Annotated in this window: 51 protein-coding genes and 1 pseudogene (2 of these 52 cut by a window edge); 26 read left to right on the top strand and 26 right to left on the bottom strand. The window is 65.9% G+C overall.

Annotated features, from left to right (window positions below):
• The 3 genes in view from murJ to RMCB_RS11675 are tightly spaced (each overlapping or abutting the next) and all read right to left on the bottom strand, a layout consistent with a single transcriptional unit that may run on beyond the window.
• A protein-coding gene (gene murJ / locus RMCB_RS11685; protein ID WP_062828882.1) for a murein biosynthesis integral membrane protein MurJ crosses the window boundary here: on the bottom strand, window positions 1-1,884 show its 5' portion. The gene continues 1,758 nt to the left of window position 1, outside the view; only the first 1,884 of its 3,642 coding nucleotides appear in the window; its start codon is at window positions 1,882-1,884; its stop codon lies off the left edge, out of view.
• Complete coding sequence (locus tag RMCB_RS11680) at window positions 1,881-4,316, bottom strand: DUF6049 family protein (protein ID WP_062828881.1); 2,436 nt, start codon at window positions 4,314-4,316, stop codon at window positions 1,881-1,883. The genes murJ and RMCB_RS11680 overlap by 4 nt, the downstream gene beginning before the upstream one ends.
• Complete coding sequence (locus tag RMCB_RS11675; protein ID WP_029371070.1) at window positions 4,298-5,110, bottom strand: NUDIX hydrolase; 813 nt, start codon at window positions 5,108-5,110, stop codon at window positions 4,298-4,300. The genes RMCB_RS11680 and RMCB_RS11675 overlap by 19 nt, the downstream gene beginning before the upstream one ends.
• An 84-nt stretch (window positions 5,111-5,194) precedes the next feature.
• Between RMCB_RS11675 and RMCB_RS11670 the strand changes: the two genes are divergently transcribed.
• Together RMCB_RS11670 and RMCB_RS11665 are read left to right on the top strand one after the other, a co-directional pair.
• Window positions 5,195-6,634: a CCA tRNA nucleotidyltransferase gene (locus RMCB_RS11670; protein WP_062828880.1), complete on the top strand. Its 1,440-nt coding sequence runs from the start codon at window positions 5,195-5,197 to the stop codon at window positions 6,632-6,634.
• An 18-nt stretch (window positions 6,635-6,652) separates the two neighbouring features.
• Entirely contained in the window at window positions 6,653-7,189 is a 537-nt protein-coding gene (locus tag RMCB_RS11665) for a hypothetical protein (protein WP_062828879.1), read from the top strand.
• Between the two features lie 84 nt (window positions 7,190-7,273).
• Here RMCB_RS11665 and RMCB_RS11660 read toward each other — a convergent pair whose 3' ends face one another.
• Both RMCB_RS11660 and RMCB_RS11655 read right to left on the bottom strand, forming a co-directional pair.
• A complete protein-coding gene (locus tag RMCB_RS11660; RefSeq protein ID WP_062828878.1) occupies window positions 7,274-8,050 on the bottom strand; it encodes a TIGR03084 family metal-binding protein in 777 nt (258 codons plus the stop codon).
• A 21-nt stretch (window positions 8,051-8,071) separates the two neighbouring features.
• Complete coding sequence (locus RMCB_RS11655; RefSeq protein WP_062828937.1) at window positions 8,072-9,358, bottom strand: MFS transporter; 1,287 nt, start codon at window positions 9,356-9,358, stop codon at window positions 8,072-8,074.
• 139 nt (window positions 9,359-9,497) lie between these two features.
• Between RMCB_RS11655 and RMCB_RS11650 the strand changes: the two genes are divergently transcribed.
• Window positions 9,498-10,103 (top strand): YqgE/AlgH family protein, encoded by a 606-nt coding sequence (locus tag RMCB_RS11650; RefSeq protein WP_029371065.1) that lies wholly within the window; start codon window positions 9,498-9,500, stop codon window positions 10,101-10,103.
• 7 nt (window positions 10,104-10,110) lie between these two features.
• Here RMCB_RS11650 and RMCB_RS11645 read toward each other — a convergent pair whose 3' ends face one another.
• The gene (locus tag RMCB_RS11645) at window positions 10,111-10,467 is read right to left on the bottom strand and encodes a hypothetical protein (protein ID WP_029371064.1); all 357 of its coding nucleotides are present in this window, start codon (window positions 10,465-10,467) and stop codon (window positions 10,111-10,113) included.
• Window positions 10,468-10,526: 59 nt separating this feature from the next.
• Complete coding sequence (locus tag RMCB_RS11640) at window positions 10,527-11,474, bottom strand: LpqN/LpqT family lipoprotein (RefSeq protein ID WP_062828877.1); 948 nt, start codon at window positions 11,472-11,474, stop codon at window positions 10,527-10,529.
• Between the two features lie 280 nt (window positions 11,475-11,754).
• Between RMCB_RS11640 and leuS the strand changes: the two genes are divergently transcribed.
• On the top strand, window positions 11,755-14,613 hold the full coding sequence (gene leuS / locus RMCB_RS11635; protein WP_062828935.1) for a leucine--tRNA ligase: 2,859 nt from the start codon (window positions 11,755-11,757) through the stop codon (window positions 14,611-14,613).
• Here the strand turns inward: leuS and RMCB_RS11630 are convergent.
• Together RMCB_RS11630 and RMCB_RS11625 are read right to left on the bottom strand one after the other, a co-directional pair.
• Window positions 14,597-15,229 (bottom strand): maleylpyruvate isomerase family mycothiol-dependent enzyme, encoded by a 633-nt coding sequence (locus tag RMCB_RS11630; RefSeq protein WP_062828936.1) that lies wholly within the window; start codon window positions 15,227-15,229, stop codon window positions 14,597-14,599. The two genes, leuS and RMCB_RS11630, sit on opposite strands and share 17 nt — an antisense overlap.
• A complete protein-coding gene (locus RMCB_RS11625) occupies window positions 15,229-15,894 on the bottom strand; it encodes an SDR family oxidoreductase (protein WP_062828876.1) in 666 nt (221 codons plus the stop codon). Before RMCB_RS11625 ends, RMCB_RS11630 begins: the two co-directional genes overlap by 1 nt.
• A gap of 75 nt (window positions 15,895-15,969) precedes the next feature.
• Between RMCB_RS11625 and ggh the strand changes: the two genes are divergently transcribed.
• Window positions 15,970-17,310, top strand: coding sequence for a glucosylglycerate hydrolase (ggh, locus tag RMCB_RS11620; RefSeq protein ID WP_029371059.1), 1,341 nt, complete (start codon window positions 15,970-15,972; stop codon window positions 17,308-17,310).
• Window positions 17,311-17,316: 6 nt separating this feature from the next.
• Here the strand turns inward: ggh and RMCB_RS11615 are convergent, their stop codons facing one another.
• The 5 genes from RMCB_RS11615 to RMCB_RS11595 form a co-directional block, all read right to left on the bottom strand.
• Window positions 17,317-17,850 carry a MarR family winged helix-turn-helix transcriptional regulator gene (locus RMCB_RS11615; protein ID WP_062828875.1) on the bottom strand — a complete coding sequence of 178 codons (534 nt, stop codon included), beginning with the start codon at window positions 17,848-17,850 and terminating at the stop codon, window positions 17,317-17,319.
• Between the two features lie 94 nt (window positions 17,851-17,944).
• Window positions 17,945-18,682: an amino acid ABC transporter ATP-binding protein gene (locus RMCB_RS11610; RefSeq protein WP_029371057.1), complete on the bottom strand. Its 738-nt coding sequence runs from the start codon at window positions 18,680-18,682 to the stop codon at window positions 17,945-17,947.
• Window positions 18,682-20,451, bottom strand: a complete 1,770-nt coding sequence (locus RMCB_RS11605) for an ABC transporter substrate-binding protein/permease (protein WP_062828874.1) — start codon at window positions 20,449-20,451, stop codon at window positions 18,682-18,684. Before RMCB_RS11605 ends, RMCB_RS11610 begins: the two co-directional genes overlap by 1 nt.
• 44 nt (window positions 20,452-20,495) lie before the next feature.
• A complete protein-coding gene (locus RMCB_RS11600; RefSeq protein ID WP_029371055.1) occupies window positions 20,496-21,161 on the bottom strand; it encodes a GntR family transcriptional regulator in 666 nt (221 codons plus the stop codon).
• A 97-nt stretch (window positions 21,162-21,258) separates the two neighbouring features.
• Complete coding sequence (locus RMCB_RS11595; protein ID WP_062828873.1) at window positions 21,259-22,056, bottom strand: LLM class F420-dependent oxidoreductase; 798 nt, start codon at window positions 22,054-22,056, stop codon at window positions 21,259-21,261.
• A gap of 92 nt (window positions 22,057-22,148) precedes the next feature.
• On the opposite strand from RMCB_RS11595, the gene RMCB_RS11590 reads away from it, so the two are divergent.
• Entirely contained in the window at window positions 22,149-23,093 is a 945-nt protein-coding gene (locus RMCB_RS11590) for a hypothetical protein (RefSeq protein ID WP_131805511.1), read from the top strand.
• A gap of 75 nt (window positions 23,094-23,168) precedes the next feature.
• Here the strand turns inward: RMCB_RS11590 and RMCB_RS11585 are convergent, their stop codons facing one another.
• The 3 genes from RMCB_RS11585 to RMCB_RS11575 form a co-directional block, all read right to left on the bottom strand.
• Window positions 23,169-24,248, bottom strand: coding sequence for an inositol-3-phosphate synthase (locus RMCB_RS11585; RefSeq protein ID WP_029371052.1), 1,080 nt, complete (start codon window positions 24,246-24,248; stop codon window positions 23,169-23,171).
• A 64-nt stretch (window positions 24,249-24,312) separates the two neighbouring features.
• On the bottom strand, window positions 24,313-24,858 hold the full coding sequence (locus tag RMCB_RS11580; protein WP_029371051.1) for a PadR family transcriptional regulator: 546 nt from the start codon (window positions 24,856-24,858) through the stop codon (window positions 24,313-24,315).
• Between the two features lie 173 nt (window positions 24,859-25,031).
• The gene (locus RMCB_RS11575; protein ID WP_062828871.1) at window positions 25,032-25,883 is read right to left on the bottom strand and encodes a DUF1707 domain-containing protein; all 852 of its coding nucleotides are present in this window, start codon (window positions 25,881-25,883) and stop codon (window positions 25,032-25,034) included.
• A 103-nt stretch (window positions 25,884-25,986) separates the two neighbouring features.
• On the opposite strand from RMCB_RS11575, the gene RMCB_RS11570 reads away from it, so the two are divergent.
• Genes RMCB_RS11570 through RMCB_RS11560 form a run of 3 tightly spaced genes read left to right on the top strand, consistent with a single transcriptional unit; the run spans window position 25,987 to window position 30,489 of the window.
• Entirely contained in the window at window positions 25,987-26,418 is a 432-nt protein-coding gene (locus tag RMCB_RS11570) for a DUF5318 domain-containing protein (protein ID WP_062828870.1), read from the top strand.
• Window positions 26,411-28,855, top strand: a complete 2,445-nt coding sequence (locus tag RMCB_RS11565; RefSeq protein WP_165606278.1) for a transglycosylase domain-containing protein — start codon at window positions 26,411-26,413, stop codon at window positions 28,853-28,855. Before RMCB_RS11570 ends, RMCB_RS11565 begins: the two co-directional genes overlap by 8 nt.
• A complete protein-coding gene (locus RMCB_RS11560; RefSeq protein ID WP_062828868.1) occupies window positions 28,852-30,489 on the top strand; it encodes a glycosyltransferase family 87 protein in 1,638 nt (545 codons plus the stop codon). The genes RMCB_RS11565 and RMCB_RS11560 overlap by 4 nt, the downstream gene beginning before the upstream one ends.
• On the opposite strand, the gene RMCB_RS11555 is transcribed toward RMCB_RS11560, so the two are convergent.
• Together RMCB_RS11555 and RMCB_RS11550 are read right to left on the bottom strand one after the other, a co-directional pair.
• Complete coding sequence (locus RMCB_RS11555) at window positions 30,480-31,064, bottom strand: hypothetical protein (protein WP_062828867.1); 585 nt, start codon at window positions 31,062-31,064, stop codon at window positions 30,480-30,482. The genes RMCB_RS11560 and RMCB_RS11555 overlap by 10 nt on opposite strands.
• A gap of 33 nt (window positions 31,065-31,097) precedes the next feature.
• On the bottom strand, window positions 31,098-31,784 hold the full coding sequence (locus RMCB_RS11550; protein WP_131805510.1) for a hypothetical protein: 687 nt from the start codon (window positions 31,782-31,784) through the stop codon (window positions 31,098-31,100).
• 156 nt (window positions 31,785-31,940) lie between these two features.
• Between RMCB_RS11550 and rpsF the strand changes: the two genes are divergently transcribed.
• From rpsF to dnaB, 5 genes are all read left to right on the top strand, one after another.
• Window positions 31,941-32,231 (top strand): 30S ribosomal protein S6, encoded by a 291-nt coding sequence (gene rpsF, locus RMCB_RS11545; protein ID WP_029371044.1) that lies wholly within the window; start codon window positions 31,941-31,943, stop codon window positions 32,229-32,231.
• A gap of 71 nt (window positions 32,232-32,302) precedes the next feature.
• Window positions 32,303-32,821 (top strand): single-stranded DNA-binding protein, encoded by a 519-nt coding sequence (locus RMCB_RS11540; RefSeq protein ID WP_029371043.1) that lies wholly within the window; start codon window positions 32,303-32,305, stop codon window positions 32,819-32,821.
• A 35-nt stretch (window positions 32,822-32,856) separates the two neighbouring features.
• A complete protein-coding gene (gene rpsR / locus RMCB_RS11535; RefSeq protein ID WP_018603057.1) occupies window positions 32,857-33,114 on the top strand; it encodes a 30S ribosomal protein S18 in 258 nt (85 codons plus the stop codon).
• A gap of 11 nt (window positions 33,115-33,125) precedes the next feature.
• Window positions 33,126-33,581: a 50S ribosomal protein L9 gene (gene rplI, locus RMCB_RS11530; protein ID WP_029371042.1), complete on the top strand. Its 456-nt coding sequence runs from the start codon at window positions 33,126-33,128 to the stop codon at window positions 33,579-33,581.
• Window positions 33,582-34,084: 503 nt separating this feature from the next.
• Window positions 34,085-35,476 carry a replicative DNA helicase gene (gene dnaB / locus RMCB_RS11520; protein WP_062828865.1) on the top strand — a complete coding sequence of 464 codons (1,392 nt, stop codon included), beginning with the start codon at window positions 34,085-34,087 and terminating at the stop codon, window positions 35,474-35,476.
• A 125-nt stretch (window positions 35,477-35,601) separates the two neighbouring features.
• Here the strand turns inward: dnaB and RMCB_RS11515 are convergent, their stop codons facing one another.
• The 3 genes from RMCB_RS11515 to RMCB_RS11505 all read right to left on the bottom strand — a co-directional run bounded on the left by RMCB_RS11515 (window position 35,602) and on the right by RMCB_RS11505 (window position 37,397).
• Window positions 35,602-36,162, bottom strand: a complete 561-nt coding sequence (locus RMCB_RS11515; RefSeq protein ID WP_109784242.1) for a zinc-binding dehydrogenase — start codon at window positions 36,160-36,162, stop codon at window positions 35,602-35,604.
• Between the two features lie 3 nt (window positions 36,163-36,165).
• Window positions 36,166-36,591, bottom strand: coding sequence for an alcohol dehydrogenase catalytic domain-containing protein (locus tag RMCB_RS11510; protein ID WP_109784241.1), 426 nt, complete (start codon window positions 36,589-36,591; stop codon window positions 36,166-36,168).
• A gap of 254 nt (window positions 36,592-36,845) precedes the next feature.
• A complete protein-coding gene (locus RMCB_RS11505) occupies window positions 36,846-37,397 on the bottom strand; it encodes a hypothetical protein (RefSeq protein ID WP_201028276.1) in 552 nt (183 codons plus the stop codon).
• Window positions 37,398-39,008: 1,611 nt separating this feature from the next.
• Here RMCB_RS11505 and lanKC point away from each other — a divergent pair.
• The 3 genes from lanKC (at window position 39,009) to RMCB_RS11495 (ending at window position 43,369) form a co-directional block, all read left to right on the top strand.
• The gene (gene lanKC / locus RMCB_RS11500; protein WP_084388427.1) at window positions 39,009-41,666 is read left to right on the top strand and encodes a class III lanthionine synthetase LanKC; all 2,658 of its coding nucleotides are present in this window, start codon (window positions 39,009-39,011) and stop codon (window positions 41,664-41,666) included.
• Between the two features lie 18 nt (window positions 41,667-41,684).
• Window positions 41,685-41,810, top strand: coding sequence for a class III lanthipeptide (locus RMCB_RS36275; RefSeq protein WP_201028275.1), 126 nt, complete (start codon window positions 41,685-41,687; stop codon window positions 41,808-41,810).
• Between the two features lie 206 nt (window positions 41,811-42,016).
• Window positions 42,017-43,369 (top strand): aromatic ring-hydroxylating oxygenase subunit alpha, encoded by a 1,353-nt coding sequence (locus RMCB_RS11495; RefSeq protein ID WP_062828864.1) that lies wholly within the window; start codon window positions 42,017-42,019, stop codon window positions 43,367-43,369.
• A 178-nt stretch (window positions 43,370-43,547) separates the two neighbouring features.
• Here the strand turns inward: RMCB_RS11495 and RMCB_RS11490 are convergent, their stop codons facing one another.
• Window positions 43,548-44,633: a GGDEF domain-containing protein gene (locus tag RMCB_RS11490; RefSeq protein ID WP_062828863.1), complete on the bottom strand. Its 1,086-nt coding sequence runs from the start codon at window positions 44,631-44,633 to the stop codon at window positions 43,548-43,550.
• 662 nt (window positions 44,634-45,295) lie between these two features.
• Here RMCB_RS11490 and RMCB_RS11485 point away from each other — a divergent pair.
• The 3 genes from RMCB_RS11485 (at window position 45,296) to RMCB_RS11475 (ending at window position 52,448) form a co-directional block, all read left to right on the top strand.
• Complete coding sequence (locus tag RMCB_RS11485) at window positions 45,296-47,314, top strand: multicopper oxidase family protein (RefSeq protein ID WP_165606277.1); 2,019 nt, start codon at window positions 45,296-45,298, stop codon at window positions 47,312-47,314.
• Window positions 47,315-47,433: 119 nt separating this feature from the next.
• On the top strand, window positions 47,434-51,012 hold the full coding sequence (locus tag RMCB_RS11480) for a choice-of-anchor D domain-containing protein (protein ID WP_062828861.1): 3,579 nt from the start codon (window positions 47,434-47,436) through the stop codon (window positions 51,010-51,012).
• A 299-nt stretch (window positions 51,013-51,311) separates the two neighbouring features.
• Window positions 51,312-52,448 carry a DUF4185 domain-containing protein gene (locus RMCB_RS11475; RefSeq protein WP_062828860.1) on the top strand — a complete coding sequence of 379 codons (1,137 nt, stop codon included), beginning with the start codon at window positions 51,312-51,314 and terminating at the stop codon, window positions 52,446-52,448.
• Window positions 52,449-52,505: 57 nt separating this feature from the next.
• Here RMCB_RS11475 and RMCB_RS11470 read toward each other — a convergent pair whose 3' ends face one another.
• A complete protein-coding gene (locus RMCB_RS11470) occupies window positions 52,506-53,159 on the bottom strand; it encodes a TetR/AcrR family transcriptional regulator (protein WP_062828859.1) in 654 nt (217 codons plus the stop codon).
• 62 nt (window positions 53,160-53,221) lie between these two features.
• Between RMCB_RS11470 and RMCB_RS11465 the strand changes: the two genes are divergently transcribed.
• From RMCB_RS11465 to RMCB_RS36265, 4 genes are all read left to right on the top strand, one after another.
• Window positions 53,222-53,833 (top strand): class I SAM-dependent methyltransferase, encoded by a 612-nt coding sequence (locus RMCB_RS11465; RefSeq protein WP_063979605.1) that lies wholly within the window; start codon window positions 53,222-53,224, stop codon window positions 53,831-53,833.
• 200 nt (window positions 53,834-54,033) lie between these two features.
• Window positions 54,034-54,450, top strand: coding sequence for a carboxymuconolactone decarboxylase family protein (locus tag RMCB_RS11460; RefSeq protein WP_062828857.1), 417 nt, complete (start codon window positions 54,034-54,036; stop codon window positions 54,448-54,450).
• Between the two features lie 205 nt (window positions 54,451-54,655).
• Window positions 54,656-55,150: a serine hydrolase gene (locus tag RMCB_RS36270; protein WP_201028274.1), complete on the top strand. Its 495-nt coding sequence runs from the start codon at window positions 54,656-54,658 to the stop codon at window positions 55,148-55,150.
• A gap of 60 nt (window positions 55,151-55,210) precedes the next feature.
• Entirely contained in the window at window positions 55,211-55,525 is a 315-nt protein-coding gene (locus RMCB_RS36265; protein WP_201028273.1) for a serine hydrolase, read from the top strand.
• A gap of 211 nt (window positions 55,526-55,736) precedes the next feature.
• Here RMCB_RS36265 and RMCB_RS11450 read toward each other — a convergent pair whose 3' ends face one another.
• Complete coding sequence (locus RMCB_RS11450) at window positions 55,737-56,285, bottom strand: TetR/AcrR family transcriptional regulator (RefSeq protein ID WP_234792071.1); 549 nt, start codon at window positions 56,283-56,285, stop codon at window positions 55,737-55,739.
• Between the two features lie 83 nt (window positions 56,286-56,368).
• Between RMCB_RS11450 and RMCB_RS11445 the strand changes: the two genes are divergently transcribed.
• Entirely contained in the window at window positions 56,369-57,265 is an 897-nt protein-coding gene (locus tag RMCB_RS11445) for an aldo/keto reductase (RefSeq protein ID WP_062828855.1), read from the top strand.
• A gap of 88 nt (window positions 57,266-57,353) precedes the next feature.
• Window positions 57,354-57,473, top strand: a pseudogene (locus RMCB_RS11440) (IS3-like element ISMyma8 family transposase); the annotation flags it as partial.
• A 148-nt stretch (window positions 57,474-57,621) separates the two neighbouring features.
• On the opposite strand, the gene RMCB_RS11435 reads toward RMCB_RS11440, so the two are convergent.
• Window positions 57,622-57,671, bottom strand: the 3' end of a protein-coding gene (locus RMCB_RS11435) for an FAD-dependent monooxygenase (RefSeq protein ID WP_072278450.1). Its footprint extends 382 nt past the window's final position; 50 of the gene's 432 nt are visible here — the last part of the coding sequence; its start codon lies beyond the right edge, outside the window — the gene reads right to left on this strand; its stop codon occupies window positions 57,622-57,624.

The raw sequence follows: 57,671 nt of genomic DNA, 5'->3' as shown, positions 1-57,671 counted from the left end.
GGGTGCCGGGCCGCCCGCGGATTCGTCGGTCACCGGTGGTCCTTTCCGCATCCCCGCTCCGGCAACCGATGCCGGAGCCCCACCGAAGGTGGCCGCCGGGGTTGGTGGCCACCGATGTGGAGAAGAATTCCTCTGATCAGGGTACGGGACCGCACCCGGGCGGCGTGGCTGGACGGGCAGGGCCGCAGGAGTCGCGGCTACCTCCACGCCCGGCTGCGGCGCCGCGCGGCCGAGCCGGCGACGCACCATCGCGAGTGCGGCCTGGGCCTCGGGCACGCGGGCGGCGATCAGTACCCACGCGATGATCGGGACCATGATGAGGCCGAGCGCCAGCAGCCGCAGCAGCGATCCGCCCGCACCCAGATGCGATGTCAGCGACGCCAATCCGAGTAGCCGGTCGGCGACGTGCGCGACCAGACCCGCAGCCAGTGATGCCGTGATGGTCACCAGGATGGTCCGCACGACGGGGCGGCTGACCAGATGACCGTCCGGCGGACGCAGACTGGACTGCAGCAGCACGTGTCCGACGACCGCGCCGGCCAGGAAGCCAAGCCCGTTGGCCAGACCGAGGTATCCGGCCACCATGTCGGGGTTGTCGGTGAGATGCGGGGCCACCAGTGAGCCGGCGATCTTCACCGCGGTGATGACGACGATGAGGATGATCGGCGTCCACGGCTGTTCGCGCGCGTAGAACACCCGCAGCTGCAACAGCACCATCGAGTACGGGATGAGGGTGAACGCCGACAGTGTGATCGCCATGCCCAGATAGCCGGCATCGGTTTCGCCGAAGTTGCCGTAGGCGAACAACGCGCTGCCGATGGCCGGGCCGCCGACGGTCATCATCGCGACGATCGGGATCAGTGTGACCATGGTCAGCCGCGTGGCCAGGGAGAAATCCTCGAGAATGGCCGGGACGTTGTTGGCGGCCGCGTTGCGACTGAGCCGTGGCATCACCACCGTCAGCACCGTCACGCCGATCATGCCGAACGGCAGCATCAGCACGAGCCACGTGTAGTTGTAGATCGCAGGCCCCGACGCCGCCGCGGTGCTGGCGATCTGATTGCCCACGATCAAGCCGATCTGGCTGATCAGCACGTAGAGCACCATCGCCGCGGCCATCGTGCCGAACTTCTTGAGCCGGTCGTCGATACCCCACAGCGGGCGCAGGCTGATGCGCTCGGCGCGGATCGCGACGAACAACACCGCCGTCTGGGCCACCACGCCCAGGGTCGTGCCGATCCCGAGCACGAGCAGTTTGGCGTTGCCCATGTGCACCGGGTCGACGGACAGCTCGCCGGGTACCAGCACATACAAGCCCAGCGTCAGAATCGCCACGACGTTGTTGAGCACCGGCGCCCAGGCCGGCGCGCCGAAGATGTTGCGGGTGTTCAGGATCGCCATGAACACCGAGGACAGCCCGTAGAACAGCACCTGCGGCAGCAGCAGATAGGCGAACGCCGTCGTCAGGGGATCGTTGACCTGCGGATCGCTGCCCAGCATGACCCTGACCAGCAGCGGCGCGCACGCCACCGAGAGCACCGTCGTCACCAGCAGCAAGGTGGTGGCCAACGTCACCAGCCGGCGCACGAACGCGGTACCCCCGTCGGGATCGTCGCGTTCGGCGCGGGCCAGCACCGGCACGAAGATCGCCGTGAAGGTGGCCTCCAGCACCAACGCGGCCACCATGTTCGGCAGCTGGTTGGCCACCGAGAAGGAACTCGACAGGGCCGCTCCGAGAATCGCGGCGAGCAACACGATGCGGAAGAACCCGGTGATCCGGGAGATCAGCGTCGCAAACGCCATACCCCAGGACCGCGACACCACCGCGGCATCGGAGAGTTCGGGGCGCGCGGGCGGCCGGGGCTGCGGTTTCGGCCCGGTCATCGGCGCGGCTCCTTGGTCGGCGGTTCGTCCGGGTTGAACGCCTGCGCCACCTCGATCGGGTCGGGGCGGTCCAGATCAGCCCGGTCGGGCTGGCCGCGGAACCGGTGCCACAGCCGTCGCCCGGCGAGCAGGACCAGCACCGCTCCCGCCGACAGGGTGATGAAGAACAGCACTTTGCCGTAGGCATTGGAGTGCACCGAGAGACGCACCGGGTCACCCAGCGGCAGACCGTCGACGGTTTGCAGCGCCACATCCACGGCGACCCGTTGGGTGAAGTGGACCTCGATCGGAACCCGCAGCGGCAGGTAGCCCGGCGGAAGCTCGATCACGCCCATGTCGGTGACCGTCATCCCCGGTGGGGCGTTGATCTGCAGTCGGACCCGGATGGGCACGGGAAGATCGTTGCGCAGGGCCAGCGGTAGCGGGCTGCGTTCTGTCGCGAGCGTGTACGAATCGCCGGGGTTCACCACGGTGACGGCCTTGAACATGTCGTCGACGCTGTGCGTGACGATGTCGAGTCGCTGGCGGGCCAACCCGTCGCGGGTATCCGGTGGCACCGACTGGCTCAGCGCGCGCAGCATGTCCTCCCGCAGCGGGGCGGTGTACTGCGCTCCCGTCAGTCCGGTGCGCTCGTCGGTGGTCAGCGCCGCGGTCAGGCCCCACAACCGGGCCGTCACCCCGGCGATCCCGCCGGTGATCGAGTCGTCGATACGGCTGCGCGGATTGCCCAGCGTGTCGGCGGGCCGTGGCTGTATCGGCTCGGGGGGCACGGCGTTGGCATCGGCGATCACCGCGGTCAGCGGACGGGGGATGGCCAGCCCGGCGTGGATGGTCGTGGCCACCGACGTCAGGATCGCCTGGGCGTCGTCGGGATGCAGCGTCCACATCAACGGCGGCATCAGGATCTGGGTGCGCGGCTCGGTGTCGCGCGACAAGCCCCGCCACAGCAGGGCACCCACCGCGTCCTGACGGCGTGCGGTCGCCGAGTCGTGCCGGACCGGGATGTCCATCGTCGGATCGAGGTACGACGGGGCGACCGGGTCGCTGCCTGCCCCGGCCAGTGCCGCGCCGACCGCGGGATCGAACGCCGCGGACACCAGATCCGAGCTGTAGCGCATCGGGGTGACGTTCGCGGTTTCCGGCGCGCCTGTCGCGGAGTCCTGCGCGGTGGTGTGGGCGGCCGCGATCGCAACGGTCTGGCCCTGGGCGCTGAGCAGGTCGACCGCGGGGCCGGTGAGCGGTCCGTCCCCGACGATGCTGGCACCGCGCGTCGAGGTGACGCCCAGGATCTGGTCGACGATGTCGCCCGCGCCGTTGGTGGCGATGGCGCTCAGACCCGCATCGTTGACGCGGTTGAGCGCGTCGAGGTCGGCATGCGCGTAGGTCGTCGGCGCCACACACATGCGCTGGGCGAGCCCACGCAACCGGTTCAGCCACGCTATTGCCGCGTCGCGGCCGGTACCGGGCCTGGTCCGGGTGCCGGGGCCCGTGTCGGGGGCGTCGTCGACGACATAGCCCGCGGTCATCGCGTTCACGGTCACCAGCAGATCGGGGTCGACGGCCAGGCACAGCGCGGCACGCACCTGCCCGGCCGGGTCGACCGACGGTCCGGTGGCAAAATCCACCGCGGAGAGCAAGGTGTCCAGCCGCCCGCCCGGAGCCAGGGATGTGGCCAGATCGTCGTCGATGAGCCGTACTGGAGTGGTGCCGCCGGGCGCTCCCGCAGCCAGCCGCGGACGATCGGCCAACGGCCACAACATGGTCAGCCCGACAGGCCGCGAGGTGTCGGGCGCCACCACGGAGCTCAGGGCCTCGGCGGAGGTGGCTGCGCCGTCGTCGCCCGGCCCGGCCGGCTGCTCCGAGGGCACACCGATCACCGGCAGCAGGAAGCGGGCGTCGTCGAGGCGGGCGGGTTCCCCGTAATCGGGGGTGCCGTTGACGTTGACCAGCACGGGGTACACCCCGGGCTGCTCGATCTGCAGGGACGGCTGGTCGGCGGCCCGCAGCGGGTACGACAGCGTGAACGGAACCGTCTGTCCACGAGTCATTTCCGTCGACACATTGATGAAATCGGCGACGGGGGAGAATTTGTCGAGGCTGCCACTGAGGTCGGTGCGCAACTCGGTGGACGACCCCACGGCGCGGGCATGCTCCAACCGGATCACCACATCGCGGACCGGCCGGTCTCCGACATTGGTCACCACACCGGACACCGTGACCACGGGCTCACTGGTGGTGGTCACGAGTTCGGGGGACACATGATCGATGCGCAGTTGCAGAAACGGCATCTGCCCGGGCTCACCGGCTGCGGCACGCGGCAGCACACCCGGGACCGTCACGAGCAACAGCACACTGATGACCGTCAGGATGCGCGCCGCCGTCGAGAGCCAACGGGGCATCGCCGAACCCGCGGTCACGGCCCTTGTCCGCATCCGTTCGTGCGCCGGGGAGGCTGAGGCTGACCGGAGTCGTCACGGCGGTGATTGCGGGTATGCGAATGGGTCTGGGCCCGCCTCCGCGGCGCACTGCGGGGCAGCGGCGGCAGGGCGCCCGGACCGTCGGTGTGCAGCTTGTCGATGAGTTCGCCCGCCACCTCGGCCAGTTTGCGTTCGTCGGCATAGGCCAGCCGCGACGGCAACTCGCCAAGCGGCACCCAGGCCACCTCGGTCACCTCGACGTCGTCGTCGGAGAGTTCGCCGTCCTGGAACCGCATCAGATAGTGGTGCACGGTCTTGTGCACACGCCGGCCCTCGGTGACGAACCAGTAGTCGATGCTGCCGAGGGCGGCCAGCACGGTGCCCTGAATTCCGGTCTCCTCCGCGACTTCTCGGATGGCGGTCTGTTCGGCTGTCTCGCCCAGCTCGATGTGGCCCTTGGGCAGCGACCACAGCATCCGGCCCCGGCGGTCGATCCGGCCGATCAGGGCCGCCACCTGGGTGTCCTTCGGGCCGTCGATGCCGTCGATCACCAGCCCCCCGGCCGAGGTTTCGTGCACGGTGCGCAACCGCTCGGGTGGGCGCCGTGGCCGCGGCTTGCGTTGCTTGGATTGATCTCGCGGGGTGGGCGGCTTGTCACCGCCGTCCGCGGACTCGGTGGGATGTTCGCTGGGCTGGACGGTGTGATGGTCGTTACCCGTGTCGGGCGGCCCGGCAGCACGCTGCGCACGACGTTGGCCCCGGCGGCGACTGCGGCGCCGTCGTGGTTTGGCCTGCTCGCCGTCCGACACCCAAGCGATAGTAGCTGCCACGGGGTGGCGGTCCTGCCACACTCGCCGGTAGCGGGCCCACTGAGCACACTAGGCTGTCCGAACGTGTCCGATGCCGCACCCGATGACGCCGAACTGCTGGCCCGCGCGCTGGTGGCGCTGAACCAGCACGGCGAACTGCTGCGCGGGCTGGGGCAGGTGTTCGCTGCCGGCGGCCACGAGCTCTACCTCGTGGGCGGCAGCGTGCGCGACGCGTTGCTGGGCCGCCTCGGCACCGATCTGGACTTCACCACCGACGCGCGGCCCGAGGCCGTGCAGAAGATGCTGCGCGGCTGGGCTGACGGATTGTGGGACACCGGAATCCAATTCGGCACGATCGGTGCTGCCAAGGGCGACCAGCGGATCGAGATCACCACGTTCCGCGCCGACAGCTATGACCAGGTGACCCGTAACCCGACGGTCGAGTTCGGGGACACCCTCGACGACGATCTCGTGCGACGCGACTTCACCGTCAACGCCATGGCCGTGCGGATCACGGCGGACGGCCCGGGTGAATTCTGTGATCCGCTCGGCGGTTTGGCCGCGTTGCGGGCCAAGACACTCGACACCCCGTCGGCGCCTCAGGTGTCCTTCGGGGACGATCCGCTGCGGATGCTGCGGGCCGCCCGCTTCGTGTCACAACTGGGGTTCGCGGTCGCGCCGCGCGTGCTGGAGGCTCTGCTGGACATGTCGCCCCAGTTGGGCCGCATCACGGCGGAACGCGTCGCCGCCGAACTCGACAAGCTGCTGCTGGGCATGGATCCCGTCGCGGGTGTCGATCTGATGGTGCAGACGGGGCTCGGCGCGGTGGTGCTGCCGGAGGTCGGCGAGATGCGGATGGCCATCGATGAGCACCATCAGCACAAGGACGTGTACTGGCATTCGCTGACGGTCCTGCGTCAGGCCATGGACCTGGAAGACGAGGGACCCGACCTGGTGTTGCGCTGGGCCGCGTTGCTGCACGACATCGGCAAGCCCGCGACGCGCAAGCACGAACCCGACGGTGGCGTGAGCTTTCACCACCACGAGGTGGTCGGCGCCAAGATGGTGCGCAAGCGCATGCGCGCGCTCAAGTACTCCAAGCAGATGGTCGACGACGTCTCTCAGCTGGTCTACCTGCACCTGCGGTTCCACGGATACGGCGAGGGCAAGTGGACCGATTCGGCGGTCCGGCGCTATGTCACCGACGCCGGACCACTGCTCGGGCGCTTGCACAAGCTGGTGCGGGCCGACTGCACCACCCGCAACAAGCGCCGGGCCGCGCGCCTGCGCAGCAGTTACGACGACCTGGAGACCCGGATCGCCGAGCTGGCCGCCAAGGAGGACCTGCAGCGGGTACGGCCCGACCTGGACGGCAACGAGATCATGACCATCCTCGGTATCCCCGCGGGCCCGCAGGTGGGTGAGGCGTGGCGGTATCTCAAGGAGCTGCGGTTGGAGCGCGGCCCGCTCGAACACGACGAGGCCGTCGCAGCTCTGCAGGAATGGTGGAACGCGAGGACCTGACCGTGCGTCTGATCAGTCATGGACTACTGCCTTGGCGATCCCGACGGCTCGGCCACGATATGGAGTGCCGAGCCCGCGGTCGACATTGACGGAGACGGCACACCCGACGGGATTGGCCTGGATCTCGACGGTGACGGCCGGCTCGACGATGTGATGGCCGACCTGGACGGGGACGGCATCGCCGAGCACGCGGTGCTGGACACCGACGACGACGGCCGCGCCGAGACCTATTTCACCGACGATGGCTCGGGTACCTGGGCGTTGCGCGTGGACCGCGGCGGGCAGGTGCGCTGGTTCGACCTCGACGGTGTGGAACATCCCGCCGGGCTGCCGGTCGTGGACTTCGCCGGCGACGGCACCGCCGACGATCAGCTGCTCGACATTGACGGCGACGGTCTGGCCGACCGCGTGATCTCCGGTGCCCGCGCCTATGTCGACACCGACGGTGACGGGCGGTGGGATCTCACGTTGATCGACAGCGACGGCGACGGTCTGGCCGACTCGGCAGGCACAGTGGCTCGCGGTCAGCCGCCTGATCGCACTACTGGGCCTTGACTCTGCGCTGAGGGCGTGACGCTCTCGCTGTTGTTCGCCCTCACCGCAGAGCCGACGGCTTCGGGGCGATTGCTAGTCGAGTGCTCAGCCCCGGCCGGGGCCCGGCGGACCCGCGAAGGCCTGGGCGATGGTCAGCCACTTCGCCGCGTCGGCGCCCACGGCCGTCACGTCGAGCTCGGCGGGCGCGCGACGCTGCGTGACCAGCAGGCAGAAGTCCTCGGCCGAACCCGTCACGCGCTGCTTCGCGTCCTCGGGCCCCCATGTCCACACATCACCATCGGGACCCTGCAGCTCCACCCGGAACGGCTCGGCAGGCACCGGCAAGCCGTGCAGAGTAAACGCGAAATCGCGCGTGCGCACACCGATGTGGGCGATCGAGCGCAAGCGCGCCGTGGCGGGTCTGCGCACCCCGAGCGTGTCGGCGACGTCGAGTCCGTGCGCCCATGTCTCCATCATCCGGGCCGTCGCCATCGACGCTGCGCTCATCGGCGGTCCGAACCACGGCAGCTTGCGGCCGTCGGGAACCGTCAGCAGCGCGTCGTGCAACCGGGCCCGGGTCTGGCGCCAGTCGGCGAGCAATTCGGCGGGCAGAGTGGCCGCGAGTTCCTCGGCGCCTGCGTCGACGAAACCGGTGGGATTCTTCATGGCTTCGGCCACGACGTCGCTGAACGCGGCCTCATCGGTCACGGAGATCAACGCGACCCGGTCGGTCCACAACAGGTGGGCGATCTGATGGGCGATGGTCCAGCCCGCCGCCGGAGTTTCCGTGGCCCACCGATCGGCGGGCAGGTCGGCGACAAGCGCGTCGAGTTCGTCGCACTCGGCCCGGAGATCGGCCACGATCTGCTCTGCAGTCGACATGCCGGTCAGCGTAGACGGGCCTCAGGTGCGCCGCGGCGAGGCCACCGCCGCGTGGATGCCCAGCCCCACCAGATAGACCACCGTGCCTGCCACCACCAGGCCCGGCGACTGTCCGTCGGCCGGAATCACGGCGGCCGTCACTGTGGTGGCGGTGATGAACGAGATCCAGAACAGCGCGTCCTGCACGGTGAAGACATGACCGCGCAGCGCATCGTCGACGTCGAGCTGCATCGCGGAGTCCGCGCACAGCTTCACCAGCTGGCCCGCGGCACCGAGCAGGAAGCCGCACGTGAGCATGACCGGCAGGTGTAACCCGATCGCGGCGAGCTGGACCACCGCGGCGAATGCCAGTGCCCCGTTGGCGGTGGCATAGCGACCGAAGCGCGCGATCACGGCAGGTGCGGCGACCGTGGCCAGGAATGCGCCGGACCCCGTTGCGGCGAGAAACACCACCGCTGTCCCCAGGCCCAGCCCGGCGACCTGCGTGGGAGTGTCGGTGTGCCGCACGATGACGAGCACCAGCAGGGTGTTGATCCCGAGTGCCATCCGGTGTGCGGCCAGCCCGGCCAGCGTGCCTGCGACGGTCGGCACCGACGCCACGGTGCGGGCACCGTGCACCCACCCCGTCGACACCGCGTAGACAACCGAGCCGTGGATGGTCCGTTTGCTTTCGTGCGGGCCCAGGACATGCGGGCCGAATCGCACCGACAGCCACAGCGCCAAGCCGACCGGCACCAGCACGCTGAAGATCACCACGGACGCGCCGGCGTCGCTGGCCCCGAACAGCCACCTCGGCAGCAGCATGAAGTTGGCCCCGAAGAACGCCGCGGCCGACCCGATCGCGGTCGCGACCGAATTCATGGTGACGACGCTGGCGCTGGGCACCACATCGGGCAGGGAGGCCGAGAGGCCGGACGATACGAAGCGGGTGAACCCGTTGGCGATCAGCGCAGCGAGCAGGACCGCGACGTCTTCGGCGCCGAAGGCCAGCAGCACGCCGGTGAGGATCACCAGCAGCAGCCGGCCCAGATTGGCTCCGATCATCACCAGCCGCCGGTCCCAGCGGTCCAGCAGGGCACCGGCGAACGGTCCGAGCAGCGAGTAGGGCAGGTACAGCACAGCGAACGAGCCGGCGATGGCCCACGGTCCCGCGGCCCGTTCCGGGTTGAACAGGATCGCGCCGGCCAGTCCGGCCTGGAACAGGCCGTCACCGAACTGGCTGACGGCACGTAGCTCCAGCAGCCGGCGGAACTCCGTCATGCCGCGCAGCGACCGCCACAGAGCAATGGGGGCGGCAGCGTCAACCACGGCAATCACATTCTGTTCGGGGGCTGTTCAGCCCGCGATGGGCGGCCTGTTCCACAGTACAAACTTTCTGGCCCTACAAATTGCGCACCGCGCGTGGTTGTTCGCCACGTCTCGGCGGTGCTGGTGACATGATGGACGGGTGGCGCCGTCAGAGGATCCGGAGGACTTCATCGCGCCTGCGGCGCACCGGGTACGACCGGGGACGCTCCTGCTGGCCAACACCGATCTGCTGGAGCCGACATTCCGTCGCAGCGTCATCTACATCGTCGAACACAACGCCGGTGGCACGTTGGGCGTGGTGCTGAACCGGCCCAGCGAGACCGCGGTCTACAACGTGCTGCCGCAGTGGGCCAAGCTGGCCGCCAAGCCCAAGACCATGTTCATCGGCGGTCCCGTCAAGCGCGATTCCGCGCTGTGCCTGGCGCTGCTGCGCGTGGGCATGCACGCCGACGGGGTACCGGGGTTGCGCCATGTGCAGGGCCGCATCGTGATGGTCGATCTCGACGCCGACCCGGACACCCTCGCCCCGATCCTCGAAGGCGTCAGGGTCTTCGCGGGCTATTCCGGCTGGACCATCGGGCAGCTCGACGGTGAGATCGAACGCGATGACTGGATCGTGCTGTCTGCGTTGCCGTCCGATGTCCTGATCGAACCGCGCATCGACCTGTGGGGCCGGGTGCTGCGCCGGCAGCCGCTGCCGACGTCGCTACTCGCGACACACCCGATCGACACCAGCCGCAACTGACGCGGGATCAGCTACACGACAAGGTGCAGCTGGCGCACGATCCGGTGCATCCACCGCCACTGCCGGCGGCCGATGCGGCCTCGGCCCGGGCGACCACTTTGGCGCTCTGCCAGCAGCCGGCTGCCACTGTGGCAACCGCGCCGACGACACACACCGTCACCACCACGACGCCTGTCCGCGGCTCCGCGGACAGGGCCGCGACACCGCCTGCGGCGAGCATCACCGCGGCGGCAAGCTGGGTGGGGGCCACCGCTCGCAGCACGGTGCGGACCGGATCACCGGAGTGCGGCCTGGTCAACAACCACAGACCGAGGATTCCGACGATCACGGCGACGCTCAGGCAAAGCAGCGCGGCGATCAACATGGGCCACACAATACGAGGCGGATGGGGTTCCTGTCAGGTCGGGTTCGGCTGGGTGGAACCTAGCCGTGCAGGCCCAGGAGCTGCGGCAAACCCGCTGCAGGCGCAGGTGCGGGGGCGGCCGCAGGCGCGGGCAAACCGGGTGGAGGGGCAGCAGCCGGGGCCGCGGCCGGTGCACCGGGTGCGGTTGGCGCGCCCGGTGCGCTCACCTTGAATCCGGACACGATCGCGTCGGCGGCTTCGGCGGCAGCCGACACGCCCTGGGTGGCCGCGCCGGTGTTGACCGACAGCGAAACCAGGTAGCGGTCGGGGCCGACGGTCGCGATCACATGGCGGCGCGACGTGTTGATCGTCTGGCTGTCAGCCCGGTAGCTGCCCTCGATGAACGACGACGGGAAGCCGTTGAAGTCGCCCATCGTCATGTCGGTGGTCTGCCACGCCATCTGCTGCAGGCTGTCGACATAGCCGTGGCTGATCGCTTCGGCCGGGTCGAAGTTGCCGATGAGCTTGTAGACCACGACCTGGGCATTCGGTGTGTACAGATCGGTGCTGGAGCGGTCGGCGATCACCGCGAAGGCGTCGGGGACATTCGGATCGGGCACCGTGGACCAGCCCTGCGGCATCGGCAGCACGATGCTCAGCGCCGTGAAGTTGCGGCTGACCTGGGGCTCGAGCTTGACGCCTTTGCTCTTGAAGTAGTCGGCGATGGTGCCGGAAGTGGCGGGGACGATGGCCGGGGTGGCCAGTTGCGGGGCGGCCGCGGGGGCGGCGACCGGCAGCGCGGCCCCCGGCACGCCTGGCGCGGCGACCCCTGGGGCGACGGGGCCTGCCAGCCCCGCCGGGGCGGCGGCGACGGTCACGGGCTGGGTCACGGTGGCCGGGCCTGGAGCGGGAGGTAGCGGGAGGAGCGGCTCGGCGGAGGCAGTCTGACCCGCCACGCCGATGACACCGGCCATCCCCGCGGCCAGTCCAGCTGCCAGAACCCGCCAACGGCGGGCAATCTCGATCATTCCTCGGTCCTTCCAAAGGTGGGGCGGATACTGCCCTTCCCTGCGTAGGCGCCGACTGTATCCACCGTGGCGGGTTTGCCACCAGGCACTCAACCGACCTGGAATCAACCCCTGACACGGCTGCGACGGAACCGATACCAAGCCGTGCCCTTCGGAGCGCGCGGATGGCTGGTGAGCTGGCATTTCGGTCCCGCAGCGGTCGCCTTATACCCTGTTGGGCGTGACCGAACCCGCAACCACCCAGCCAGGCGCCGATACCTCGCGTGCGGGCGAAGGCGATCTGTCCTCCTCGCGTGCGGGCGGCGATCTGTCCTCCTCGCGTGCGGGCGATACCCCGGGGCACCGCTACACCGCGGAACTGGCCGGGGAGATCGAGCAGGCCTGGCAGCAGACCTGGACGGAGCGGGGCACCTTCAATGTCGCCAACCCGGTCGGCACGCTGGCGCCGACGGACGGCTCGGCCGTCCCCGTCGACAAGATGTTCGTGCAGGACATGTTCCCGTATCCGTCGGGTGAGGGTCTGCACGTCGGCCATCCGCTGGGCTACATCGCCACCGACGTGTACGCCAGGTATTACCGGATGACGGGCCGTAACGTTCTGCACGCGTTGGGCTTCGACGCGTTCGGGTTGCCGGCCGAGCAGTATGCGGTGCAGACGGGCACGCATCCGCGGACCCGCACCGAGGCCAACATCGTCAACTTCCGGCGGCAGCTGGGCCGGTTGGGCCTGGGCCATGACACCCGCCGCAGCTTCGCCACCACCGACGTCGACTTCTACAAGTGGACCCAGTGGATCTTCCTGCAGATCTACAACGCCTGGTTCGATCCGGAGCAGAACAAGGCCCGGCCCATCGCGGAGCTGGAGGCCGAGTTCGCTTCGGGTGCACGCGTTTTGGACGACGGCCGGCAGTGGTCGCAGCTGACCCGGGCCGAGCGCGCCACGGTCATCGATTCCCATCGCCTGGTGTACCGCGCCGATTCGATGGTGAACTGGTGCCCGGGCCTCGGCACCGTGCTGGCCAACGAGGAGGTCACCTCCGACGGCCGCAGCGACCGCGGCAATTTCCCGGTGTTCCGCAAGCGGTTGCGGCAGTGGATGATGCGGATCACCGCCTACTCCGACCGGTTGCTCGAGGATCTCGACGTGCTGGACTGGCCGGAGAAGGTCAAGACCATGCAGCGCAACTGGATCGGCCGCTCGACCGGCGCGCAGGTGCACTTCGCGACCGACGCGGGCGACGTCGAGGTGTTCACCACGCGTCCGGACACCCTGTTCGGCGCGACCTATCTGGTGTTGGCGCCCGAACATCCGCTGGTCGAAAAGCTGACCGCCGCCTCATGGCCGGACGGCGTGGACAGCCGGTGGACCTACGGGGCCGATTCTCCGACGGCCGCCGTCGCCGCGTACCGGGCCGCGATCGCGGCGAAGTCCGATCTCGAGCGTCAGGAGAACAAGACCAAGACAGGTGTGTTCCTGGGTGCTTACGCCACCAATCCGGTCAACGATCACAAGATCCCGATCTTCATCGCCGACTACGTGCTGATCGGTTACGGCACCGGGGCGATCATGGCGGTGCCCGGTGGCGATCAGCGCGACTGGGACTTCGCCACCGAATTCGGCTTGCCCATCGTGGAAGTGGTTGCAGGCGGCGACATCTCGGAGTCCGCCTACACCGGCGAGGGCACCATGGTGAACTCCGACTATCTCGACGGGCTGGACATCGAGACGGCCAAGGCCACCATCATCGAGCACCTCGAGGCCGCGGGCCGCGGGCAGCGCCGCATCGAATACAAGTTGCGGGACTGGCTGTTCGCCCGGCAGCGGTACTGGGGTGAGCCGTTCCCGATCGTCTACGACGCCGACGGTCAGGCCCACCCCCTGCCGGAATCAGCTCTGCCGGTGGAACTTCCGGACGTTCCCGACTATTCGCCGGTGTTGTTCGACCCGGACGACGCGAGCAGCGAACCGTCCCCGCCCTTGAACAAGGCGACCGAATGGGTGCATGTCGAGCTGGATCTCGGTGACGGCCTGCAGAGCTACACCCGCGACACCAACGTGATGCCGCAGTGGGCCGGTAGCTCGTGGTACGAGCTGCGCTACGCCGACCCGCACAACTCGGAAGAGTTCTGCGACAAGGCCAACGAGGCCTACTGGATGGGTCCGCGTCCCGAGTTGCACGGTCCCGACGATCCCGGCGGCGTGGACCTGTACGTCGGCGGTGTCGAGCATGCGGTGCTGCACCTGCTGTACTCGCGGTTCTGGCACAAGGTGCTCTACGACCTGGGCTACGTGACGTCACGCGAGCCGTATCGACGTCTGGTCAACCAGGGCTACATCCAGGCGTTCGCCTACACCGACTCGCGGGGCAGCTATGTGCCTGCCGCCGAGGTCGTCGAACGGGACGGCAAGTTCTACTACGAGGACAACGAGGTCAACCAGGAGTTCGGCAAGATCGGCAAGAGCCTGAAGAACTCGGTCTCGCCGGACGAGATCTGCGACGAGTACGGCGCGGATACCTTGCGCGTGTACGAGATGTCGATGGGTCCGCTGGAGGCGTCGCGGCCGTGGGCGACCAAGGATGTCGTCGGCTCTCATCGCTTCCTGCAGCGGGTCTGGCGCGCGGTGATCGACGAGACCACCGGCACCGAACGTGTCGCCGAGCACGAGGCGCTCGACGACGCGACGCTGCGGATCCTGCACCGGACCATCGCCGGGGTGACCGAAGACTATGCGGCACTGCGCAACAACACCGCCGTCGCCAAGCTGATCGAGTACACCAACCACCTCACCAAGGAGGGCGTGTCGTCGCGCGATGCGCTCGAGCCACTGGTGTTGATGCTGGCGCCGCTGGCGCCGCACCTGGCCGAGGAGCTGTGGAAGCGGCTGGGCCACGACACCTCGCTGGCCCATGGGCCGTTCCCGGTCGCCGACCCGGCCTACCTGGTCGACGACACCGTCGAGATGCCGGTTCAGGTCAACGGCAAGGTGCGCGGCAAGGTCACCGTGCCTGCCGACGCGGACACGGCGGCGCTGGAGGCTGCGGCCTTGGCCGACGAGAAGGTGCAGGCGTTCCTCGACGGGAAGACGCCCAAGAAGGTCATCGTCGTGCCCGGGCGGCTGGTCAACCTCGTCGTCTGAGCTCCGAGGAGCCCGGACCGGCGAGCTCGCCGGCCACCGCCACGGTCCGGCCGGTCATCGCCAGCAGCAGCGCCTCGCCAGGTCCGCGCAGTTCGGTGCCGCTGCCGGCGGACCAATCGATATCGGTTGCGATCAGGCGCAGCCCGCGGGTGCGGCGTGCACCGCCGATGACGGGGCTGATCCGCGCATAGGTCAGCGCCGCGCGCAATCGGTCGGCAGGGATGACCCGCGGCAGGCCGAGGGGCCGGCGGATGTCCTGCTGGTGGATCAGGCATTCGATGAGTGCCACGCGACCGCGGTACAGGGCGGCGGCTCCGGACGGTTCGACACCGGCGCGCATCAGCCTCACCAACTCGTCAGGTCCGGCGTCGGCATGCTTGGCAAGTCCGTCCGCGTTGAGCCTGTCGATGTCCCAGCGCGCACGGAACATGTTGGCGGTCAGTCTCATTCGGCTCTGGCCGAGGTAGGCGACGGTGTGCGCGACGACGTCGCGCACGGTCCAGCCCTGGCACAGACTCGGGGCGTCCCACTGCTGCGGGGTCAGATCCTGTAGCAGTGCCACGAACTCCGAGCGTTCCGCGCGGGCCTGCGCGTGAACGCCCGGGTATAGCGGCATCACCCGGGCCGGACCACGATCTCGTGCACATGCCCGTCGGGTGGGGTGGTGACGGCCGTGGCGACCAGGCCCGCGACGGTTTCCGGGCGCAGGAAGTGGTCCGGGTGATACTCGCGTTCCTCGTATGCCACGAGATCGCGTTGCATGTCGGAGTCGGTCCGCCCGGGGAAGATCGACGTCACGCGCAGGGCCGGCTCGTCATCGCGCAGCGAGTCGGCGAACGCGCGCAGCGCGAACTTACTCGCCGAGTACGACGCCATGCCCGGTGAAACCTTTTGTCCAGCACCAGAATTGATGAACACCACGTGTCCGCGGGCTGCCCGCAGGGCAGGCAGCAGCGCGAGCGTCAGCGCCACGGCGCCGGTGACGTTGATCTCGAAGCTGGCCCGCCATTCCTCGGCGGACGACTCGCCGACCCGGCCGGGATAGAGCACGCCTGCGTTGTGCACCAGCACGTCGAGCTCGGCGAGCACCTCGGAGCTGGCCTCGATGGAATCCTGGTCGGCCAGGTCCAGCGGCCAGGTCGGCGCTCCGAGGCGCTCGGCCAGCGCATCGAGCCGAGCTGACGGGCGGCCGGCCAGCAGCAGGGTGTGGGTGGGTGCGAGGGCAGCGGCGATGGCTGAGCCGATGCCGCCGCCGGCCCCGGTGATCAACGCGGTGGGCACGTTGGCAACTCTACTGAGACGAGCCGGCGGCCACCGAGCCTGCGAGTTTCGCGCGCGCGTCGCATGATGGTAGGGATGCCACCGGATCCCAGCTTCGCCCCCACGCAGCTCGCCGCCCGCGCCGCCTATCTGCTGCGCGGCAACGACCTCGGCGTGATGACCACCGCTGCGCCCTTGCTGTATCCGCACATGTGGAGCTGGGATGCCGCATTCGTCGCAATCGGGCTGGCGCCGTTGAGCGTCGAGCGTGCCGTGGTGGAACTGGACACCCTGCTCTCGGCGCAGTGGCACAACGGGATGATCCCGCACATCGTCTTCGCCAACGGCGTCGACGGTTACTTCCCCGGCCCGGCGCGGTGGGCCACTTCGGCGCTGGCGGCCAACGCGCCCCGCACCCACCACACGTCCGGGATCACCCAGCCGCCCGTACACGCCATCGCGGTGCAGCGCATCCTGGACAACGCCCGCACCCGCGGCAGGTCCACGCGGGCGCTCGCGGCGTCGTTCCTGGACCGGCGCTGGGACGACCTGGTGCGCTGGCACCGCTGGTTGGCCGAGTGCCGCGATCAGAACGGCCGTGGCCGCATCACGCTGTATCACGGCTGGGAGTCCGGCATGGACAACTCGCCGCGGTGGGACAGCGCCTACGCCAACGTGATTCCCGGCACGGTGCCGGAGTATCAGCGGGAGGACAACACGATCGTCACCGACGCCAGCCAGCGGCCGTCGGACCTCGAGTACGACCGCTATCTGTGGCTGCTCGAGGAGATGAAATCTGTGCGCTACGAAGACCATCTGCTGCCCAAAGTGATGAGCTTCGCGGTCGAGGATGTGTTCGTCTCGGCGATCTTCTCGGTGGCCTGTCAGGTGCTCGCCGAGATCGGCGAGGACTACAAGCGCCCCAACGCCGACGTACGCGATCTCTACGCGTGGGCCGACCGGTTCCGGGCGGGCGTGGTGGAGACCACCGATGAACGGACCGGTGCGGCAAGGGATTACGACCTGCGGACCAAGAAGTGGGTGGCCACCGAGACCGTCGCGCAGTTCGCGCCGCTGCTGTGTGGCGGGTTGCCGCACCAGCGGGAGCGGGCGCTGCTGCGACTGCTGGAAGGGCCGCGCTTCTGCGGGCATCCGGACCTGCGTTACGCGTTGATCCCCTCGACGTCGCCGGTGTCGCGCGATTTCCGGCCAAGGGAATACTGGCGCGGCCCGGTGTGGCCGGTGGTGACGTGGCTGTTCTCGTGGTGCTTCGCGCGGCGGGGCTGGGCCGAGCGCGCGTCGGCGCTGCGCCGGGAAGGGCTGCGGCAGGCCAGCGACGGCACGTTCGCCGAGTACTACGAGCCGTTCACCGGCGAGCCGTTGGGCAGCATGCAGCAGTCGTGGACCGCCGCGGCGGTGCTGGACTGGCTGGGCTGAGCGGGCTCAGCCGCAGCCGGGGCAGTCCGAATTTGCTGCGCTGTCCGCTTTGTCAGGGTGCTCGGCGTTGTTCGAGCCGCCCTGGTCCTCGGGGTCCTGCCCGGCCAGCCGCTCCAGCGGAGCGAGTGCCTTGGCCAGGGTTTCCAGATCCTCACTGCTGAGCCGGGCGAGCCGGTTCGCGAGGTCGGCGCGGCGCGCTGCGAGGGATTCGCGGTGCTGCACGAGGCCGCGCGGCGTGACGTCGACGAGTACGGCCCGCAGGTCCGACGGGTCACGTGAGCGTTTGACCAGGCCGAGCTTCTCGAGTCGGCGGATCGCGACGGTCGTGGTGGGGGTGCGCACCCGCTCGCGGGCGGCGAGTTCGGTCATGCGGATCGGGCCCTGATCCAGAAGGGTCAGCAGGATGGACAGCTGAGCCAGTGTGAGTTCACCGGCCGTGCCCTTGTGCGTGTCTCCGCGGCGCAGCACCGAGAAAACCTTGGAGAGCACCCGCTGCAGTTCCCCTGCAAGCTCGGTGACCTGGGATTCGGTCTCCACCATAGTTCGCTAGTCTAACCTGTCTGCACCTGACACGACGCCAGCTTGCGCGGTTTGCCAAACTCGCGCGTCAATTCACAGCGTGTCCTTCGATCGTTCACAGCACCTGGGACAGGAAGCGTCGCAGCCGGTCGGTCTCGGCGGCGGAGAAGATGTGTTCCGGGCTGCCCGATTCGACGACCGTGCCGTGATCCATGAACACCACGGTGTCCGCCGTCGACCGGGCGAAACCCATCTCGTGGGTGACCGCCACGATGGTCATCCCGTCGGAGGCGAGGTCCGCCATCAACGCCAGGATGCCCTTGACCAGTTCAGGGTCCAGTGCCGAGGTGGCCTCGTCGAAGAACATCACCTGCGGTGCCATCGCCAGCGCCCGCGCGATGGCGACGCGCTGTTGCTGACCACCCGAGAGCGTGGCGGGCCGGACATCGGCCTTGTGCCGCAAGCCGACTCGATCCAGCTGTGCAAGCCCCAGCTCGCGGGCCGCGTCGGCGTCGAGGCCCTTGAGCTTGCGCGGGCCCAGTGTCACGTTGTCGAGGACGCTTCGGTGCGGGAACAGGTTGAACTGTTGGAACACCATGCCGATGCGTTGGCGCAACTGGTCGGGATTGTCGGCCAGCACGGAACGCCCGTCGAGCAGGATGTCGCCGGCGTCGGGCTCGTAGAGACGGTTCAGGGTGCGCAGCAAGGTGGATTTTCCGGAACCCGACGGTCCGATGATGGCGGTGGTGGTGCCGGCAGGCACATCCAGGTCAACCCCGCGCAGCACCGCGTTCGGCCCGAAGGAAAGCTTGATTCCCTTGGCGGTCAACGAGACTGGTTCGGAACCCGGCATCAGATCATCTCCTGCTCGACGGCCGCCACGGGGTCTTCCTCGGCGGGTGGCCTGCCGCGGCGCAGCCGGTTGTCGACGAAGTTGACCAGGTGGGTCAGTGGAATGGTCAGCAGCAGGTAGAACAACCCGGCCGCCACGAGCGGGGACAGGTTGCCGGTCTGCGCGTTGAGGTCGCGGCCCACCTGGAACAGCTCGCGCTGGCTGGCCACCAACCCCAGGAAATACACCAACGATGACGCTTTCAGCAGGGAGATGAACTGGTTCATCAGCGCGGGCAACACGCGCCGCACGCCCTGCGGGATCACCACCAGTCGCATCGACGCGGTATAGCTGAAGCCCAGTGCGCGTGACGCTTCCAGCTGTCCGGCCTCGACGCTCTGGATGCCCGACCGGAAGATCTCCCCGATGTAGGCCGCGGCCATCAACCCGAGTGCGGCGATGCCGAGCGGGTACGGGTTGTTGCCGGTGAGTGAGCCGACCACCGGGCCGATGCCCAGGCCGATCAGCAAGATGATCACCACTTCGGGCAGCCCGCGGAAGATGTCGGTGTAGACGCGGGCCGGCCAGCGCAGCCATCGCGACCGCGAGATGCCGGCGACCGCCAGACCCATCCCGAGTACCAGCCCGATGATGCTCGCGGAGATCGTCAGGATGACGGTGTTGGGCAGGCCGGTCTTGAACAGGATGGGGATCGCGTGCTTGTACAGGTCCCAGTCCAGGAACGAGTCGGCCAACTGTGACAGCGTGGATTTCGGTGCCGCGGGACCCTTATCGGGGGATTTCTCGCGGGCGCCGGCGATCGCGCTGAAGTCGGGCAGTTGCGGCAGCGGCGCGGCCTTCGAGCCGGGCTTCCAGCCCGGCGGCAGGGCGCGGGGCACCCAGTCCGAGTACAGCCGGGCCCAGGTGCCGTCGGCGATCACGGCGTCGAGCCCGGAGTTCAGCGCGTCGATCAGCGGCCGGTTCTCCTTGGCCACCGCCCATGCGACGAAATTGTCCAAGCTGAAGGTGTTTTCGACGATCTGGGCGGGATCGCCGGGCTGGACGGTGCCCGAGGCCTGCTGCGACGGCGCGACCCAGGCGTCGATCTGGCGGGTCTTGAGGCTCGCGTAGACAGTCGCGTAATCGGGGAACTTCACCGGTTCCAGATGCAGGGTGTCGACGACGTAGGCCTCCTGCACGGTGCCCTGCACCACGCCGATGCGCTGTCCCGCCGCGAGCTTGCCGAATCCGGTGATCGGCGAACCCGTGGGCACCACGAGCGAGAAGTAGCCGAAGTCATAGCCGTTGGTGAATCCGACAGTGCGCCTGCGGGCGTCGGTGGTCGTGATGGACGACGACGCGACGTCGAACCGCCGGGCCGCGGTCTGCGCCAGCAGCCCCGAGAACTCCGTGCCGACGAAGTTGGTCTTCAGGCCCAGTTTGTCTGCCACGGCCCGCAGCAGTTCGTTGTCGAAACCGGTGAACTGTCCGCTGGCATTGATGCAGATGCTGGGCGGGGCGTCCGAGAGGGTGCCGACGGTCAGCACGCCGGGCGTTCCCAGGCCGAGGCTGTCCAGCTTGACCGTGTCGAGCGGCTGCACCGTCGGGGTCGTGTATTTGTCGGCGCCTGGACCCGTGGCGGCAGCCGCGAGGTTGGTCGGCAGCGCACTGGCGCTATTGATTCCGGGTGGCGCGCACTGATCGGTATCGGCGCGGACCGGGCCTGCCAGCGTCAACCCCATGACCATCAGGATCGATGCCATCAGCGCCGGTAACCGTCTGATGCTCATCGTTGCAACCTAGTGGTCACGCCCGCAGCAGTGCGGGGTTCTGCTCAAGGCGACCGCAAGTCGCCGAACACCCCGCGGCGGGTCAACTCGGAGATCATGATCTGCGCCATCTGGTTGGCGCGCTGCACGCAGGCGTTCTGCGCGCCCTGCGGATCCTGGGCGTGGATGGCCGCGGTTTCGTCCTCATAGCTCTGCAGGAAGTCGGTCTTGGCCCGCGGATAACCAACCCAGAACTCGATGGGCGCAAAGCTTTTGCCTGCCCGGATGGTCGCCTGCAGCCGTGGTCCGGCGTACTCGTCGTTGATCGCGTCGCGGTAGAGCCAGCAGGCCTCCTGAAACGACCGGTTGTCCTTGGCTGTGCGCATGATGCGCAAGGTGTCGTCGAGATGGGCAAGGATCCGCGGGGTCGGGTTGGTGGCGCAGCGCGCTGAGGCGATGCCGTTGAGGATGCCGTACAGCTCGTGGTGCTCGGCCACGGTGGCCTCGTCGAACCGGGATACGAAGGCGCCGCGGTGATACCGCGTGGACAGGATGCCGTCGTGCTCCAGCTGCACGACGGCCTCCTGGATGGGGACCCGGCTCAGGCCGAGATCGCGCACGATTTCATTGCGGTCGATCCGGTCGCCGGTGCGCAGCTTGCCGGTCATCACCAGGTTGATGATGTGGGTCACCACCTGGTCTTTTTCCTTCACCCCGTACTTCTTCGGCACCCCGGTGAGCCCCCTTCTGTGACACCGATGCGCAGAGTGTCGCATGCAATGGGCGGCGCAGCGATATTTGTCGTACGTCTGGACGACGGAATTCGTATCAGCCGCCGTTGCGCCCGTCCCGCCAGCGAACCAGCGCCTCGGCCGAACTCAGGTCGTAATCGGGGCCGTTGACGCCGATGGTGAGGATCGTGACGCCCAGGTCAGCGAGCGCATCGGCCTCGGCGAGCATGGCGTCGATCCCGCCGTCGTCCTGCACGCCGGCGGACCGCACGATGGTTTCCGGATCGCGCCCGATGCTCGCGCAGTGCTCACCGAGCACTGCTGCCTTGCCCGGGTAGGTGGTGCGGTCGACGAACGCATGCCACATGTCGGCATGCTCGGCGACCAGGCGCAGGGTCTTGCGTTCGCCCTGCCCGCCGATCAGGATCGGGATGTCGCGGGTGGGGGCCGGGTTGAGCTTGGCCAGGCGGGCCCGGATCCGCGGGAGCGCGGCAGTCAGATCGTCGAGCCGGCTGCCCGCCGTGCCGAAGTCGTAGCCGTACTCGTCGTAATCCTTTTGTTTCCAACCAGATCCGATGCCGAGGATGAGCCGTCCATCGCTGATGTGGTCGACCGTGCGCGCCATGTCGGCGAGCAGTTCGGGGTTGCGGTACGAGTTGCAGCTCACCAGTGCGCCGATCTCGATGCGCGACGTCTGCTCGGCCCACGCACCGAGCATCGTCCAGCATTCGTAGTGTGCACCGTCGGGATCGCCGTAGAGCGGGAAGAAGTGATCCCAGTTGAACGCGATGTCGACGCCGATGTCCTCGCAGCGCCGGACCGCGTCGCGGATGTAGTTGTAGGTGGGGGAGTGCTGCGGCTGCAGCTGGACGCCGATACGAATGGGTGAGGTCATCGTTTCACGTTATCCATTCATGCCCGCCGAGCCCGGCGATGCCCGAGTTTTGCCGTCGTGACGGGGCCGGGACCGCGAATACGCTGGGCATCGTGCGGCAACTGAGTAGGACGGTATGGGCAGCGCTTCTGATCGCCACGGCGGTTGCCGGCTGCCAGAGCCCCTCCGGGCCTGCGCCGTCAAACACCTCTGAACACGCGTCACCGCCGACCCCGCCGCCGTCCGCGGCCACACCGAACTTTCCCCGTTTCGACGACTTCGCCGCCGTGCCGGAGGAGACATACGCCCTGCCAGGGCCCGGCGTCTGGTTCGCCACCCCCACGGGGGCCTCATGTGGCTTCGGCTCGTCCGAAATCTCTTGTTACGGAACCATTCCCGGTGCCCCCGCGGCAGCCAACGCGGTGACGGTGCGGTTCGGTCAGCCGGCCTGGTTCATGAAGACGACGGTGAAGCCGCCACCACAGGCGCGACTGTTGCCGCCCGGTTCCAGGCTGGCCGCGGGAGGGTCGGAATGTGTTGTCGGGCCTGCACAGTTGACGGCGTGCCGGGTTGCCGGTGAGCCGACGACCGGGTTCGTGACCGAGGCGGGCACCACGGCACTGAGCCCAGTCCCGGGTCTGCCCAATGCTTTTCCCGATCCTCGCCGCTACGCCATCGACGGCGTGACGGACTATACGGTGGGTGACGGCGCCAAGAACATCACCCGGTACTTCGATGTCGACGGTGGCCTTCGTTGCGATCTCACGGCGTACTCAGGAGTCCGAATCCATTGTCAGGGAAAGATTCCGGGCCGCGGTGCGGTCAACCGCGTTGCGCTCGACCTTTCCGAGCTGGTGTGGAGTCATGCCGAGCAGTCGATCGAGCCCCAATATCCCGGCCCCGTAGCTCATCTCGACCAGGGGCTGGCCGTCGAGGGCTACGGCGACTCGGGACTGTGCATGGCGTTGTACGGCGGCGGCGTCGCCTGCTACGACGGCGCGCAGTCGGCGCCTCACGGTTTCGTGGTCACACCGACCGAGAGCTGGGCGTTTCCCTGAGAGCCCGAAAACGACTCTGCGCCCAGGGCGTTGATGTGCCAGAGGCACACACCCTGGGCGCAGAGCCAACGAAAATCAGCCTTCGATGAAGGTCTCCAGCTGGGCGCGGGCGACATCGTCCGGCAGCTGCTTGGGCGGGCTCTTCATGAGGTAGGCCGAGGCCGCCTCGACCGGGCCACCGATGCCGCGGTCCTTGGCGATCTTGGCGGCACGCACAGCGTCGATGATCACGCCCGCCGAGTTCGGCGAGTCCCACACCTCGAGCTTGTACTCCAGGTTCAGCGGCACGTCACCGAAGGCGCGACCTTCCAGGCGCACGTAGGCCCACTTGCGGTCGTCGAGCCAGCCGACGTGGTCGGACGGGCCGATGTGCACGTCCTTGGTCTTGAACTCGCGCTGCAGGTTGCTGGTGACGGCCTGGGTCTTGGAGATCTTCTTGGATTCCAGGCGCTCCCGCTCGAGCATGTTCAGGAAGTCCATGTTGCCGCCGACGTTGAGCTGCATGGTGCGATCGAGCTGCACGCCACGATCCTCGAACAGCTTGGCCATCACGCGGTGGGTGATGGTGGCGCCGACCTGGCTCTTGATGTCGTCGCCGACGATCGGGACGCCGGCATCGGCGAACTTCTTGGCCCACACGGGGTCCGAGGCGATGAACACCGGCAGTGCGTTGACGAACGCGACACCCGCGTCGATGGCGCACTGGGCATAGAACTTGTCGGCTTCTTCGGAGCCCACGGGCAGGTAGGACACCAGCACGTCGACCTTGGCGTCCTTGAGGGTCTTGACGACGTCGACCGGGTCGGCATCGGACACCTCGATGGTGTCGGCGTAGTACTTGCCGATGCCGTCAAGGGTCGGGCCGCGCTGCACGATGACGTCGCTCGGCGGCACGTCGGCGATCTTGATGGTGTTGTTCTCGGAGGCGAAGATCGCCTCGGCCAGGTCGAACCCGACCTTCTTGGCGTCCACGTCGAACGCGGCGACGAACTTCACGTCGCGGACGTGGTACGGGCCGAACTTCACGTGCATCAGCCCGGGCACGGTGGTGTTCTCGTCGGCGTTCTGGTAGTACTGCACGCCCTGGACCAGGGACGACGCGCAGTTACCGACGCCGACAATGGCGACCCGGATATCTCCTGCGTGCTCAGACATGGACGGTCTCCTTACTCAATTCGGTACTGCTCGGCAGTGGCCTGGGTTCTGGGCCGGGCTGCGCCTACGGGTTGTCTGGGCGGCTTTGACCCAGTCGTTCAGCCGCGATCAATTCGTTGAGCCATTTCACTTCGCGCTCGCTGGACTCCAGCCCCAACTGGTGGAGCTGACGGGTGTAGCGGTCGAACGAGCTGCTGGCCCGCGCCACGGCTTCGCGCAGACCTTCCCGGCGTTCCTCTACCTGACGACGGCGCCCCTCCAGAATCCGCATCCTGGCCTCGGCCGGGGTGCGGTTGAAGAAAGCGAGGTGCACCCCGAATCCGTCGTCGGAGTAGTTCTGTGGGCCGGTATCAGCCACCAGCTCCGCGAACCGTTCCTTACCGGCGTCGGTGAGCTGGTAAACCCGGCGCGCGCGGCGCACCTTGGTCGACCCGAGCGGCGCCGCGTCCTCGACGATCAGCCCGTCGGTCTGCATGCGTCGCAGTGCCGGGTAGAGCGAACCGTACGAGAAGGCCCGGAAGGCGCCAAGTAGACCCGTCAAGCGTTTACGCAGCTCGTAGCCGTGCATGGGAGATTCGAGCAGAAGACCCAGGATGGCGAGCTCCAGCACCGAAATCACCCCCTCGACAGGACATGTGCCGATCGCTACGACGGATCAACACCTCGTGCCACTGTATCGCGCCGATATATTGCGTGACAAACGGATTGCCAAAGTTCTACATTTGTCCGCTCGATCGGGCCGACCTGGGGTTTCGACGCGGGGCGCAGCTCAGACCGGGTCGGTTACTTCTTGGCGTAGACCTCTTTGGGTGTGCCGTCGGGCGCCAGAACCATGTAGCCGCCACCGAAATCACCACTGACGCGAATGGTGACGTTCACCGCATCGGGCGTCGCCGGATCCTTCGACGGCGTGATCTCCACCCAGGTGTACTTCACGTCGGCCCTCGGCACGTTGAGGGATTCCGGGGCGCCGCGCAGCATGCCGATGATCGCGTCGAAGTTGAACTTGGCCAGGTCGACGAGGCGGTCCCCGTCACTGAGCGCGCTGGGCGACGACGAGCTGGGGTCGCCCCAGCCGCCGCGGTAGTCGTACTCGATCTTGCGGCGGTTGTCGTTGGGGTCGGCGCGGTCCACGGTGGCCCAGTCCTCCCGGATCTGCAGCTCGTAGCCCGTGGTGTCGCCGAATTTCTTGCGCATCTGCTCGAACAGCCCGTTGAACCCGCCGAGCGAGAGCAGCTGGCGTGGCGAGGTGAGCACCTTGGCGGGGATGCCGTCGGACTTGGCGCCCGGATCGGTGGTGAAGCTCAGCGGGGAGGTGGTGTTGCCGTACAGGCCCCAGCCGATACCGATGCCCAACAGCACCAGCACCACGGCCATCGCCAGGCGCAGGCCCCACCCGGCGCGGGCCGGTCCCGGCAGGCGACGCACCCGCGGTTCGCTCAGCGTCGGCGGCTGTACCGGGGCGTTGGCGTTCTGAAGGTCCTCCACGAGGTCGGCCAGCTGCCCGAGCGTGGTCGCGTTGGTGGCCGCGCTGACCCGCTGGCGGTGCTCCTCCATCGACAGCTGACCTTCTTCCAGAGCGCTGTCGAGCACTTTGCAGATGTCGTTGCGGTCGCTGTCCTTGGCCCGCGTCATGGCGCTTCGGGGGGAGGATTGCCTTGTTGCCACGCCGATGATCGTAAGAGCTGCAGCCACGGTCACGCCTCGGTGGTGTGAGGGCCGACGTACTCTGGTCAACGTGCGATTGCAGAGACAGGTGGTGGATTACGCGCTTCGGCGGCGGTCCCTGCTGGCTGAGGTCTACTCGGGGCGCACTGGCGTCTCCGAGGTCTGCGACGCCAATCCGTACTTGCTGCGCGCCGCGAAGTTCCACGGAAAGACCAGTTCGGTGATGTGCCCGATCTGCCGTAAGGAACAGCTGACGCTGGTGTCGTGGGTTTTCGGGGAGCATCTGGGCCCGGTCTCGGGTTCCGCGCGAACGGCAGAGGAGTTGGTCCTTCTGGCGACGCGCTACGACGAGTTCGCAGTACACGTGGTGGAGGTATGCCGGACCTGCAGTTGGAACCATCTGGTCAAGTCGTACGTGCTTGGTACGCCCCGTCCGCCGGCGGCGCGCAAGCCACGACGAACTCCCACCACGCGCAAGCCCGCGCGTACGGCCAGTGAATAGCGAAGAGGGCCAGCACCGGTCAGCCGACGACGTCCAGAACGCGGCTGGCCGCCTTGGCGCACGCGCACCCCGGGGCGCGCATCGGTCACGCTCGGCGGTGCCGCCGGATGAGCGGCTGACGACGGTGCTGCCCCCGGTCCGCGACGGCGGCCCGGCCCCGATCGACGTCGTGCGCGCGGCAATGGACCGCACGCCGCCACCGAAGTCGCCGCCACCTCCGCCCCCGCCGCCGGGTGGGCGCGGTCCGGGTGGACCGTCCGAGCCCCCGTCGGGACCGCCGCAGCCACGCAAGCAGTTCCGGATCAACTGGAAGTGGGTGCGTCGCGGGCTGGTCGCGGCCGTGGCGGTGATGGTGCTGCTACCGCTGGTGACGTTCGGTATGGCCTACATGATCGTCGACGTCCCGCAGCCGGGTGACATCCGCACCAACCAGGTGTCGACCATCTTGGCCAGCGACGGCTCCGAGATCGCCAAGATCGTGCCGCCGGAGGGCAACCGGGTCGACGTCAACATCGATCAGATCCCGGGGGACGTCCGCAACGCGGTGATGGCCGCCGAGGATCGGGACTTCTATTCGAACCCCGGGTTCTCGTTCACGGGCTTCCTGCGCGCCATCAAGAACAACCTGTTCGGCGGCGAACTGCAGGGCGGGTCGACCATCACGCAGCAGTACGTGAAGAACGCGCTGGTGGGTGACGAGCGCTCCGGGTTGGGCGGTCTCGTGCGCAAGGCCAAGGAGTTGGTCATCTCGACGAAGATGTCCAGCGAATGGTCGAAAGACGCCGTCATGCAGGCCTACCTGAACATGATCTATTTCGGTCGCGGGGCCTACGGGATCTCCGCGGCGTCCAAGGCGTACTTCAACAAGCCCGTCGAGCAGCTCGACGTGGCCGAGGGCGCCCTGCTCGCGGCCTTGATCCAGCGGCCCTCCACGCTTGACCCCGCGGTCGATCCCGAGGGCGCCGCCGAGCGGTGGAACTGGGTGCTCGACGGCATGGTCGACATGGGTGCGTTGTCCAAGGGCGACCGGGACAAGCAGGTGTTTCCGCCGACGGTGTCGCGGGATCAGGCCACGCAGCAGAACCAGACCACCGGGCCCAACGGCTTGATCGAGCGACAGGTCATGAAGGAGCTGATGGGCCTCTTCGACGTCAGCGAGCAGACGCTGAACACCGAGGGCCTGCAGATCACCACCACGATCGACCCGCAGGCGCAGCAGGCCGCCGAGAAGGCCGTCACCAAGTACATGGACGGCCAGGATCCGGACATGCGGGCCGCGGTGGTGTCGGTCGACCCGCACGACGGCGCCATCAAGGCCTACTACGGCGGGTCCGACGCCAACGGGTTCGATTTCGCCCAGGCCGGGTTGCCGACCGGATCGTCGTTCAAGGTGTTCGCCCTGGTCGCCGCGCTGCAGCAGGGCATCGGCCTGGGTTATCAGGTGGACAGCTCACCGGTGACCGTCAACGGCATCAAGATCACCAACGTCGAGGGCGAGGGCTGCGGCGTCTGCTCCATCGCCGAGGCGCTCAAGCGTTCGCTCAACACCAGCTACTACCGGCTGATGCTGAAGCTCAAGAACGGGCCCGAAGACGTCGCCAAGGCCGCGCACGACGCGGGTGTCGCCGAGAGCTTCCCCGGGGTCGAGCACACGCTGTCCGAGGACGGCAAGGGCGGACCGCCCAACAACGGCGTCGTGCTGGGCCAGTACCAGTCGCGGGTGCTCGACATGGCCTCGGCGTACGCCACGCTGGCCGCGTCGGGCGTGTACCACAAGCCGCACTTCGTGCAGAAGGTCGTGAACTCTTCCGGCCAGGTGCTGTTCGACGCGTCGCAGCAGGACAACGGAGAACAGCGCATCGACAAGGCCGTCGCCGACAACGTCACCTCGGCGATGCAGCCCATCGCCGGGTACTCGCGCGGGCACAACCTCGCCGGTGGCCGCTCGTCGGCGGCCAAAACGGGCACCGTCCAGCTCGGCGACACCGGAGCCAACCGGGACGCGTGGATGGTCGGCTACACGCCGTCGTTGTCGACGGCGGTCTGGGTCGGCACCACCGAAGGCGTCAAACCTCTCGTGAATCAGTGGGGTTCGCCCGTCTACGGCTCGGGCCTGCCGTCGGACATCTGGAAGTCGACCATGGACGGCGCCCTGCAGGGCACCGACAACGAGTCCTTCCCCAAGCCGACGGAGATCGGCGGCTACGCCGGTGTGCCGCAGGCGCCTCCACCCCCGCCGCCGGGACAGCAGAACGGAAACGGACCGCTGGTGCCCAATCCGGGGATGCCGTCGGAGACCGTCATCCAGCCGACCATCGAAGTGGCACCGGGCATCACGATCCCGGTCGGCCCCCCGACGACCGTGCCGATCGCCCCGGCGCCGCCGGCTGAGCCGGTTGTCCCCGGCGGCCCCGGCGCGCCCATGCCGCCTCCGTGACGGAACAGGAATGGGTTTCGCCGGCTCCGCTCGCGGGGGACACCCGCGAGGCGGATGACCGCGACCTGCCCAGCCGCAACGACGTCCTGAGCCGTGCGCTGTCGTATCCGTTCGGCGGCCCGGTCGGCCGCCATGCGGTGATCGGGCGGGCGCGGTTCATGACGCCGTTGCGCGTGATGTTCATCATCGCGATGGTGTTCCTGGCGCTCGGCTATTCGACCAAGGCGGCCTGTCTGCAGACCACCGGTTCGGGCACCGCAGGCCAACGCGTCGCCAACTGGCAGAACAACCGGGCGTACTACGAGCTCTGTTACTCCGACACGGTCCCGCTCTACACCGCGGAGCTGCTGAACCTCGGCAAGTTCCCGTACAAGTCGAGCTGGCAGGAGAACGACTCGACGGGTAAGCAGCGCATGCAGTACGACGGCGAACCCGCTGTGCGCTACATGGAGTATCCGGTGCTCACGGGCATCTACCAGTACCTGTCGATGACGCTGGCCAAGACGTACACCGCAGCGACGACCGTGATATCTCTCCCCGTCATCGCCGAGGTGGTGATGTTCTTCAACATCGCGGCGTTCGGGCTGGCGTTGGCCTGGCTCACGACCATATGGGCGACGGCGCGAATGGCCGGCCGACGGATCTGGGACGCCGCGCTGGTGGCCGGTTCACCGATTCTGATCTTTCAGATCTTCACCAACTTCGATGCGCTGGCGACTGCCGCGGCGGCGGGGGCGATGCTGGCGTGGGCTCGCCGTAAACCCGCAGTGGCCGGTGTTCTGATCGGGCTGGGAGTGGCCGCCAAGCTCTACCCGCTGCTGTTGCTGCTGCCGCTGGCGATGCTGGCGGTGCGCACCGGGCGGATGCGGCAGGTCGGCACGGCCGCGCTGGCGGCGATCGCCACCTGGGTGGTGGTGAACCTGCCCATCATGGTGATGTTCCCGCGGGGGTGGTCGGAGTTCTTCCGGCTCAACACCCGGCGCGGCGACGACATGGATTCGCTGTACAACGTGGTGAAGTCGTTCACCGGGTGGCGTGGGTTCGATCCGGATCTCGGGTTCTGGCAACCGCCGACGGTGACCAACGCGGTCACTGCGGTGTTGTTCGCGGCGTGCCTGATCGTGATCGGCTACATCGCGCTCACTGCGCCCCAGCGGCCGCGGGTGGCGCAGTTGGCGTTTCTGGTGGTGACGGCGTTCCTGTTGACCAACAAGGTGTGGAGTCCGCAGTTCTCGCTGTGGCTGGTGCCGCTGGCCGTTCTCGCCCTGCCGCACCGCAGGATCCTGTTGGCCTGGATGACGATTGACGCGCTGGTCTGGGTTCCGCGGATGCTCTATCTGTACGGTGAGGCCAACCGCGGGCTGCCCGAGCAGTGGTTCACCACGACCGTGCTGCTGCGCGACATCGCCGTGATGGGGCTGTGCGCGTTGGTGATCCGCCAGATCTACCGGCCCGAGCTCGACCTCGTGCGCCACGGCGGCCGCATCGATGATCCGATCGGCGGGGTGTTCGACGGTGCCCCCGACAACCCGCCGCGCTGGTTGCCCGACTGGCTGCGACCCGACCGTGACCGGGTGCGCGTAGAGCCGGCGCCCGAACCGCAGCCCGCCGAGAGCGCGTCAGCTCAGCCCTGAAACGGCGAATATTGCTGCGCTGCCAAGGGATTCGGCTTCGCCCGGATCCACGCGAGCGTCGACGGCAGCAGCGCGAGCACCAGCGTGATGATCGGAAAGAGGCACGCCACGACGACGGTGACGCCGACGCCGAAGGCGGAGATATGACGATCCTGCGAGGTGACGACCCCGGCGAAAAAGAGCGCGTAGCTCGCGACGGCTGTGATGGATCCCCCGATGACGAGGTGGCGGCCAATCATCTTGCGCCGGAACAGCAGTACTGCCCCGGCAAGAAGCATCGGCCCGAAGACGACGCTCGTCACAACGCCCGCGAACGTCGTGATCACATAGCCGAGAGGGCGCTCGAGCCGTACCAACGTGGTGCCGGCGACACCGCCGACTACCGCGACGATGAAACCGGAGAGTCCTCCCAGCGTCGCAAGTACGGCCGAGCCGATCCCGGTCGCGGCGCTGGGCTTTCCCGGGGCCGACGAATACGGCTGCTGCGGCGCTGCGGAACTCGAAATGACCGGCGGTGGCCGGAGATCGGGTTGCCGCGGCGCATCCTGCCCGTCAGGCCCGTACGGGTGGCTCACCTGTTGCTTCCGATGTCGAGGCGCTGCACCCGGTCAGCCCTGGAACGGCGAATACGGCTGCGGTACAGCGAGATTCGCTTTCGCTCGGATCCACGCGGTTGTCGACGGCAGCAGAGAAAGCACCAGCGTGCCCACGGGGAAGATCAGGCCGAGCACCGCGAAACCGCCGCCACCGTAGTAGCCGTAGCGCGCAGTGACGGCCGCGCTCAGGCCCAGGGTGATCAAACTGCTCACTATGGTCATGGCGCATCCCGCGACTACGAGCCAGCGACCGAGCATCTTGCGCTGCAACAACATTATGGATCCGGCCAGGAGCACGACACCGACGACGACACCCAACAGCACCGAAACGACCAGCAGTGCGGACACGCCGCCCGAGAGCTCCGAACTTCCCAAGGTCGAGTCACTGTTGATCGCCGCCAGGCCGATCAGTCCGAAGATTCCGGCTCCGAGGTTGGCCAGTGCGCCGAGTCCGGCCAGCACACCGGCTGTGATCCCCGTGCCACCGCTCGGTGATGCGGGCGCCAGGGGCGGCATCGCGGGCGGTTGGTATCCCCCGCCGAAACCGGGCTGTTGTGGGTAGCCCTGTTGTTGTGGGAAGCCCTGTTGTTGTGGAAAGCCCAGCGGCGGATAGCCCTGCTGCTGGTATCCGGGCTGCTGCGGGTAGCCCGGCTGTTGGCCGGAAAACCCCTGACCGTAGGGCCCGTTGGGATAGCTCACAGATCCCCCGATCCTCGAAGTATGACGACCTCACCTTATAGCGATTTCACAGCTCAGGGGCATTTCGGGTAGCCTGGGCCGGTTGCCGACGCAGGCGACCCTCCTGCCACGGAATCCGCCGTGGCCGAAACGACCATAGGAGGTGATGAGGTTCTAATGCGTCCATACGAAATCATGGTCATTCTCGACCCCACACTTGACGAGCGCACCGTAGCTCCCTCGCTGGAGACGTTCCTGAACGTCGTCCGCAAGGATGGCGGTTCCGTCGACAAGGTCGACATCTGGGGCCGTCGCCGGCTGGCGTACGAGATCGCCAAGCATGCCGAGGGCATCTACGCCGTCGTCGATGTCAAGGCCGAACCGGCCACCGTGTCCGAGCTCGACCGTCAGCTCAACCTGAACGAGTCCGTGCTGCGGACCAAGGTGCTGCGGACCGACAAGCACTAGGCGAACCGCCCCAGGCTGTCATTCGCGTTGCGTAGGCTCGCGCGAAACAAGCCCATCCTCAGGAGGATCTCGTGGCTGGTGACACCACCATCACCGTTATCGGAAACCTGACCGCCGACCCGGAGCTGCGTTTCACGCCGTCCGGTGCGGCCGTCGCCAACTTCACCGTGGCGTCCACACCGCGCACATTCGACCGTCAGACCAATGAGTGGAAAGACGGCGAGGCGCTGTTCCTGCGCTGCAACATCTGGCGTGAGGCAGCCGAGAACGTGGCCGAGAGCCTCACCCGCGGTTCGCGGGTGATCGTTCAGGGCCGGCTGAAGCAGCGCTCGTTCGAGACCCGTGAGGGCGAGAAGCGCACCGTCGTGGAGCTCGAGGTCGACGAGATCGGCCCGTCCCTGCGCTACGCCACGGCCAAGGTCAACAAGGCCAGCCGCAGCGGCGGTGGCGGAGGTGGCTTCGGCGGAGGCGGTGGCGGCTTCAGTGGCGGCGGGGGAGGCTCCCGCCAGTCCGAGCCGAAAGACGATCCCTGGGGCAGCGCGCCCGCGTCGGGCTCCTTCAGCGGGGCTGACGACGAACCGCCCTTCTGATCAACATCGAAATTTTTGCAAGGAAGAGATAACCAATGGCCAAGTCGAATACAAAGCGGCGGCCGGCACCGGAAAAGCCGGTCAAGACCCGCAAGTGCGTGTTCTGCTCGAAGAAGGGGCAGAACATCGACTACAAGGACACCGCGCTGCTGCGCACGTACATCAGCGAGCGTGGCAAGATCCGCGCCCGCCGCGTGACCGGCAACTGTGTCCAGCACCAGCGCGACATCGCCGTCGCCGTGAAGAACGCCCGCGAGGTGGCTCTGCTGCCGTTCAGCTCGTCGACGCGGTAGAGGGGAACATCATGAAGCTGATTCTCACCGCTGAGGTGGAGCACCTGGGCGTCGCCGGCGACGCCGTCGAGGTCAAGGACGGCTACGGCCGTAACTACCTGTTGCCCCGCGGGCTGGCCATCGTGGCCTCCCGTGGTGCCGAGCGCCAGGCTGAAGAGATCCGCCGGGCCCGCGAGATCAAGTCCGTGCGGGGTGTCGAGCACGCCAACGAGCTCAAAGTCGCCCTCGAGGGCCTGGGCGAGGTGTCGCTGCCCGTCCACGCCGCTGCCGACACGGGCAAGCTGTTCGGCTCGGTCACCGCGGCCGATGTCGTCGCAGTGATCAAGAAGGCCGGCGGCCCGAACCTGGACAAGCGCACCGTCCAGCTGCCCAAGGCGCACATCAAGTCGGTCGGCACCCATCCGGTGACGGTCCGGCTGCACGCCGGCGTCGAAGCCACCGTCTCGTTGAACGTGGTGGCCGGGTAACAGCCACGTAAGTGGCCGAGGTCTAACGACAGCGTAAAAACGCCCGGGTCGGGTCCGTCATCGGATCCCACCCGGGCGTTGCTGTACCTACCGCGAACATTATGAGCGAAACGCTGGACAGCGAATCTAACCGCGCGTTAACCTCACCGGCCCTTGCGTGCAACACAACACGCCCGAGGTGGCAACCCGTCGCGACACGCCGTGACAATTGCCATCCACAGTTGTGAACCGGGCCGTTATCGGCCTGAACTGCACCTATGCGAACTGACTCGGCAGTAATCCACAGGTTCTCCCCAATGAGTCAACATCGCTACCCACAGATATCCCCACGCCATCCACAGGTTCGTTAACAGGGCGAGTTTCCGGGGTCGCCAGCAACGTCTACCGTAAGCTGCCGCGAGGCGTTCCACGGTTTTGTCGGAACCCTGTTTTACAGTCGCAGTACCGTTTCGAATAGACGTTCGAGCTCGTCGTCAGGCAGGTCTTGAAGGGGGTGGGAGTCCGTGGCTGTCGTCGATGATCTGGGGCATCCAGATGGACCTCCGGATATGGACGGCGCACCGCCGAGCGAGGACTTCGGCCGCCAGCCCCCACAGGACATGGCAGCCGAACAGTCGGTGCTGGGCGGCATGCTGCTCTCCAAGGACGCCATCGCCGACGTGCTGGAGCGCCTACGGCCCGGCGACTTCTACCGCCCCGCCCACCAGAACGTCTACGACGCGATCCTGGACCTCTACGGCCGCGGTGAGCCCGCCGACGCGGTCACGGTGGCGGCCGAGCTGGACCGGCGCGGTCTGCTGCGCCGCATCGGGGGAGCCCCGTATCTGCACACCCTGATCTCCACGGTGCCCACTGCCGCCAATGCCGGGTTCTACGCCGGCATCGTCGCCGAGAAGGCCCTGTTGCGTCGTCTCGTGGAAGCCGGCACGCGCGTCGTGCAGTACGGCTACGCGGGCGCCGACGGCGCCGACGTGACCGACGTGGTCGACCGGGCGCAGGCCGAGATCTACGACGTGACCGAGCGGCGCGCGTCGGAGGACTTCGTCCCGCTGGAAGATCTACTGCAGCCCACCATGGACGAGATCGACGCGATCGCGTCCCAGGGCGGCATCTCCCGCGGTGTGCCGACCGGCTTCACCGAACTCGACGAGATCACCAACGGCCTGCACGCCGGGCAGATGATCATCATCGCCGCGCGTCCCGGTGTGGGGAAATCGACTCTGGGGCTTGACTTTATGCGGTCGTGTTCCATCAAGCACCGGATGGCCAGCGTCATCTTCTCGCTGGAAATGAGCAAGTCCGAGATCGTCATGCGGCTGCTGTCGGCCGAAGCGAAGATCAAACTCGGCGATATGCGGTCGGGGCGCATGAGCGATGATGACTGGACGCGGCTGGCGCGCCGGATGAGCGAGATCAGCGAAGCGCCGCTCTACATCGACGACTCGCCGAACCTCACCATGATGGAAATCCGGGCCAAGGGCCGACGGCTGGCGCAAAAAGCAGATCTGCGCCTTGTGGTCGTCGACTACATGCAGCTGATGAGTTCCGGAAAGAAATACGAATCACGTCAGCAAGAAGTGTCTGACTTTTCGCGTAGCCTAAAATTGATGGCAAAAGAATTGGACGTTCCAGTAGTCGCAATTAGTCAGCTCAACCGTGGCCCTGAACAGCGAACCGATAAGCGTCCTCAGGTCTCTGACCTGCGTGAAAGCGGCAGCTTGGAACAGGATGCGGATATGGTCATGCTATTGCATCGACCGGATGCATTTGATCGCGATGACCCACGAGGCGGCGAAGCCGACATTATTCTTGGCAAGCATAGAAATGGTCCGACTGCCACAATTACGGTCGCACATCAATTGCATTTGTCGCGTTTTACGAATATGGCGCGGTAAGAGACCGCCGTGCAACCAGCGTGAGACAAACCGAATAGTCGCAGTTCAGGGCAGCGGCCATATGGCGTCCCGACGTGACAACCTACAACTTTCGTCATAGCCCGCATGGTCGGTGGGCGGCTTCGTCACTGACTCTTGGCAGTTGTCAGCACCACTCGGCCGACAACGCCGCCTGATTCGAGCATGGCATGGGCCTTCGCTGCGTCGTGCATGGGAATCTCTGCGTGCACCAGGGGAGTGATCGCGCGTGACTCCAGTAGCGGCACGACGTCACGCCGAACACCGTCGATGATGGCCGCCTTCTGGTCCAGCGGTCGCGGGTTCAGCAGTGTGGCAGAGACACTGGCGCGACGCGCGAGCAGCAGACTGAGATCCAAGGTCGGTGACCCACGTCGGCCGCTGATCGTGACGAGATGCCCGTCATCGGCCAGGCAGTGCAGGTTGCGGTCGAGGTAGTCGGCTCCCACCACGTCGAGGATGGCGTCGACGCCGCGTCCGTCGGTCGCATCCAGGGTGGCCGCCACGAAGTCGGTGCTGCGGTAGTTAATCGCGGTATCGGCGCCCAGCTGGCGTGCGATGTCGGTGCCATCGTCAGTGCTTGCGGTCGTGATGACGATGGCGCCGATCGCATGCGCCCATTGCACGGCGAACGATCCGATGCCTCCGGTTGCTCCGTGTATCAGCACTGTTTAGCCCCTCTTGAGGCCGGCGATCATCGCGAGGTTCGAGTAGACCGTGCACGCGGCCTCCGGGATGATCGCTGCGTGGGCGGCATCCAGGTCTGCTGGAATCGGGATGACCTGGGACGCTGCCACGCAGACTTGCTCGGCATACCCCCCGCTATCGAGCAAGGCGCAGACCCGCTCACCGATCGCGAATTCAGTGACATCGGAACCGGTCTGCGCGATCCGGCCGGCGCACTCCAGGCCCAGTATCTTCTGTGTGCGGGCGCCGTTCGGGTACTGGCCGCGCCGCCTGAGCAGGTCGGCATTGTTCACTCCGGTGGCCTCGATGTCGATGACCACTTCGTGGGGTGCAGCTGCCACTGGTGGGACGGTGCGCCACTGCAACACCTCCGGCGGGCCGGTGTGGTCGAACACGATCGCCTTGGTCATGAGGTCACTCCTTGAGGGTTACCCGGGAGCAGCATGATTCGGTGACATGGCGTCACCGAATCATGCTGAAGTGCAACCGGATCAGCCTGGATCCGATGGTGTAGTTGGTAGCTCCGACGCCGACGCGTTTTGTTGCCGTCGACGATCAATTGCTCGTCGCGGATGCTGGCCGTCGCTTCACGCGCAAGCCCAGTGCGCTGAGTCGACGACAGGTGGTCAGTCATCGGCGACATTGGTGAGGCTGCGTGGCGGGTCTAGTGGCCGGCGCGCGCGGTTGCCCAGCGTGCGATGCTCTGTGCATACAGTGGTGTCTCGACGCGGCAGTGCTTTCCCGATGCATCCTGTCGGGCGGCGGCGGCTTCGGCGAAAGTCTGGCCGTTGGCGGCGATGAATTTCAGGAAGTCCTCCGTGGGGTGCGAGGTAACCGCATTGGTGTAGCGGCAGCGGTTTCCGTTGAGCTGTTCCATGCGGAGTTCCCAGATGACCTGAGTGGTCGTCCAGCCCGCAGGGGTCAGGATGTCGGAGATGGAAACCATCTTGCAGTAGTGGGGTTCGCTGACCTCGTATCGGTATTGCTGAATGACCAAGCCGGTGCCGATCATCTCGACGTTGATAGACATGGGGGTGCCGTCGTCGTCGACGGTGTAGCCGGCGGCCTTGTGGTCGCCTGGCGCACAGCGCCGATACTCGTGCGTTGGAAGCGTTTTGAGCCATTCAGCGATGTTGATCAGCTCGAACGGCGCTTCCACTTCAGCAGTGATGACGGCTTGAGAGAGGATGAGATCCTCACGGACGGCAATGCTCACGGGTCGTACCTTTCGCCACGTGACGACGATGAGTTCGTGCGTCGAGGTTGTCGAAACATGCTGAATTGCTTTAACAGCATCTCGATCTCACCGGTGGGCGAACAATGAAGCCTCCAAGACAAGCGGGGTAGTGCTAGCCCCCAATTTGCAGCGCTCAGAGGCAAGGGTCGCGCGACACTTCTGTGTTGTTTTACGCCTGTCGGGGCCTAGGTGTGTGTTCTGCCGTGCCGCGCAGGGGTGATCAATGTTGCCAGTGCTGTGGACATGACAGTGACGATGCGAGGCATGGACGTCGCGAGAAACGCATTCGTCGTCACAGCTCGCGGAACGCAGTGATGCTGAAATGGCAAAAGCCGAGCCCTCGTTGCTTCTATTGGTACACAGCCAGTTTCCACGACTCGGCACTGAACGGTATCTCGAAGCCGCTGCTACCTAGAAGGCTTCGCCACCGCGGTCTGTCAGTGGCGCGGAGTTGTAGGACATCAAGTGGTTCGTGAGACAAACCGCGCGGAGGTCACCCTGAGACAGCCCACATAAGCCCCCCGCCAGCCCCGCGTCAGGCCCGCAGTGTGCTTGTGAGCGAATCGGTGGACGCGGGCGGCGACATCGGAGTCGTGAATAGTGTTTCCTGCCAACAGAACCTGCACGGGCACAACCCGTGCTGATACACGCGCACGACACCGAACTCGGCTGGCGCATCATGCACCGCATCCGATTTCGGACTCAGCGCACGCGCATTGTCGTATACCGGGGGATAGCGCTGGTGCCTTGCTTCCACGCTGCGGTAACCCTGACTCCAACACCGCCACGACCTACCCCACATGCAGGAATCCGCCGACCAGATCCGACCTGCCCACTCAGACAAGAGCGATCTGACCGGGCTCTGCTCCGGCACCGTATGGCTATTCTCGACCAGTGACAACGGCGCGCGGCGCGTGACAAGCGAGTCGGAAATAAGGTCAGAGCCCCGGCCATGTGTCGCCGACCGTGAGAACCTACAGCCGCCTGTAGGTTCTCAAACAAAGTGGCCATTTCCCATTCGAAATGGCCACTCGAGGGTCAATTGGCCATTTCAGTTAGACGGATTTTGCGGAGACTTTCTTGTCCGCGGCCTGGTCCAGGTTGGGCATCCCTCGCAGAGAACGCCTGCTACGGGCTAGCGGCAGCAGCGGGGACCTGTGGACTCAAGTTCCCCATCGCCATGGCGGAGTAGTTCTACGAACTCGGACGCACAAGGTCACGAACTCGAAAGTAGTAGGGCAGCAAGAGTGGAATGCGTGTCGGACATAATTACCTATCGCTCGGTACCTTCACCGGACGGTCAGTTCCAGCGCCTCGCATGCCGCCGCCGAATCTCCATCACCGGACGCACGCTGTGCACTGTCTCCGCTGGCCGGTGAATCAGGTTTGGCCCCGCGCAAGCGGGTGGCGTGGGAGAATTCGACATCGCGACTCTGTTGGTGGCAGAAGTGTTCTTAGGCAAGGACTTTTCTGCCAGGGGTCGTACCGACATCGTTACAAACACTGGCATCTGCGGGGTAAGTATGGGGCCATTCTTGAGTCGTTCTGTCCCCTGGCGAGCGAGCTGAATCCCGGAAGGGCCGCAGCGCCATGCTTCAAGACGTCGCGTTCACCGTAGCCCACCCCGACTACTACGAGCCCATCGAGCGCACCGATCCAGGAGGACGGTACAACCCGACCCGACCGCCTCAGGGCTGGACGCGGCGCGAGTCCGAGGTGTGGACCCACTGGACACCGCCGCACGCCGAACTGCCCGAGCAAGGCTGGAAGGTACACGTGTCGAGCGCGTTCGCCACCGCGCAGCAGGTGCTCGACGTGGTGAGCATGGCTTGCGCTGAACTCGGGGTCCCGTTCAAGCATCTCTCCGGCGAGAACTATTTCCTATTGATGCACAGCAAGCTCAGCAGCCGCGTGCAGAGTGGCAAATTCTGCGCTCTCTATCCTGCGACCCCCCAACTCGCCCACGTTGTGCTGGAGCGGCTGGAGCGCGAGTTGTCCGGTGTCGCTGGGCCGTATGTGCTCACCGACAGGCGATTCGGCGCGTCGCAGTGCGTGTCCTACCGCTACGGCGCGTTCTGCGCGCGGCACCGTTTGGAGCCCGACGGCACCCGGACACCGACGATGCTGGCCGTCGACGGCACCGAGATTCCCGACGAGCGCCGCCCCGAATTCCTGTTACCTGTGGGCATCTGCGATCCCTTCGGCACGCTCGCCGAGGCGGATGACGACGACGAAGTGAGCTTCCACGGCTACACCTTCGAGAAGGTGCTGCAACCCGGCAACGCGGGGGGCGCATACCGGGCTCGCCGCGCCGACGGCGTTACCGTGTTCGTGAAAGAGGCTCGCGCGCACAACGGTTACGTCGGAGACCAAGATGCTCGCGGCCTACTCGAACGCGAGTACCTCACCCTGCGCGCCCTGCACGCCGCCGCGCCCGGCCTCGCCCCGGAACCGGTCGAGCTGTTCACCGAGTGGGAGCACACCTTCCTCGTCACCGAGTTCGTGCCCGGCCGCACACTCAACACGTGGATGGTCTCGACGACTCCAGTGATTCACGCCGGGGAAGACCCGGCGGCGGTCGCCGCCTACTACCGGCGGTGCACGCACATTCTCGATCAGCTCGCCGCGCAACTGGCTGTCCTGCACGAGCTCGGCTACGCCTTCGTCGATGTCTCGCCGCGCAATATCCTGGTCGATGACGACGACAGGGTGCGGCTCGTCGACTTCGAGGCCGCCCAACCCTTCGACCATCCCCTGGGCCTGCTCGGCACACCTATTTACCAGCCACCGGAGTCGCAGATGCCCGGTGCGCGAGCGAAGGTCGATCCGCTGGAGGTGGATGCCTACGCACTGACCGCGATCGCGCAGCTACTGGTGTTCCCGATCCACGAGGCCACTCGGCGCTGTCCGGAAACGCTGGACCACCTGAAGGCAGATTTGGCCGAATTGTGCCCGCTACCGCGGGAGCTATGGGCGATCGTGGTGCGTTCCCGGCCAACACAAGATGTACTCGGCTTGCCCACACCTGCGCAGGTTCGATCCAACCCGCAGGACACCGTGCGATGGCTTAGCAACCGTACGGCCGACGCCCTGGAACGCATGGCTGACCTCGACAATCCGGGCTGGGTGTATCCCACGGAGCCGCGGGGGCATAGGTCCAACACTCGGTGCGTGGCCTATGGCACCGCCGGCGTGCTGCACGTGCTACAGACCGTAGGCCGAGAGGTCGACCCGCGGGTGCTCGGGCGACTACGCGCCGATGCCCTGCGCGAGCGGCATACGACCGGGCCGGGCCTGTTGTTCGGCAATGCCGGAATAGCCTGGGTCCTGGACGATCTCGGCGACCGGGACGCAGCTACCGCACTGCTCGCAGCGGCCGATGGCCATCGGCTCGCGACCGAGACTGCAGGGTGGGGCGGCGGTGCCGCGGGTGTCGCTATGACCCATCTATCGTTCTTCCATCGCACCGGCGACCCGGATCACCTCGACCAGGCGCAGCGGTTGCTCGACTCGATCCCAGACGGCGATGCGCTGATCCCCGCGCTCGGCCCGGATCATCCCTCCGGCCTGGAACACGGACGGCCCGGCATCGCGCTGGCGCTGTACTACCTGTCGATGTTCACCGGTGTAGACGAGCCGTTCGAGCGAGGACTACGGCTGCTGCGCGATGAGCTCGTCCACGCCGAGCCGATACCGGTCGGGGCAACAGGGTTTCGGGTCTCGGCCGCCGATAAACGACGCATTATGCCGTACCTGGGATGCGGCAGCGCCGGCTACGTCTACGTCCTGGCGCGCTACCTCGGCCGCAGGCCCGACCCGGAACTCGCCGAGCTGCTGCGCACCTGCGTTCGCGCCGCGAGCATCCGGTTCACCGTGTGTCCTGGACTGTTCCAGGGACAAGCGGGGATGGTACTCGCCCACACCGACGTGGCCGCTCGTTTCCCCGACGAGAACTTTCTGCCCGACGCACCCGCTCGCCCGGCCGCGTTGTTCAAGCACGCGATCGCAGGCGAGACCGGCGTCCGCTGGCTCGGCGGCCGCGGCCAGCGACTCAGTGCCGACCTGGCCACCGGCTCGGCCGGGATCCTGTTGGCCCTCCACCATGCCACCACCGGCATCGTCGACCCGCTGTTTACCCTCGACCACTGCCTGGAACCCGCCGTAGACCGTCCCGGCCGGTCCGGCTGGCTGAGCCAACAGCGGCGAACAGGCGATACGCCCGCACAGACGGCCAACTCGACGAGATGATGAAGGGAGGTGAACTAGATGAGCAACATGAACAAAGTGTTGAAGCTGCAGCAGCTGTCCGACGAGGAACCCGAAGACTACGCGCCTACCTGGACGAGCCAGGTGAGCATCGGGAATTGTCCCCACGCTGACCGCTGCAATTGACCTTCCATAATCCGGACACTAAATGGAATGCCCGGGGCCTCTCAATTGTCCGCGGTGCCCCGGTCATTCCATTGACTCGGCAAGCGTCCCGCGAAGACGCTAATGGTCGACGGCGGCCTGGACTTGAAATGGCCGAAACTGGACGACAACAACCCGTCGCCTTTCCTCAAACACGACTCCCTCCGAGCAGCGAAAAGGAGGATGTGATGACCGACACCGAAGTCGAAGCGGCGGAGGAGCTTTCCGCCCCCGTCACAATCGGGGTCGAAGCCTATCTATCCGAGGACTACGCCCGCGCCGAGCGTGACAAGCTGTGGCGCAAGGTGTGGCAACAGGTCGGCCGGGTCGAAGAGCTGCCCGAGGTGGGCAGTTATCTGACCTACAACATTCTTGACGACTCGATCATCGTGGTGCGCACCGGCGCCGACGAATTTCACGCTCATCACAACGTCTGCATGCACCGCGGCCGGCGGTTGATCGACATACCCGAGGGCGCCAAGAGCGCCTACGGACGAATCCGCAAGGCGTTCGTCTGCGGCTTCCACGGCTGGAGCTACGGCCTGGACGGGGCATGCACCCACATCCGCGAAAAGCGGGACTGGCAGGGCGCACTGACGCCGGAAAATACTCACCTGCAACCAGTTCGGGTCGATACCTGGGGCGGTTGGTTGTGGATCAACATGGATCCGGACTGCGAGCCGCTGGCCGACTACCTGTTTCCCGCCGCAAAGGTCTTAGACCCGTTCGGACTGGAGAACATGCGCTGCAAATGGCGCAAGTGGCTGTCCTTCGATTGCAACTGGAAGGTCGCTCTGGAGGCCTTCAACGAGAACTACCACGTCTTCACAACGCATCCGGAGTTCAACAAATTCGGCGAATTCAAAGGTTGGGCCAAAGCTCAGGGCAAACACAGCAACATCGGCTACGTCGTGCCAGAGGACATGGCAGCCACCAAATCCGGCATCGGTGTCGATCTGCGTGTGTTGGCCGCGGAGCAGCAGGTCTACACCATGGAGAAGGCCAACGCCACCACCACCGAGACGCTGGTGAACGCCGCGAAGCGGCTAGTCGACGAATTACCTGAGGGGACACCGGCCGAGAAGGTTCTTGAGCACTGGCTGGCATCAGCGCGCCGCGACGACGAAGCGCGCGGCGTGATCTGGCCGACGATTCCGGCCGACATCCGCCGGCAGGCCGGCACCGCATGGCAGATCTTCCCGAACTTCCAGATCGGGCAGGGCCCGATCAGCGCGCTGTGCTACGGCGCCCGCCCACACCCCAGCTACAACCCTGACAAGTGCATCGTCGAGGTGTCAGTTTTCGAGCTGTACCCGAAAGGTGAACAGCCGCAGACCGAATGGGAGTACACGCCGGTCGGTGACCCGCGGTGGCTTTCGGTGCTGCCACAGGACTTCTCCAACATGGCCGCCGTACAGCAGGGCATGAAGTCCCTGGGATTCCCCGGCACCAAGCCCAATCCATACTGCGAACGCAGCACCGTGAACTTGCACTTCCAGTTGGCGAAGTACATGGGCACAGGTGAACCGAGGGAGCTCTAGTGCCGATCGCAACCGCTGCGCTCGCGCTGGGCGCGACGTCACCAGCTTGATCGGCCCAGGGCACGCTGCACATTCGTGACCTGGATGATGTGGGCATCCAGATGGCGCGAAAGACTCTCTACCAAGATTCGAGGCCGACCACGTCCCGTCTCACGTGCTGGACGAGAGCGAAGCGCTGCTACGCATTCGGGTGGCCAGCACAATGAACTTGGTTGCCGCCTTTCCGTTTTGCGGCATACATCGCCGTATCGGCGGCCTGGACTACTTCGTTCAGAAGCACATCGTGGTCAGCTGGGGTGGCCTCATCGAGTAGCACGCACACAGCTCCGATACTGGCGGTAATCCCCGCAGGAATGGCGGCGATGGCTGAACACAGTCGCACAGCCAGCGCTTCGGCGGTGCAAGTCGGGGCGGTGGTGGCCAGAAGGAACTCTTCTCCACCACTGCGTGCGATCACCGCGTGAGGATCATCATCGGCGGCGAACGCCAGAGCCCGGGCCGTGTGGACCAGCGCCTGATCGCCCGCGGTGTGGCCGTGAGTGTCGTTGACGAGTTTGAAATTGTCCAGGTCGATCAACATGATGATCAGATAGGTCGCGTTGTTCGGGCGTGTTTGGATCATCCCCAAGGCTTTGCGGTGGAAGGCGCGACGGTTGAGCAAACCAGTGAGCGGGTCGGTGTCGGCGCGCAGCAGATCTCGGGCCAGGGCGCGAACCAAGATTTGCCCACCCAGTGGTAAGGCGATGTTGACCTCAACCACGAGCCACCAATCCACCACTGCGAGAGCGGGATGCCCGGTAATAGTCAGTGAGACAGCTTGGATGGTGGCCACCGCGGCGGCTACGCCGAAGTTGTAGAGCACCCATCCGGTGCTGTGGAAGAACGCGACGTAGGCTCCGCTGGTAGCAAAGGCAATGCAGCCGATCATGGCGGCGAGAGGATCCGGGTGGGCTAGACAGGCCAATGCGATCGAGGCGTTGATAACGACGACAAAGGCGAGCGACTGAGTGCGGGTCGGCCAACGCCAGACGAACAACACTGTCCCGGACAGTCCGCCAACCACGGCCACCCACGTCATCAGCACCGGAAGGGGCTCACGGGGACCGTCGTGACCCGTCAGCAAGATGATCAAGCAGGCAACGAATGACGCGACCAGGAAGGCCATCACGGCGCGAGTGAGCGCGTCCATTTTGCGGGCTGCCAGGTAGCCCGACAGCCAGTCATAGTGATCGTCCTGCCACCACTGACGAACAACGAATGCCACCGTCGGGGTCCCCCAAGCTACGCTGATTGGCTAAGCCTAGCTGCGCAGAGATTGCGGTCGGCAACGACTCGCTAACCTAGTCTGACGGCCCCGAAAATTTTTTCGACCCAAGGCACCGGCATAGTTGCCAGCCCATGCGGAGGCCGGCGTCGCGAGATGACTCGCGAAGGCCTAGATCAGAGAGGGCCGGAAAAGCCGCCGAAGGTGAGAACCTACATACATTTACGGTTCCTGCTGAAGTCTTTCGATATGCGGAAAACGTGCTTGGCGATTTAATGCCCTTCGCAATCAAATACTCTTGCGAGTGAACTGATGATCTGCCGACTCAGCGAAGAGCCTTCGCGGCTCGTGTCCGTGAACTGAGTGTAGTTGCTGTGAGAATCAGCCCTCGGTGCGTGTGTAGTAGTCCGTCTCTGACTACGTATCTCGTGCGTGGGAAATGCGTGACTGCTGGCAACCCCAGACACCAATTCGAGTAGTGAACTACGCATGGCCGCGGCGTCCACTGGTGTCAGAGTTGCCCTTGTCGCGTATGGCCGGCATCTGAGCACGACCGGTCACGGCGATGCACAGCCAACGAATGGATCGCGCTGCTGAGGGGACTGTGCCAGGACAGCTGTCCGATAACCCGGACGATGCACGAACAAAAGGATGGGCATCCGATGCACGCAACCAAGCTCTCCAAGCAGATCGATCCTCCGGACAATCCATGGGATCCGGGAACTCCGTTGCGGCCCTTCGTCACCCCTTTGGCGGTGCTACACCCCGTCAAGATGGGCGACGCGATCTCGATCGACATCGCGGCGACGACCGCGCTGATTCATCCGGACCTGCCCGAAATCGCGGCGTGGGGCTACGGCGTGCCGGGCGGGGTGACATCCCCTGGGCCACTTCTGGAAGCCGATGCCGGCAATGCCACCACTGTGACGTGGCGGAATCGTCTGGACGCCAGTCTGTACCAGCGCGATCCGAACCGACCGGTACCAACCCTGCCGTTCAGCACGGCCGTCGTCGATGACCCCGATGGAGACAACGACTCGGTCCAGAATTACCTCGGGAGTGAGGGAGGTGTGCCCGAGAAGATGCCGTCGGCGCCATTGGGCTGGACCAGCACGCATCTTCACGGTGGTCATTCGGCCTCTGATGCCGACGGCTGGCCGGAGAACATGATACCCGCTGGCGGCCAACAGGTGTCGTTCTACGCCAATACCTACGACAATGTCGACATCGCGCTGGGCAAGGTCGGAGCGCTGCTGTGGTATCACGACCACGCGATGAACGGAACCCGCTACCACGTGTATTCGGGTCTGGCCGGCGGCTACATCCTGCGCGATCAGGCCGAGCGCGACCTGGGTCTGCCGACCACTCCCGAAGAAGGCGAGATCGTGGCGATAATCCAGGACCGCAACATCGACGCCGTAGACGGGCAGATTAGGTTCCTGCACAAGACCACTCCGGATACCGGCGAGTTTTTCGGGCCGCTTACCTTGGTGAACGGAAAGCTGTGGCCACAGCTTTCGCTCCGGCCGGCCACCTTCCGGCTGCGAATGCTCAACGGGTCCAATGCCCGTGCCTACCGGCTGCACTTGGTGACTGTCGATCCTCCGTCGATCGGGGACCAACCGCCAGAGGTCAGGGTGCACCACGATGTGCTGCGGATCATCGGCTCCGACGGCGGACTGCTGTGGAAGGCGGCCAAGGTAGCCCCGAGGTCGGCACTGACGTTGGCTCCGGCCGAGCGGCTCGATGTGCTGGTCGACCTGTCCGGGTTCGCCCCGGGTACACAGGTGTATTTGATCAACTCCGCGGAGGCACCGTTCGGAGGCGGAAAGGTCCCGACCGCCGCGCAGCTGAACAGCCTGTGGCACAAGGGCGATCGTCCTGGCCGTAATCCGTTTCCGTGGGTGCTGCGCCTCGACGTCGATCCAGACGCCGAGTTGCGCGGTATGGATCAGCCGGCGAGCGCGTTCGACGGCGTCGAGCTCAACGCCGCATTCCGGCGCACGGTGCATGGTCTGACCGCGCACCCGGCCCATGACGCCGCGCCCGAGATCTCAATCGAGGGACACGAGCACCACCTGATCCTGTTGGCCGAAACCGATCCGCCGGGGCACCTCTACGTCCAGGAGCTTGTCGAGGATGCCAACGGCGACATCGCCTTACGGCTGCCCACTGACACCGAAACCAAGAAATACCGCGTCGACGGGTGGATGGTCGGGGACCAGACATCTTCGGAGACACGGGTTGCGTTTGACGACCACGTCGGCATACGACCCCAACTCGGTCAGTGGCAGGTCTTCCGGTTCGTCAACACCACAGGTGACACTCACCCGCTGCACATCCACCAGTCCCAGTTCCAGCCGCTGGGGTCCGCGGCAGGTCAGATCGCATATGCCGACGCCCTGGGCAACAACATTTACGACCCGGCATCCCGGACCGCCACCGCCCCGCTGCTGCCCCTGCCGGACCCGGGCCGCAGCTACGACACTGCGGAAATCACCGGTTGGAAAGACACCATCCGGGTCGATCCGGGCAACGTGGTGAGCGTGGCCATCAGGTTCGACGTCCCAGGCCGCTACGTCTACCACTGCCACGTCCTGGAGCACGAGGACACCCAGATGATGCGGCCGATCGTCGTGACCGTGGTGCCCATGGACGACGGCGCACCGATGCAGATGTGAGCTCACCGCCGATCGGCGACCCGACGAGCTGAACCTCTGGGCCTGTGTCGACACGGACACCAATGCCGGGTTGCACCCGCCCCCGCAACCAGAGACCCGGAACGAGAAAGGAATTCGCCATGGCGAACAAGTGGAAGCTCATCAGTGGGGTGCCAGCGGGGCTGACCCCTGACACGATGCTGCTGCTGTCCGACGGATCGGTGCTTGTTCACAACACCGGTGGTGCCGAGTGGTGGCGGCTGACGCCCGACGGCGCGGGTCAGTACGACACCGGCGCGTGGGCCGGCCCCTTCAAGATGGCCAACACCAGGCAATTTTTCGCCTCCGGGGTGCTCAGGGACGGTCGCGTGTTCGCGATCGGCGGGGAATACTCCGACGCGGGCAACGACACCCCGCTGGCCGAGATCTTCGATCCGTTGACCAACACGTGGTCGTCCATGAACAAGCCGAGCCCGGCCTTCGACGCGATCAATGGCGACGTGTCCGCCTGCATCCTGGCCGACGGACGCGTTCTGTGCGGCGGGCTCACCAGCAACGTATCGGCGATCTGGGATCCCGTGCTCGACACGTGGACGGTAGCGGGAACCGCGTTCGGCACCGCTGCGACGACCAAAGACGAAGGCAGCGACGAGGAGACGTGGACGCTGTTGCCGGACGGCACCGTGTTGACGGTCGACATCGCGGCCCCACCCCGGACCCAGAAATACGATCCCGGCAGTGATACGTGGGTTCCGGCCGACTCGTCTCCGGCCACACTCACGCAGCAGCTAGCGCTCATGAGTCTTCAGAACAACGCCACCCCGCCGGTCAGCGTCAACATCAGCGAGATCGGTCCCGCGGTCGTGTTGCCCAACGGGCACCTGTTCGCGATCGGTGCGACGGGGCACACCGCGCTGTACATACCTCCGGGGAGTCCAACCCAACCCGGGTCGTGGACCGCCGGACCGGACCTCCCGCCCGACACCAGCGGCAATAACTTCAACAGCCCCAACGGCAACATCCAAACGGCGATCGACGCGCCCTGCGTTCTGCTGCCGGGCGGCAAGGTTCTGTTGGTAGCCGGGAACACGGTGGCCGAGAAGAACGCGACCCAATTCTGGTCGAACCCCTCGATCGTGTACGTCTACGACCCCGCGACCAACGCGACGCCGGTAGCGCTCGACAAGCAGCCCTCCAACAACACGACTGACACGTGGCAGACACGGTTTTTGTTGCTGCCGACGGGACAGGTCCTGTTCAGCTCCGAAGAGGCGGGGAAGCTGAGCCTACTGACTCCCGACGCGGCGCTGGTCGCGCCTGACCCCAGCTGGCGGCCGACGATCACGTCCTGTCCGACGTCGATGGCGGTCGGGCACCATTACAAGCTTCACGGAACGCAGCTCAACGGCCTCTCCCAAGCGTGTGCGTACGGTGATGACGCCCAGATGGCCACCAACTTCCCGATAGTTCAGCTGACCATGGGCGCCTCCGTCCACTACGTACGCAGCTTCGACTTCTCGACGCTCGGAATAGCCACCGGCGCCGCCGTCCACAGCACGCTGATTGACATTCCGGCGTCCTTGCCCACCGGCTCTTATGAGTTGCGCGTGATCGCCAACGGAATTCCGTCCGATCCGGTCACTGTCACCGTTGCAACGCAATTGCCACAGATCGCGGTTGCTCTTGAGGACGATCTCGACTTCGCTACGGTGTGCGCCGGCAGCCGGGCCTATCGGACGCTGACGGTATTCAACGTTGGCAACGCCGACCTGATCGTCGATACGGTATCGAACATCGCTGGGTCTGGTGATTTCACCGTCTTGCCGAATCCCGTGACGCCGTTGACGATCGAGTCGGGCGACGAGGTTGACTTCACTATCGAGTTCACGCCGACAACGTCGGCTTTTGAAACGGCGACGATCCGGATCACCAGCAACGACCCCGTTACGCCGAATCTCGATGTGGACGCCACCGGTACCGGTGGCGCGCCTGCCCTTGAGCTCGCTTTCCCGGGTGCCGGGCAATTCGGGAAAGCCTGTCTGGGCTCATTCGTGGACCGCGGCCTCGTACTGAACAATCGCGGGCCGTGCGATTTGCAGATCCTGGCGGTCAGCTCGTCGTCGCCAGACTTCGTTCCTCCCGGGGTTTTTTCTTATCCTCTCGTCGTTGCCCCCGGCGATTCCATCGAGTTGCCGATTCGCTTCCAGCCGACAACCTTCGGGTCGAAATCGTCAACGATCTCGGTTCTGAGCAACGACCCGACCGGGCCCAAAACCGTGGTGGTGTCGGGCACAGCGCCCGCGCCGCGGTTGACTCTGATGGTCCCTGGCGCTGGAGATTTCGGTGAGGTTCGCCTGGGCAAGTTCACCGACCTGGACCTCGTCATCAGCAACCAAGGGCCATGTCAGCTGACCATCACCGGCATTGTCTCGTCCGCGCCGACCTTTGTCCCACCACAGGTAGCCAGCTTGCCGCTGACGGTCGAGGGCGGTGGCTCCGTCGAGGTCCCGATCCGCTTTCAGCCGACACATCGAGGAGCCGCAGCTGCGACACTGACGATCTTCAGCAATGATCCGAGCAGCCCGGCCGTCGTGGGTGTCAGCGGTACCGGCTGGCCGCCTCTGCCGGTGGCGGGCACCGCTCTCGAAGGCTTCCGGCTCAGCAATGACAGTCAACATGTCTTCTTCACCGGCACCGACAAGTTCCTGCACGAGCTCGATATCGCGGCTGGCTCCGTGTGGGCGGACCACGATCTGACCACCTTGGCCAGTGCGGTGCCTCCTATCCCGACCACAGCCCTGGCCGGCTTCCGGCTCAGCGACGACAGCAAGCACGTGTTCTTCATCGGCACCGACGGCGACGTCTATGAGTATTACTTCACCGTCGCCGAAGGCTGGGTCTACAACGACGTAACCGCACTAGCGCGCGCCGTGACGCCTGCTGTCACCAGCGAACTGACCGGCCACGCACTCGGTGACGACAGCAAGCACGTGTTCTTTGTTGGCACCGACAGCCATGTGCACGAGCTCTTCATCGGCTCCAATGGGCGCTGGGCGGACAACGACCTGACGGCTCTGGCCGGCGGAGCGACGCCCCGTCCGACCACGGCGCTGAGCAGCCACCGGCTCGGCGACGACAGTCAGCATGTGTTCTTCATCGGGACCGACAATCATGTGCACGAGCTCTTCATCGGCTCCGGTGCCGGCGCGAGCTGGGCGGACAACGACCTGACCGCTCTGGCCGGCGCGATGCCACCCAATCCGGCCACGGCGCTGACCAGCTACCGGCTCGGTGACGACAGTCAGCATGTGTTCTTCATCGGGACCGACAATCATGTGCACGAGCTCTTCATCGGCTCCGGTGCCGGCGCGAGCTGGGCGGACAACGACCTGACCGCTCTGGCTGGCGCCGTGATATCCACGCCGGGCACCGCCCTGACCGGGTTCCCGCTCGGCAATGGCAGTCAGCATGTGTTCTTCATCGGTGCCGACAGTCACGTGCACGAGCTCGACATCGACTCCGGCGGGAGTTGGGCGGACCACGACCTGACCACCCTCGCCGGCGCGGTGCCACCCATCCCCGCCACCGGCCTGACCGGCTACCCGCTGGGCAACGACAGCAAGCATGTGTTCTTCATCGGCGCCGGCCATCACATCCATGAGCTCTTCTTCACCGCCGGTCCGGGGTGGGTCGACAACGATCTGACGGCGCTCACATAGCGGGTCCATGCCGGCAACAACGGAGAGCGCGTTTCGGCCATGGCGAACCGCCAAGTGCGGATGTGACCTGTCCCGGGAGTTCTCCCAAAACCGCTGTGGCGCAAGGCGCAACGCAACGTCTTCGTTCTCGGTCCAAAGGTGGCCGGGCATTCTGAAAGCGCACGCACCAAAACCGAACCGGTACAACGCCCTACGTCCGTGGTGGAGTACAGCACTACGCATGGTGTCGCGCTGGACCGGTGGCAACATCTGTCATAGGCGGCGGTGCAGGATCCGCCGACACGCGGTAAGGGGGCACCATGGCGGCCAAGCAGACCGAGAAGGCCGGCGCGCGAGGTGGGCGCAGCCCTGTGAAGAAAGCAGTGAAGACGGCGCGACCGAAACCAGCGAAACCCGCTGTGCCGGCACCGAAGTCCGGAGTTCTGCCGCCACGATTCAAGCAGATGGTCGCCGCGGCTGCCGAGGCGATGGTTTCCGACCTGCCGCAGCCAGCTCCCGGGGAAGTCATCAATCTCGGGCCAATCGCCGGGACCGGCACGCCGACCGGCGTGATCGGCGCGGGCGGTACCGACCTTTGCGAGATCGCACCGAGCGGTCAGGTCGCCCTTGCCGGTGACACGTTTGCCGGTCAGGGCGTGGGTATCGGGGAGTGGAGCCGGTCGATGGGCCTGCATGTGCGGCCCGGCAGCCTCAACAGCGCCCACATCGAATTCGACTTCGCGTTCGGCAAGAGCAGCACCCTGTACGCCGAAACCTGGCCGCATGTCGACGGGGGCAGCCAGCTGCCGGCCGGCACGGTGCAGGTGTTCGGGATCGACTACGCGCTGGTGACCCGGACGGCGAACCTCATTCCCTCCGATACGCGCCTTGTGCGCATCAACGCCACGCAGGGGTGCTGGGCCAGCGTGCCTGGCTCCTGGCGGGCCGCCGACTGGCAGAGCGGCAACCAAACCCAGATCAGCGGCTACCAGGATGGCAACTGGGTCTACATCATCGCCGACGGGTTCGCCCGCGATCACCAACTCTGGCTGTATCGCTGTCCGGCGACCGCGTTCACCGACCGCAACACCTGGCACGCGTGGGGCATGATCGGCGACGGGCCGGATTGGGGCTGGGATCAGGCCCCGAGTCCGCTCAACAGTGACCTGTTCGGCGAGGTGAGTCTGCGCCTGATCGAGGGCAAGGCGGTGTTGACGGGATTCAACGCGACAACCCTCTGCGTCGAGGCCCGGGTGGCCGACGATGTGACGCAGGTGGCGGCGCCGTGGACCCCGATGACGACGATCGCGACCCAGGACAGCGTGGCGCAAAACTACGGCGGTTACATCGTTCCCGGCTCCACGCTCGACCAGATGGTCATATTGGTCAGCCAATGGCACACTGCCACCGGTAACCCTTATCGGGTGTTGCAATTCGTCGCCAACCTCAATCGCTGACCACTGTCGCCATGTGCGCGTCGATGGTTGCCGGGGTGGTCGACCGCCAGCTGCTCGCTATCGTTCGGGCACTAGAGCGGCAAGCAGCATCTGGAGCAGCCACTGCTCATACTGCGCGGTAGTCCAGTGCCAGTCGTTGGTCAGCATGAGGTAGACGTCGCTGCTGGTCAAGGTCCACAGAATCGCAGCGGCGTCTTCAACTGTCTTCGAGTCTTTCAACGGGCCGTTGTCGGCCAGCCATTCGGCCACCGTTGTCATGGAGGTTCGGCGTTGACGCAGATTCAAGTCCGCCCACAGCCCTTCGATTTCAGGTTCGACGGCTGCGGCTGCCTGGACAAGTGCGCTATAGGGCGCCACCCGTGCCAACTGCTTGGTGATGCCAATGCTGAACAGCTCCAACTGTTCTCGTTGATCACTGCATTGCCGAACCGCTTCAGGTTCCGGGCGATCGAGAACTGCGATGTCTTCGTCGTCGCCGCCGATGACGTAGTCCATGACCTCTTTCAAGATCCCGCGCTTACTGCCGAAGAGTCGGAAGATGAGGTCATTCGAGACACCTGAAGACTGGGCAATCTCGGCCGTCGTGGTGCGAACGTAGCCGTTGGCCAGGAACAGTTGTGCTGCCGTGTCCACGATCCGCCGACGGCGCTCGACGGCAACGGCTCGGCGTTTGGACGAGTCGTAGCGGCGCGTATTGACAGGTTCGGTCACGGCCGGTAATCATAGCTCCATATTAAGTCTAGTCAGACTAGAACGAATATGTGGAGGATGCGATGAGCACGTTCTATCGACTGGCATACGCGACAGGATTCACTCCGTGGGAGCGTGCAGGCGAAGCCGAGAGCGGCAAGCTGGCCGAGTTGTTCGACCGAGAGGAAGCCGAGCGCGGAGGGCCGGGCAAGGCACTCGATTTGGGCTGTGGCTCAGGAAGATACGCCGCCGAACTGGCAATCAGGGGCTGGGCGGTCACCGGCGTCGAATTCATCCCGCAGGCTGTTACGCGGGCACGGCGCCGCATCGAGGAGCTGGGACTGTCAGTGCCGATCGTCAAGGCCGATGTCACGCGCCTCGGACCTGACCAGCTCGGCGCTGGATACGATTTCTTCCTCGATGTCGGGTGCTATCACGGCCTCGACCCCGCTCAGCGACTGAGCATGGCGCAGGGCGTCACGTCGTTGGCGGCATCTGGCGCCACCCTGTTGATGTTGGCCTTTTCGCTTGCCGCTCTACCGCGGCCCTTTCCTCGTGGCTCCAATCGGCATGAGCTCGAAGGTGTTTTCGCCGGTTGGGCGGTCACCGACGTCGAGCCGGCGTCGACCCAGGGAATGCCGAAACCGCTAAGCAAGGCCGCGCCGAATTGGTACCGGCTCCGTTATGCCTCTTAGGGCCGGCATGGACTCGTTGACGTGTATGCCCTTGCGCAGCTGAGGTTTACGGTCCGAGACGCGTCCAGCGTCCATCAGAAGCAGTCAGTGGCCGGCTGTGCCGAGCGTTCTGGAGCCCCAGGAATATTGCGCGCCGTGTGGGAGTTGGCCTAGGCGATGATCCGGCGAGCGGCGCTGGGCGGGGCCAGGGAGCGAATTTCGTGGATTACAAGTCGGTCTCCAAGGACGTGATCGGCCACCTGTACAAGGCACACCACGCCATTCGTGTCTCGGAGGTCGAGGAGGCGCTGGTCGCATTGGCCGAACTCCGTGTTGCCCAGCTGGTCGGATGTGCATACTGCTGCGCCTTTCACGCGGGGGAGTTGCGGCAGATGGGTGTGGATCAGTCTGTCATCGACAAGATTCCAGGCTGGCGCCATTCGTCGGCGTTTGATGCCAAGCAGCTGCTGGTCCTGGAATGGACTGAGGCGTTGACCACCTCGTGCGGGGACCTCGAAGATCTGCGGGCGCGGCTGGCCGCGGTGTTTTCGGAGAGGGATTTGGTCGACCTCACCGCGAGCATCAGCTTGATGAATGCGCTGACCCGGTTACGTATTGCGTTGGGCGAGAAGGTCTGACCGCTACGTGGCGAGCGCGGGTGTGGGCTGCACCCGCACAAGCTGTGGTCGGCGGCCCAGGCTCCTTCCAGATAGACTGTGTGACAATGTAATCCATGAGCACGCAAGTTCCGCGGTACCGATCGTCGGGCCGCGGCGTGGTAGTGGCCCAAGCTGTCATTTGGCCGGGGCCCGCCGATCCGCCACTGCAGACAAGGGACGAATCGTGATCCGTGCGATCAGGCGGCGGAACTTGATGCTCGGGTTACCTCTGCTGGCAGGCGTCTTCGCGGCGCCCAGGGCGTTGTCGGCACCGCTGTCGTTGGCCGGTGTCGAACAGCTGCACGGGGGCCGTCTCGGTGTATTCGCGCTGGACACTGGGTCGGGGCGGACGCTGGAATGGCGTGCCGACGAGCGGTTTCTCATGTGCAGCACCTTCAAAGGGCTGTTGGCAGGACAGATACTGGCGCGCATCGATTCAGGTCGGGAACAACTCGATCGCATTGTTCCCTACACCCGACAAGACCTTCTCTTCACCTCGCCGGTGACCCAAGCCAACGCTGCGTATGGAGCGTTACCCGTCGGCACGCTGCTACAAGCGATCCTTGAGCAGAGTGACAATACGGCGGCTGTGTTGTTGATGCGCGGCGCCGGCGGTCCTGCTGGCCTGACCCAATTCGTGCGCGAATTGGGTGACAACGTGACCCGCTCTGATCGCTAAGAGCCTGAGTCGAATCGAGCCGACGGTGCGCTCGACACCACGTCGCCGCGCGCAATCGTGATGACCGCACAGCGGCTGTTGCTGGGTGACGTGCTCACTGCGACGTCTCAGGCCATCCTGGAACACGGGATGGCGAACTGCACGCCTGGTCTCAACCGCCTACGCGCGGCATTGCCCGAGGGCTGGCAAGGTGCTGACCGACCTGGCACCAACGTCGAAAACGAGACCAACGACTATCTACTGGCCCGTCCAGCCGAGCGGCCGCCCCTTCTGGTGGCCGCGTACTACGACGCCCCAGGCAAACCCTCCGATGAGCGGGAAGCGGTTCTGCGGGAAGCAGGTCGGTTATTCGTGCAATGGGCCACAAGCTCATGACCGACCGATATCGGCCCTTTACGGCGAACGATCTGGTAGTCCAACACATGCCCGCTGCGAAATGGCTTGGCGGCTAAGGGTGGAAGCCCTCCTAGTGAGGCTGAGCTCGCCGATGGACTCGACAGCCACCGGCAGTGGCATGACGAGGTGTACAGCATGCTTACCGTGATCGGCAACTCGGTCGACAGAAGCTGATGTGTTCCCCAGTGATTCACCGCGTGGTGACGATGCCGTCGACAAGGAGGTCAAACATGCGGTGCGCTTGCGCGCTCGACGTGCTGGTCAGCACAACACCGACCATGCTCGACACTACGTCGTCGGCCAGGATGTCTGCGCGCAGACTGCCGTCGGATGCTCCTGCAGTCAGGAGCGCTGCGACGGCGGCGGTGAGGTTGGCCCGGGTGTCGACGGCCGCCACCTTGCCCGACTCGACCATGGCATGAAGCGATTCGGCCATACCCTGCTTCGTGGCGACAAACTCGGCGTAACGCGACAACCATCGGCGCAGAGCGGCTTGTGGCGGATGACGAGCGAGCAGTCGGGGCGCGGCTGCGCACACCTCGGCTAGTTCGGCGCGGTACACCGCCTCGACAAGAGCGTCGCGAGTCGGAAAGTGCCGATACAAGGTTCCGATGCCGACGCCGGCCGATCGGGCGATTGCCTCCAACGTGGGCGCGCCGTCACCAGCGGAGTAGGCCGCAGTGGCGGCTGCCAAAAGCCGGTCGCGGTTGCGGCGGGCATCGGAGCGAGTCGATGTCACCAAAGCGGAGGAACCTCCGATACTGATAGTCTCATCCTTAAGCGGAGGGGCCTCCGCAACAACCATTATTCCCTAGGAGATACATGGTTCACGATCGGCAGCCAGGTGGTCCTGGCCGAATTGCGACTCACACCGTCGCCAGGGTCGGGTATGGCGCAATGGGGATTGGGCGCGGAGCGGTTGAGGACGCGGTCGCACTGCTTCGGCGAGCGATCGACCTTGGCGTCAACCACGTCGACACCGCCTCGTTCTACGACGATGGCGAGGTCAACCGCCGCATCCGGCAGGCGTTGTCTCCGTACGCGGACGGGTTGGTCGTCGTCAGCAAGGTCGGTGCCCGCTCAGTACCAGGTGCGCCGTCGTTGACCCTCGCGCAGAAGCCAGCAGAGTTACGCGTCGCGGTCGAACGGGATCTCGTACAACTAGGTCTGGAGCAGGTGTCCGTGGTGAACCTCCGGCGCGCCGACATTGCCCCGGGCTTGATCGCCGAAGGAGATCAAGCCGTCGATCTCGACGACCAACTTGCGGAAATGATCGCCCTGCGTGACGAGGGCAAGATCGGCGCCATCGGTCTGAGCCACGTTGACGCCGCGACGTTGATACGCGCACTGCCCGCAGACATCGTGTGCGTACAAAACGCCTACAGCCTGCTCGACCGCCGACACGAAGATGTTCTGCAGCTGTGCCTGGACCGTGGTATCGCCTGGGTGCCCTTCTTTCCCCTCGGATCATCGTTTGCCAGCTTCCCCAAGGTCGCCGACAATGACGTCGTCAAGCAAGTCGCGGCAGATTCCGGGGCCACCGCCGCTCAAGTCGGGCTCGCTTGGTTGTTGGCACACGCCGCCAATACGCTGCTGATCCCCGGCACCCGATCGATCACCCATCTTGAAGAGAATGTGGCGACAGGCGGAATCTCGTTGAGTGCTGCGCAGCTCGCCCAGCTCGAAGCCGTATCCGACCAAGCCACGGACCCTCGCTGAACAACGAACGTCGTTAGTACAGAGCACGTTCCGACTACGCGGCACAGATGGCAGGCATGACGCACTCGAGGCCGAGAACGCCCGGCTCAAGAAGATCGACGCCGATCGCGTTGTGGACGTCTTGGATCGCCTCGAGCTCACCCATGGGGCGCCGCACTACGTGCGTTTCGACAACGGGCCCGAGCCCGTCGCTCACGCCGTCGCCGATTGATGCCGATTCGACATGTCGGCGTCTTCGCCCGGCCGAGATCGGCGACTCTGCTGATCGCGTCGTAGTCGTAGACCCAGTTCGCTTGAATACCAACGGCGTTAGGATCGCAAATTTGCCGCAAGCGGTAGATTGCGTCTCGCTTGATCTACGACCAGCGCGCAGGAAGGTGGTAGGTTTTACCCCGCTCTCGCGCAG

Source organism: Mycolicibacterium brisbanense, from assembly GCF_001570425.1.
GTDB classification, from domain to species: Bacteria; Actinomycetota; Actinomycetes; order Mycobacteriales; family Mycobacteriaceae; genus Mycobacterium; species Mycobacterium brisbanense.
This window is presented reverse-complemented; position numbering and strand designations above follow the sequence as displayed.

Coding starts and splice junctions, on each gene's coding strand:
- RMCB_RS11680 (WP_062828881.1), bottom strand. CDS start 4,316: ATGCGGACAAGGGCCGTGACCGCGGGTTCGGCGATGCCCCGTTGGCTC.
- RMCB_RS11665 (WP_062828879.1), top strand. CDS start 6,653: ATGGACTACTGCCTTGGCGATCCCGACGGCTCGGCCACGATATGGAGT.
- RMCB_RS11660 (WP_062828878.1), bottom strand. CDS start 8,050: ATGTCGACTGCAGAGCAGATCGTGGCCGATCTCCGGGCCGAGTGCGAC.
- RMCB_RS11645 (WP_029371064.1), bottom strand. CDS start 10,467: ATGTTGATCGCCGCGCTGCTTTGCCTGAGCGTCGCCGTGATCGTCGGA.
- RMCB_RS11640 (WP_062828877.1), bottom strand. CDS start 11,474: ATGATCGAGATTGCCCGCCGTTGGCGGGTTCTGGCAGCTGGACTGGCC.
- RMCB_RS11630 (WP_062828936.1), bottom strand. CDS start 15,229: ATGCCGCTATACCCGGGCGTTCACGCGCAGGCCCGCGCGGAACGCTCG.
- ggh (WP_029371059.1), top strand. CDS start 15,970: ATGCCACCGGATCCCAGCTTCGCCCCCACGCAGCTCGCCGCCCGCGCC.
- RMCB_RS11615 (WP_062828875.1), bottom strand. CDS start 17,850: ATGGTGGAGACCGAATCCCAGGTCACCGAGCTTGCAGGGGAACTGCAG.
- RMCB_RS11610 (WP_029371057.1), bottom strand. CDS start 18,682: ATGCCGGGTTCCGAACCAGTCTCGTTGACCGCCAAGGGAATCAAGCTT.
- RMCB_RS11605 (WP_062828874.1), bottom strand. CDS start 20,451: ATGAGCATCAGACGGTTACCGGCGCTGATGGCATCGATCCTGATGGTC.
- RMCB_RS11595 (WP_062828873.1), bottom strand. CDS start 22,056: ATGACCTCACCCATTCGTATCGGCGTCCAGCTGCAGCCGCAGCACTCC.
- RMCB_RS11585 (WP_029371052.1), bottom strand. CDS start 24,248: ATGTCTGAGCACGCAGGAGATATCCGGGTCGCCATTGTCGGCGTCGGT.
- RMCB_RS11575 (WP_062828871.1), bottom strand. CDS start 25,883: ATGACGCGGGCCAAGGACAGCGACCGCAACGACATCTGCAAAGTGCTC.
- rpsF (WP_029371044.1), top strand. CDS start 31,941: ATGCGTCCATACGAAATCATGGTCATTCTCGACCCCACACTTGACGAG.
- rpsR (WP_018603057.1), top strand. CDS start 32,857: ATGGCCAAGTCGAATACAAAGCGGCGGCCGGCACCGGAAAAGCCGGTC.
- rplI (WP_029371042.1), top strand. CDS start 33,126: ATGAAGCTGATTCTCACCGCTGAGGTGGAGCACCTGGGCGTCGCCGGC.
- RMCB_RS11510 (WP_109784241.1), bottom strand. CDS start 36,591: ATGACCAAGGCGATCGTGTTCGACCACACCGGCCCGCCGGAGGTGTTG.
- lanKC (WP_084388427.1), top strand. CDS start 39,009: ATGCTTCAAGACGTCGCGTTCACCGTAGCCCACCCCGACTACTACGAG.
- RMCB_RS36275 (WP_201028275.1), top strand. CDS start 41,685: ATGAGCAACATGAACAAAGTGTTGAAGCTGCAGCAGCTGTCCGACGAG.
- RMCB_RS11495 (WP_062828864.1), top strand. CDS start 42,017: ATGACCGACACCGAAGTCGAAGCGGCGGAGGAGCTTTCCGCCCCCGTC.
- RMCB_RS11485 (WP_165606277.1), top strand. CDS start 45,296: ATGCACGCAACCAAGCTCTCCAAGCAGATCGATCCTCCGGACAATCCA.
- RMCB_RS11480 (WP_062828861.1), top strand. CDS start 47,434: ATGGCGAACAAGTGGAAGCTCATCAGTGGGGTGCCAGCGGGGCTGACC.
- RMCB_RS11475 (WP_062828860.1), top strand. CDS start 51,312: ATGGCGGCCAAGCAGACCGAGAAGGCCGGCGCGCGAGGTGGGCGCAGC.
- RMCB_RS11465 (WP_063979605.1), top strand. CDS start 53,222: ATGAGCACGTTCTATCGACTGGCATACGCGACAGGATTCACTCCGTGG.
- RMCB_RS36265 (WP_201028273.1), top strand. CDS start 55,211: ATGACCGCACAGCGGCTGTTGCTGGGTGACGTGCTCACTGCGACGTCT.
- RMCB_RS11445 (WP_062828855.1), top strand. CDS start 56,369: ATGGTTCACGATCGGCAGCCAGGTGGTCCTGGCCGAATTGCGACTCAC.